The sequence below is a fragment of the Caballeronia sp. LZ029 genome (assembly GCF_031451275.1).
GTDB classification, from domain to species: Bacteria; Pseudomonadota; Gammaproteobacteria; order Burkholderiales; family Burkholderiaceae; genus Caballeronia; species Caballeronia jiangsuensis.
Map to the genome: position 1 here is coordinate 62,692 of NZ_JARUXO010000002.1, position 56,580 is coordinate 119,271.

The following is a 56,580-nucleotide window of genomic DNA, read 5'->3' on the forward strand; positions in this document are numbered from 1 at the left end:
CGAGATGAAGTTGCGTCATTGCGATGCCTCCAAGTCGTTACCATCTAATAGTACTCCTTATCCTCCATGCAAGAACGAGTTTTGCAGAGCTTCCTTAACTGATTTCACCTTCGTGCACAAGCCGTATCGTCTGGCTGATCTTGCCAAGGCGCTGAGAGCCTGAGCTTAGAACCGGCTCAATTGAGACGCGACGATCGCAGCGCGTTCACCGCTGAAGCTGCCGCGCTCCGGCATTCAATGTCCAGAATGGCCACGCGGGGAACTCACGATTTCGGAATCTCGGAGACAGCGAATTCGATAGCTGCGACGAGAACGCGACACTCCTAATTGCTCGCTGAGGGTAGATCTTCGCGGCGGCGCGTGGGGATCGGGCCGCCACACGAACTGGCGACCACCGCTAAATATCGACGCGCGGACCGCTAATCCAGGCTTCAGGTGACCAGCGTCGTCGCTTCAATGACCACCAAGCCGACAAGGGCGCCGACTGTCGCGCCTACGATTCTCGGATGCTATCGTTCAACGTGCAGCGCAGCAACATTGAGTCGCGACAAATTTGAACGCCTTGCATGCGTATGCCATCGTTCCGGTTGTCGCGGTTACTGGCCGCCCCATCGCCCATGAGGAGCAACGCGCACGTGATTCCGGCTGCGATTCGTGTCTCGGCAAACCTTTCAGTCTTGAGTCCCTCGCTGACATCCTTTGGCGGAAAAGATCCGAAGACGAGTCATAGCAAGTCAACGACGAGGGCAGGCGCATGGTTGCGCGGTGATCCGTCCGCTAGAAGCAAACTTAACGTCATATCTGCGAGCAGTTGCGTTGGTCGGCCGCGTCTTCAACTTCATTATTTGAAATGCAAGAAAGTCACGGCGAAGAGCTTTCCGCAGCACAAGTTTTGAGGAGCGTTGTTTGGATGTGGACCAGTTGATATTCCGATTCCCGAGGATATCGAGAGGAGCGTCAGAGTCGTCGTTGGCAGTGAATCGCAACGGCCCCGACGCTAGCAACACATGCACGGACAAAGTACCTGGCAACTTCGCTTGTAAGAAGAAGTCGTAAAAAACTCGTGCCGTGGACGCGGTCAATACGCGTACGAGGACGGCTCAAGATATTGCAAGGGCGTGCCGATAACCTTATCGTCAAGCTAACTTTCGGCTCCGAATTCGCGAAAATGATCGAGTTTAACCAACGAGGGCGGGTGCAGCAATCTGACGACGCATCGCGTCGTTGCGCGGGATGTCGCATCGCTCCAGAAAAGACCGTCGACATGGCGTTCGCTTTCCAGCCGATCGTTGATACAAGTCTAGGCGAAACCTTCGCCCACGAAGCTCTGGTTCGGGGTTTGAACGGAGAGCGTGCCGGTTCCGTACTTGCACAGGTTGACGAGGAAAATCGTTACCACTTTGACCAGCGTTGTCGAACGCTCGCAATCGCCCAAGCTGCTGCACTAAATATGAGCAGCTTTCTGTCGATCAACTTCATGCCTAACGCGGTCTACCAACCGGAGGCTTGCATACGAAGCACCCTTGAGGCAGCGGAGAAGCACAGCTTCCCCACCGACCGTATTATCTTCGAGACGGTAGAAGGCGAAAATATAATCAGCCGAAGTCATTTGGTGAATATATTCCGCGCGTATCGGCGGTTCGGATTCAAAACGGCCATCGACGATTTTGGAGCAGGCTATTCTGGACTGACCCTGCTCGTTGATTTTCAGCCAGATTTCATCAAGCTCGACATGGAGTTGGTTCGAGGGGTCGACAGTGACAGCGTTCGCCAGAGTATTGTGCGAGGCGTGCTTACGATGTGTCGGGATCTCGGAGTGCAGGTTATTGCGGAAGGAGTCGAGACAAGGGGGGAACGTGACTTCTTTGCCTCCAACGGCATCATCCTGATGCAGGGGTATTTTTTTGCCAAGCCCGCGTTGAGAGAGATGCCAAAGAGAACAGCTGACTGGCTGGCGTCAACAGCGTAGTTACCAGTCGAGGTGGCCGAATGTCACGTCTCGCCTAATCGCACTATTTGTTTCAAAGATCGAGAGCATCAGACATCCACGGAGCGCATCATGCTCGAACTTTCCGGGACCGCCGAACTGGTGGTCGTTGACGTAGAAACGCGACAAGAAGAGCGCTTCGTTGTGACGGCCAAAGACTTCGACATCGAAAGACGTTCAATGTTGGACGACGACGCGCTGCGCGAAGATGAAGACGGCGAATACGTCGCCTACTTGAGCGCCTTGGGTTTTGACTTCCGGCTCGTCGCGTCGCCGCCTAATCACTTGGAAATCGAGGACGATCCGGAAGACATACAGATTGAAATTGTCGAAAATAACATCGAATTCGTCGAGGCCCCGGGAGAGGACGACGAACTCACGTGACGTATCATCCAAGTTCAGATGGTCCACAACCGAATGACCGGTCGGCACCCTGCGCTCCGACCGCTTGCTTGGTTCGGCGGACCGCTTGTTTCAGCGCGTTATTGCAAAGGGGGCGTCGCGCCGAGCTTCTCGGCAAGCATGCGTTCATAGATTCCAAAGTGAAGATCGACCTCTTCCTGCGTGACTATTTGCACAAACACGTTCACTTGCTCAGGCGGAAGCCCCATTACAGTCGCTATGGCTGCCTCGAGCTGGGGCGCGCATATGCGGTCTTCCGGCAAAGTCGAGCCAACGCTAATGTCGTACGTTTTCGCCCGCCTTGCCGCGATCTCCACAATCCGGGCCCTAGCGCTCATGTTGTTATCAATTGCCAGACGAGCGACCTCAGCGAGTTGATACATCGTCTCCGTCGGAAATCCCTTTAACGAGCGCAGGCGAACCCGATGTCTGCCGAGCGTGCGCCACTCAGTATCAAAGTTCATCTTTACTTACTCCGGAAACCTTTCCGCCGACGGAGATAAGGTCGCACCCAGGGAATTTCAAGGCAAAAAAATGTGAGGCGGCGCCCTTGAAAAGCTCTTGATGGACACTATCTGGGACTTCGCTAGGCAGCGTTCGCTGGATTCCGGCGGCGCTGCGTGTTTCAACCTTGTTTGTCGCGATTAGGCAGGCGAGACTGGAGCGCGTTAGCCCGTTCGCCTCCTCCCGCGAGAGGAGATTCGATCATGAGTGACGTCTACTTCGGAACAGATTTCTTTGCCGACCTCGAGCGCATGCAAAGGCAGCTCTCGGGCCTGTTCGATGGTCTGCCCTCAAGCCTGCGGTCGACCAGCGTCGGCACCTTTCCGCGCATCAATATCGGCTCGACCGACGACTCCATCGAGATCGTTGCGTTCGCGCCGGGCATCAATCCCTCGCAACTGGACATCACGGTCGACAAAGGGATGCTTTCAATCGCTGGTCGCCGCGACCTGCCAGACGGTCACGAAGAAGCACCGGATGCCGCGCCAGGCTCAACGTCGTCGTCGTCCTCCGGAGGGACACGGCAGTACGCGCGCGAACGCTTTAGCGGTGCGTTCAGGCGCGTCATTGAATTGCCGCAACAGGCTGATCCTGACAAGGTGAATGCGCGTTACGTCGACGGCTGCCTCCTTATTTCGGTGGGCAAACGCGAAACGTCCAGGCCCCGTGCAATTCAGATCCAGTAGATGAGGTGCATCATGAGCGAGAACAAACAGATTGCAGATCGGCGCCCTGACTCCGCTGCCGAGCACGAGCTTGACGCCGTGCGTCGTGCAACGGTGATGCCAGCGGTCGACATCGTCGAAAACGCCCATGCTATTACGCTATGGGCGGACCTACCCGGGGTATCGCGGGAGCGGCTGGAGATCAAAGTCCACGACGGTGCGCTTTCCATAGAGGGCGAGGCGATACTTCCGGTATCGCAAGAGCTTCGTCTATCGCACGCAGAGGTCCGCGTACCCTATTTTTCCCGTCGGTTCTCTGTGAGCGACGACTTTGATACAACTAAAATCGATGCGCTGCTGAAAGACGGCGTTCTGAAACTAGCGATTCCGCGTCGCGAAGAGGCGAAGCCGCGAAAGATCGAGGTTCGAGTAGGTTAGCGCACGATCGCGGAGCCGCACACCCGGCTCCGCCGCCCGTGATGGCACAGGGATGCCGCAGCGTGCGGATCAGGAGTCGCTCGCATCCTCAGAAAAGAAACTCTGAACCGTCGCACGACTTATTCGGGGTTCGACCTTACCTGGTTTGCTGATTCTAAGCCAGATCCAGAGCACATTGGCGCGTCCCTCAGGACCACCTGCTTCGTCCCAGGGCCAATATGTCGGATTTTCGCTTTGCTGCCCGCAGGCGGTACATTTATATTTTCTTCCTATGAAAGCTTCGACGCTTGTACCAGGGTTACCAGATGACACTAGGCACGGCACAGGCCAGACGCCCGGACGCGGCGCGTAGTGTGGCACCAAATCCCCATGGCGTTCGCGAATCGAGGCGTGCGCTTGTCGAAACTCTGGCTTTGTTACTCCAGCTGATGGACGCGCCCGTCGCAATCAGAGCATCGACGAGTGCCACGTCTTCGTTGAACGAAAGCGGCTGGAAACCGCCGGCTTTTCGATAGGCCGCAGCCGAGCAACCCAGATTTGCTCCATGGATATGACGATGGCCTTCCTCATCTCGGTATGTCTTGTAGAACTCTTCCTTGACGTTGAGTGGGTGGCCGGTCCAGTCGGTGATGCCGATGACGCCGCACACAGCGTCTGTTTGACACGCGAGCTGGCTGCTCAACCAGTCGGGGGCAACCTGCGTATCGGCGTCGGTGAAGGCTAGCCAACGCGCACCGTGAGCGATAGCCAAGTCAGCGCCCTGTGCCCGTGCTTTGCCAACGTTCCGCTTGCAAACGCTCAAAACGACGGCACCTGCGGCCATTGCGAAAGCCTCGGTGTGGTCAGAGCAGTCGTCTGCTACAACGATCACGATGGTTTTTTCGTCACGCAAAAGTGGATGTAGTGCGGCGACGCCCACGGAACGCACGCATGCGCCGATGAGCTCAGATTCGTTGTGAGCAGGAATAATGACGGCGAGCATGGTCGTCCTGGTGTCGAGAATTTGGCATTGGTCAGGTGCTTGGAGTACTGTTGTCTCCTAGCCCGGCGAAGCTGTCGGGGCAGCGTGCAAACCGCGTGCCAGGCACGCCGTCGCAGTCCCTCGCGTAGTAGGAACGGCCTTCGATTTACGCGGCCGTTACTCGCCATTCCGGCTCTCGACTGGCATCGTCAGCAGCGACGAAAAACGCTTGGTCAGCAAAAATGTGGCCCAGGTGGCTCGCATAGGCAGCTTGACGGTTCGCGTCGGCGCTCCGAATCGGGGTCTCGCCAACCTGCTGCTCGAGCAGCCTGGCGGTCCTCAACGCGAGCTCGCCGCCGCTTGCCGTTACTTCGCTCAGGCAGTTACCGAAGCCGATCCCGGTCGCAAGGATCAGCTTTTCGACATTGCCACGGAAGAGTTAAGCACTTTGAAGTGATCGGCTCCATTGTCGCGATGCTCAATAAGGGCGCCAAAGGACAACTCGCCGAAGGGGTGGAAAAGAAAGCCGAGTTATATCGGTCGTTGACCGGTGCGGAAACGACGCCCATATAACTTCGAGCCTGTATGGCGGTGGCGCACCCCTGACTAACTCCGCCGGAGTGCCGTGGGCGGCGGCGTACATCGACACGATGACGAGCTAACGGCTGACATGTGCTCAAACATCGCCGCTGAAGCGCGAGCAAAGATCGTTTATGAGCGTCTCATCAATGTCACCTATGATCCTGGCATCAAGGAAGCGCTCGGCTTTTTCATGACCCGTGAGTTCACGAGCGTGTATTTCAACATGTCGAAGGGCGACGACATGCGAGGGCCGTGGAACGAGGGCGGCGACTGGCGCTTCATCGAAGGTGCGCAGCCGGCAGTGGATGGCGGCGATGGCCTTGCCACGGTCAACGTGTCCGAAGCAGATGTGAAGACACTTGAATCCATGGCAGCGCGCACCGCCTCAGATCCGATGGCCCGACCGCTCACATGTGGCCGAAGGCGAGACCGCCATCCTCGACGCCAACGGCAATGTCGTGCCACGCGCCGCTCACTAAACGGAAGAGTCACGATGAGCATCTTCTCGACCATTCTCGGCAAGATTTCCGCACGATCATCCAGCCGTGTCGACTTCGCGCAGCTCCACGCCGCCGACGTCAGACACGCCGGCGCGAGCAGCGCTGGGTTGAAGTGCATGAGCAGCGCCCGCCGCGCCCACTGCGTCTGGCGTCGAGCCGGCGCGGACGGCTACGACGCCGGTTCCGGAGGTTGATATTGAAGCGATCCTCTCGAAGAAGCAAAGGGAAAGCGGCCAAGATCTGAACTGACAGACCTCGATCATTGATCTGTTTAAGCTCTCAGCCTGATAGCGGTCTCAAGGCTAGGAACTTGCTGAAGCACTCATCTGCAGCCGCTTCTGTGACGGGTGCGGGAGGGTCTGAGAGCTTGAAACTTCGGCACGTACATTGCTTCAACATCAACAGAAGAGTTCATCGCGCGGATCATGAGAGCGACTATTTGGGGTCATACCGTGCTTCCTGAAGGGCATGAGGAGATCCATCGTTTCGCATTTGACTTGCATGACGGAAGTACAGCCCCGCCTGTCCGAGAGTCTGTCTCGTTGCGTACTGCTCGAGTTGTCGTCGCCCACCTGCAAGACGGAAACGCATTGATTCAGATGTTCCGAGCCATCGTCAGCAGCGAGCCGACGAAATACGACGAACTAATCGGCTGCAGCTTCGAGGACGATTTCATCGAGGATGGACCTAGCGATCGTGTGAATGACTTACCGGGCTGGCAAAACGCTGAGCGTTGACCTAGCAGCAACAGCTTGCAGCAGTTTCGACAGTCGGCCGGTCCTCGTGAGCTCTCGCGCGCCGGGGCGCCGGCAGATTCGAGCGTGATAACGGGCGCGCCCGGTGCCGATGCAGCCAAGCAGATTGCTATTCCCGGGTCTGCGGTCGTGTAATCGCAACCCGCTGCCTTTTTGCCCGTCCGCGGCAGGTGCGAAGTCTCGTCAAAGCTATTCGGTTCGCCGACGCCTGCCTCGACGTTACCGGTGAGCTAGAACAACGCCTGTGGGCAGGTGGGAAGACCTTGGGGAAGGAAACCATACGAGACGGTGCCCCCGGGAAGCTATATTGGATAGTGCGCGGCCATTTGCCATCGTGCAACGCCGGTATAGCCGCGGCGTTGTACTCGTGCGGCGGCCACGGCCTCTTACATCGCGACGGCCAGCGCGCCGGCGAGGAGAAGCAGGCGCAGTGCGCAGTGTGCGTTGTACGGCACAGCGGTTGCTGATCACCAAGCCCGACATGACATTCCAAGGAGCATCCCGTGGAGACAAGTATGGCTATCCGCGCACCGTTGTTTGTCGCGCTATTTGGCGTTTTAACGCCAGTGTGTGCTCAAACGCAAGCTGCTAGTACGACGCAAGGAAATGACCTCTCTCCCGTCGATAAGGCGTTCGTTCAGGCTGCATCAGAATCAAGTTCGACTGAAATTGACACGGCGAAACTTGCCACGAAGCAGTCGCAAGACAAAGACGTTAAAGAATTCGCCCATCGCATGATGGTGGATCACACCAAGCTGACAGTTCAACTCAAGATGGCGGCCCCGCGCGGCGTTGCGGTCCCTAAAGATAATTCGGACCCCGCCGTGCTCGATGCGCTTAAACCGTTGAAGGGGAAGGCGTTTGACGCTGCCTACATCAAGACCGTTGGGGTCGACGGACATCAGAAGGCGGTCGCGGCTTTCCAAAAGGAAGCCCAAGAGGGACAGAATTCTGAGCTAAAAAAAGCTGCAACTAAGGCGCTGCCGACGATTCAGCATCATCTTGAAATGGCACGAGCGCTGGCCGCAAAAAAGGGCGTGGAGTAACGACCGGGTGATCGGTGTGTTCCCAAAAGTCCCAGTGGCGCTCGCATGCTGGGACATCGGGAGACTATGCCGTTATGGCGCACAGGCTTCTTCGAGGTCGTCAGCCATGTCAGCGGACCATGCACACACCGTAGCTGCGTTATTGACGGCGGTTTCGCGCCGCTTGTCTACCGGTGGACGCAACGTCACATCATGCTGATCTACTCATCCGAATCTACGCCCGCGGACGATTCAACGCGCACGGTGTAATCCTGTGTGCCTGGTCAACGACAATGAGGGGGATCCTCGGCCGGGAGGAGCGCGGCGAGGCCGTTGCAGACAGTATTTTTTGCATGCGCGGTGCTCTCGTCACAGAGTTGTGTTTATAAGTCGTGACGCCTCGTTCCGACTGACGCTTGCTGGAGAAGCACGATGACAATCCAGAGAAAATTCGCCAATTAGCGCAGGGTCGGTCACTTCTGCACGAGACGCCTCGTCGTTATGGCGAGCTGATTCCTATCGAACTCGCCGAGACCACGAAGCGCGTGCCGCACGAGATGTTTGCGCTCGTCGCATTTCTAGTGCTAACGGCCTAATGCGTGGCGGGGCATGGTTCGCCGTCGCGGTCATCGCCGTCACCGTGATGATGTCGCGCAAGGCGGCGCAACCGTTTCAGATGCTGCGCCAGGAACTGCAACGCGATATGGATGCCATCAACGAGGCCGCGCAATGAAGCATGCCGACGCTCAGGGAGCGGTGCTCGCTCGCAGGGCGGAATCGCGCGCGGAGCTAATTGCCGCACACGTCGCCGATGATCCATCGCGTGTCACACGCGCTGCGCGCGTGCCATCGCGCACGCTGCTAGCGGGCACCCCGTCGTGGCTTCTGCGCACGCCGAATGCCGAGTTGATTGCGCTCACGCTTGTCAGCGTCGCCATTCTTCGAATGCGGCGCACGGTTCAGACAGCGGTCGGCGCGGGATTGAGCGCGTCAACCCACCGGGCATTTGCCAATGTGTTCGACGCGCTGCGAGGGTGACTCACGGAGGAGTAAGGATCAATGCAGGCGCTCTGTGTTATCGCCCGCATCCTTTGGGATCTTCGATTCGAGTTCTTCCTTGCGCTGCAACAGTTTCTTGCCGAGCGCGTCCAGATCGGTGCCGGACTCTCGCAGCTTGGGGAAGAGATCCGCCTCTTCCTCTTCGATGTGATGTCGCACCATCTCGCTCATCACTTTGAAGGTTGCATCGAAACCAGCTTCGCCCGCCTTCAGCGTCATGAACTTGTCGATCAGCACCTTCACGAGATAGTGCTCGACATACGCTTCTTCGACGTCGGGCCGGTCGCGCTGGTGTAACGCTTTCTGCGCAGCCGGATAAAGTAGCTGTTCTTCGATCATTGCGTGAACAGTGAGTTCTTCGCACGCGCGTCGAACGAGTGCGGACTTCGCATCGAGATCGTCGTCCTTCGCTTTCTGGAACGCCTCGAAGAGCTTCTCGATGGCGCGATGATCGTCTTTCAGCAATTCGATGGCGTCTTGAGTTTGCGCGGGGCGGGAAGCGGCGGTATTAGCTTGTGCCGGGGTCGTAGGCATTGCGTTCTCCGTTCGAATAATGTGATCGTCGCCATTCAAAGCAAAGTGCGGGCCTGGCCGTTTTTTGTCGCGCATATCAAGGGCGGGAGCGAATGCGAATCTACGGGCGTTGTATGGCACCCTGAAGCATGGCGGCGAACTCGGCGTCGAGGCGCATCGCGCGCGGCCGGAGCGCGTCTGCATGATCGATCCCGGCCATGTAACGGAAGCATCGAGCACGCGCAAGGGGCCGGCCTCGCACTCGTTGCGCCCAGCGAGATCAACGCAAATGCGAAGGACACGAAAAAGCATCCGCACGGAGTCTGTCCTTCGAAAGGTGCGATTGATAAATTCGCGGTCGACCTACTTTTACGCCGCGAAATGAATCAACAAAACGCAGTTCCCGATGCAGAGCCGATGGACACCGTGCCCACGACGTCGAGTCCGGGATACGCCAAGGCGCATCCGATCGCACGAGCGTTCGACGCGTTTGCGAGCGCCGTCACCCGATGGGCGGGCTCGCCAGTCGCATTCGGCCTTGCAGTGATCTCGGTTGAAGGTGCTGGCGTCGCATCGTCTGGCGAGCAACCAGTTGATCGGCGTCGAAGACGCAACCGAGGACGAGTTGCGCAAGCTCGCCGCGGCCTATTTGAAGCTCGCATCGGAAAGCGGGTCCGTGAGCTCGACGGATGACGTCGGTGCGGCAGCTGAGATTGCGCGGCGGCTCGCAAAAGCACAAGACAAGAGCGCGGCCTCGCGCACTGCTTGAATCCCCTAGGATCTTCTTTTCGAAAGACGGGCGCCGATAACGCACGCGGCACGATGGTTGCGTTAGTAGCGTGCAAGCTCCGATCCGGCGGCGACGTTGCCGCATTACTGGGAGATGGTCATGGATGAACAGAAAGAGCAAGACCGCATTCGCCGCCGTGCCTATGAGATATGGGAGCGGGAGGGCTCCCCTGAGGGACGCGCGGAGGAGTTTTGGGAGCAGGCAATAGCGTCGATCAGCGCAGAAGACGCGCAAGGCGTCACTACGAGCAATGCTGCCGCGGACGGGCCTGAACGACCGGAAAGCACCAGCAAGTAAATCATTCATCGCAAGATCCGACTTCCGCTGCCTGTATAGAGCGCGGAATGCGTCTGTTCGTCTGGCGCGCGCCCAATTCAACCTCAAACGATCGACTCATATGAATCCGACAATGAAGCCCGTGCGCAAGCCGCTCGACCGGGAAATGGAAAATGCATTGCGCCGGGTTTTCGGATTTCCGAATCTGCGAGCAGGGCAGGAGGACGTCATCCGCAGCGTGATGGACGGGCACGATACCTTGGCGGTCATGCCGACCGGTGCGGGCAAGTCGCTATGTTATCAACTGCCCGCGCTGCAATTCGAAGGCATGACGCTCATCGTATCGCCGCTCATATCGCTCATGCGCGATCAGGCGACGAAGTTGACCGAAGCCGGCATTGCGAATGCCGTGCTCAACAGCGCGCTGTCCGCGAGCGAGTTGCATGATGCAATGGACGCGCTCGCCAGGAACGCGCTGCGCATGCTGTTCGTTACACCGGAACGTCTTGTCGACCCGGAGTTCGTCGCGCAGCTCAAGTCGCTGGATGTACCCGAGATCGCGCTCGTCGTCATCGACGAGGCGCATTGCATTTCGCAGTGGGGGCACGACTTTCGTCCCGCGTATGTCGAACTGATCCAGGCGATAAAGTTGTTGGGCCGCCCGCCAATACTCGCACTTACCGCAACCGCGACGCCTGCGGTCATGACCGATATCACGCGCGAGCTTCAGATGCGGGCGGCCAATGTCATTCATACAGGCGTCTATCGCGAAAATTTGCGTTTCGGCGTCGAACAAATGACGAACCTCGAGGATAAGCGCAAGCGGGTCGTAGAGTTGACGTGCAGCGAGAAGGGCAGCGGCATCGTCTATTGTGCGACTGTCGGGGAATGCGAGGCGCTTCATGCGGCCCTGATCGAAGCGGGCGTTGCAGCGGAGCGCTATGATGGCAAGCTCGCGGCGGGCGCGCGATCGGCGTCCCAGGACGCCTTCATGGAAGAACGCGCGCGGGTGATGGTCGCGACCAATGCGTTCGGCATGGGCATCGACAAGCCCGATATCCGCTTCGTGATCCATGCACAGATGCCCGGCAGTCTCGACGCGTACTATCAGGAAGCGGGCCGCGGCGGACGCGACGGCGAGCCGGCGCGCTGCACGTTGCTCTTCGAACTGAAGGACAAGCAGGTGCAGCAGTTTTTCCTGAGCGGCCGCTATCCGAGTGCGCAGACCATCGAACGCGTTGCGCGGACGGTGCGTGAACTCGCGAACGAAACGAGCAGCAAGACGCTGGAGAAGCCGCTCGAGCGCCTGCGTGACGCATTGCCCGACGTGGGCGCGAACAAGCTGCGCGTCGCGGCAACCCTCCTCCACGATATCGGCATGACGCGCCGCACGCGCCACGGTGGTATGAAGCTAATCGATGAGGACGGCAGCAAGGCGGACGCGAAACTCGGCGATGCATCGCACGCCTATGTAGCGCGCGCCGAGCAAGACCGGGCCGTGCTGGAACGCATGATCAGTTATGCGCAAAGCGCTCAATGTCGCTGGCGCATTTTGCTCGATTACTTCGCGCACAACGCGGACTCATCATCGGACGTACATTACGCCCCGCCCGATGACGAACTCGGCGGAAAGACATGTGGCGTATGCGATAACTGCCTGCATCCACCGGAAGTGATCGAGAGCCCGCGCGAGCTTCTCGAACACGCCCGTAAGAAAGAAGAGACGAAGCCCAAGCGCGCGGTGCCAACATTCGAACGAGGCGAACGAGTCGTCGTGCGTCGCTATGGCGAAGGTATCGTCGAAATGGTCAGCGGCGAAAGCGTGGCCGTGCGTTTCGCTCGCGACGAAACGCGCACGTTCATCGCGCGATATCTTAAACGAAGCCGCGCCATGTCATCGTGAAGCCCGCCAATGGGATAACGCATTCTGGCGCGCGCATGACTGTTGACGACTAGAATATCGAAGCACTCGCGCAAACGGAAGGGCCAGATGAATCGCAATCTTCGACTTCGAACGATCGTCGCATTCGCGTGCGCCTGCATGACATGTGCGACAAGCGCATGGGCGCAGGAGACTGGCGCGCCGCCGGGCAATACGTCATCCCAAGGCAATACGGGCAAATCCGCCGGCGTCGCGGGCGCTGCGGGCGCTGCCGGACAATCCGGAACGGACCCTGCGACGTTAAGCCGCATCGAGGAACAGCGCGTTCAGAAAAAGAACGGCGCCCAGGGCGCATCGTCAACACATGACGCCCGTAAGCGCAAGGACCGGAAGGAGTGACGCCGGGCGTGTCCTCCGATGCCGAGCGCACGCGCGTGCGCCGCCGCATCGTTGCCGACCTGTGGCGCGCGGTGTGGGCGTGGCGTTATCAGACCGCCGCCGCCATTGTCCTGATGATCAGCGCGCGGCTCGCGGTCGTGTCGGTTCCGTTGATGCTTAAGCGCGTCATCGACGAGTTCAGTCATCCCGCAACGACCGTCGTCTTTCCCGTCTTCCTGGTTCTCGCCTACGTCTTGTTGCGCTATCTCGGCGATGTGCTGAACGAAGCACGCGACGTAGTCTTCAGCATCGTCACTCAGCGGACCGTGGCGTCGTTTGCAGAGCGAACGTTCGCGCATCTTCATGCATTGGGCGCGCGCTTTCATGCGCAGCGCGAAACCGGCGCGGTCGTGCGAGACGTGCAAAAAGGTGCGGACGGTGTCGGTTGTTTACTCGGCACTGCGTTCTTCACCATCGTGCCGGTGATGATCGAAATCAGCACGGTCGTTGCCGTGATGATGAGCAGTTACGCGATCGAATTCATGGTGATCATTACGGTGACGTTTGTGCTGTATTCGGTGTGGACGCTCATCTCCACGCGTTATCGCATGCGCTTTCAACGCGCGGTCAACAGGCTTGAGGCCCAGTCCGATAGTCGTCTCGTCGATAGCCTGCTCAACTATGAAACCGTCAAGTTCTTCGCGAGCGAGCGCATCGAAACGAACCGGCTCACGAGCGTGCTAAACGAATGGGTGCATGCGCGGGTCGCCAATCAACGCGCGCTCACCCTGCTGCACGTGGGACAGAGCACGATCATCGCCGTCGGCATTGCGGCCGTGATGCTGCGCGCGGCGCAACAGGTCGTTGCGGGCACGATGAGCGTCGGCGATCTCGTGCTGGTGAACGCCTATATCGTGCAGGTATGCAACCCGCTCAACACGCTGGGCTTCGTATTTCGCGAGACCAACGACGCGATCGTGAACGTCGAACGCATGTTCATGATTCTTCTCTCGCGCGGCCGCGTGCGTGAAGATGTGGACGAGACCGGCGCGCAACCGCTCAGCGTGACAGCAGGCGAAATCGAGTTCGACCACGTCGAGTTCGGTTACGATCCGGCGCGGCAAATTGTGCGCGATGTCGATTTTCGCGCGCATCCGGGCAAGAAGCTCGCGGTGGTTGGGGGCAGCGGCTCGGGCAAGTCGACGCTCGTGAAGCTGCTCTTCAGGCTCTACGAGCCGAGCGCGGGCGCGATACGGATCGACGGACAAGACCTCGCGCACGTCACGCAGAACAGCCTGCGCGCGACCATCGGCATCGTGCCACAGGACACGGTCCTCTTCAACGATACGATCGCCTACAACATCGCTTATGGCCGCCCCGATGCCACGCGCGCGGAGATCGTACAGGCCGCGCGCGCCGCACAGCTCGATGGCTTCATCGAGCACTTGCCGGATCACTACGACACGCGCGTCGGCGAGCGCGGCGTGCGGCTCTCGGGTGGCGAACGGCAACGCATCGCGATCGCGCGCGCGATTTTGAAGGACCCGCGCATCATAGTGTTCGACGAAGCCACCTCCGCGCTCGATACGCGTTCTGAACGCGCGATCCAGACCGAGCTGGATCGTCTCGCGAAGGGACGCACGTCGATCGTCATCGCGCATCGCCTCTCGACGGTTGTGGATGCCGACTGGACGCTCGTGATGGAGCATGGGCGTATCGTCGAGCAGGGACAGCATGACGAACTGCTCGCTCGCGAGGGCGTGTATGCGCGCATGTGGTCGCTGCAATGGCAGCAGGGTGAGCTCGAGCATGCGCAGCGCAAGGTCTCCGCGCAGGCGGTCGGGCTCGATGCACTCGTCGCGGGCGTCATCGATGCGCTGCATGAAGAGATCGCGGCGCGCGGCGTGAACCTTTATACCGTTATCGCCGAGCCGGGCTTGCGCGTGTCCGGCGATGCGAGCGTGTTGCAGCAGGTCGTCGCCGATCTGTGCCGCGCGCAGATGAGCGCGGCGATGCGCAGCGAGCGTATCGAGTTGCGCGTGTTCCGCGAGGGCAATCACGCCAGTCTCACGGTGATGGGGCAGCGACCCGATCCCGCCGATCTTTCGCAGCAGCAAGTGCGGCGTCTCGAGAACGCATTGACCGAGACGGGCGGAAGCCTTGCGGTGCGCTACATCGACAAGCACGTCGCCTATGTCGCAACGATGCCCTTACGCCCGGTGCTCGACGAAACGGCCGCTCCCGAAGCTTCGCACGACGACGCGCTCAAGGGCGTCACGGTGATGGTGCTCGACGATCAGGAAGAAGCGCGCGACGCGCTTGAAGGTCTGCTCGAGTCAGTCGGCGCGCATGTGGTCCTGTGCGCATCGGGCGATGATGCGTTAGCCAGGCTTCGCGCATTGCCGAGCGCGCAATGGCCCGACGTGTTGCTCTGCGATATCGTTTTGGGCGGCGAGCAGGACGGCTATGAAGTTTTGCGACTCGTTCGTGAGGAAGAGGCGAGTCGCGGCGCATCGCTTGGCGAACGCATGCCCGCTATCGCGCTGACGGGGCATACACAGGCCGAAGCGCGCTCGCGCGCGCAGGCGGCGGGCTTTCAGGCCCATCTGACGAAACCGGTGCCCGCGCCGAAGCTGATAACGTCGATAAGCGCGGTGACAGCGCGGACTATCTAAACGCGCTGGGCCTCGCGCGATTCCGAGGCTTCGATAACCTGCCGAAAATGCTGCGCCGTGCGACGTAGCCCTTCATCGAGCGGCGTCGTCGGGGACCAGCCGAGCTTGTCGCGCGCCAGCGCAATGTCCGGCTGACGATGCCACGGATCATCCAGCGGCAAAGGCTTGAACACGATGTCCGACGACGATCCCGTCAACTCGATGATGCGCCGCGCGACATCGAGCATCGTCAGCTCGTGCGGATTGCCGAGGTTCATCGGACCCGTGAACTCGTCGGGCGTATTCATGAGGCGGATGAACGCCTCGACCATGTCGTCGACATAACAGAACGAGCGCGTCTGCATGCCTTCGCCATACACTGTGATCGGCTGGCCCGATAGCGCCTGCATCATGAAGTTCGAAATCACGCGGCCATCCGACGGATGCATGCGCGGCCCGTACGTATTGAAGATGCGCGCGATCTTGATCGAGAGTCCATGTTGCCGCCGATAATCCATGAAGAGCGTTTCTGCGCAACGCTTGCCTTCGTCGTAACACGAACGTGGCCCGATAGGATTCACATTGCCCCAATACGCTTCCTGTTGCGGATGCACGTGTGCGTCGCCGTAGACTTCGCTCGTCGAAGCCTGAAAGATTTTCGCGTGAACGCGCTTGCCAAGACCGAGCATGTTGATCGCGCCGTGCACGCTCGTCTTCGTCGTCTGTACCGGGTCGTGTTGATAATGGATAGGTGAAGCAGGGCACGCGAGGTTGTAGATTTCATCGACTTCCACGTAGAGCGGAAAGGTCACGTCGTGACGCATCAGTTCGAAGTTGGGGCTATCGAATAGATGCGCGATGTTGTCCTTGGTGCCGGTGTAAAAGTTATCGACGCATAACACGTCATGGCCTTGCGCCACCAGCCGCTCGCACAGATGCGAGCCGAGAAAGCCCGCGCCACCGGTCACCAGAATGCGCTTTCTATAAGCTTCTTTCATGTCGAGATGTTCCAGTAATGATGCGTGCTAGCTGCATACGTAGCGCAACGCTTCGCCCCAGTCGTGGGCGAAGCGGGCGATGTGAAAGCGTTCGAGCGCAGTCCGTTGTGCGCCTTCGCCAAGACGTCGCGCCTCAACGGGATCGCGCAGCAGATGCTGCATTGCGTCGATGAGCGTATTCGTGTCTGTATGGACGAAACCGTTCTCGCCGTTGTGAATCACGGTGGCGAGTTCGGTCGTCGCAAGTCCGATGATCGGCATGCCGATCGTCATCGCCTCGACGATGGCAAGCCCGAGACTCGTCCAGCGAATCGGGTTGAAGAAGAAACGATAGCGCGCGCTGAACGCCGCGAGTTGCAGATTGCCGATCTCGCCGATGCCGCCGGCTGACTGCGCATCCATGCCGACGAGATCGAGCGGCACGGACGCGGCGGCCTGCGCATAGACATCATTGCCGAGCCGCCTTCCTCGTTGATGCAGATGATTGATCACCGCGATGCCGCGCGCTAGCTCGCCGGTGTAGCGCACGTCCTTAGGCACCACGACGCCATGCTCGATAACGCGCGTCGGCGTGTCGCCGCTATCCCACATCAGTCGGTTGAAGTGCGTGACATGCACGAGCAGCGTGCCGTGCTCCTGCACCCAATGCTTCTGCTCGAACGGATTTTCCTGCGGTGGATCATGCTCGATATAAACCCGCGGCAAGCGCCGTTGCGCATCGGTGAGAAGGTTGAGGCGGTCATCGTCCCATTGCTGTTTGTGCTGAAACAGGATCACATCGAATGACTGCGACGGCACTTCGCTCGCCGGCATTTCATGCACGTTCGCCCCGAAAGGCAACGCGCCCGCCTTGCCCGCGTATCCGGGCGGATAGCCGGGGCGCGTCACCAAATAGAAGTCGTGCGGCGTTTGGCTCAAGTAGTAAAGATAATTGCCGTGGATATGCCAGGTAAGCACGCGCAGGCGTCGGGAACTAGTCTTGGGCATGAATAAGCGCCTCCTCGAGGTGTCCGAATGCGACATCGAGCACGCTCTGTACACTCACGTTCAGCGCACATTCGTGTTGATAGGGACATTCGCGGAATGCACAAGGCCGGCACGCAGGCCAGTCTGCGAGGACTGAATGACGCGCGTGGTCGAGCGGCGCCCAGCGTTGCGTATCGCTTCCCGAAGCGATCACGACACTCGGCGTGCGCATCGCAGCGGCCACATGCGAAAGCCCCGTGTCGTTGCAGACGATGAGCCTCGCCTTCGCGACGAGCGCAGCGAGCGCGCCAAGCGACGTACGTCCAGCGAGGTCGATGGCATTCGTGCCTGCACCGCGTGTCACGCGTGCGGTCAGCGGCGCTTCCGCCGCGCTGCCTGTGACGGCGACTTGCCAGCCCGCATCCGATAGCGCGCGCGCCACTTCACCGAAGCGTTCGACGGGCCATCTACGCGAGGGCAACTGCGCACCCGGATGAACGAGGATGAGCTTGTTCAACTCTATCGCGAAGGCATCGACAAGCGCATCGCATTCGCGTTCGTCTTCCTTGGTCAGGGGAATCTCGAGATCGAGCGTGCGGACCTCGATGCCGAGACGTTCCATCAAGGCGGTGTATCGTGCGGGTTCGGGCAGGTCATCGGGCCACGGCATGAAAACGCCTTCGCGCAAGGCTTCATCGGGCTTCAGAAAGCCTGCGTTCAAACGCGCACCCATGCGTTCGACGATGTCGTTCGCGACACCGCCGCTGCCATGCAACTGAATGGCAAGATCGAAGCGACGCTCGCGCAACGCGCCTAGAAACGCGGGCAGATGCGCATCGGTCTCCTTTTGCTCTGGAAAGCCGATCGCACCAGGAAACACAATCAATCTATCGAGCAGATGCGTGTATCGCTCGACGAAATGCGCGGCCCACGGCAAGCCAATCAATGCGATGTGCGCTTTCGGATACGCCTGGCGCAATGCGCGCAATGCGGGCACGGCGCACAGCATGTCGCCGAGTTGCAGCGCGCGAAAGATGACGATGCGCTCGACCGGCTCGGCGTTCATAGGAAGAACACCTTGAACTTGAACGCGCCGCGAATCCGCCAGTAGATCGACAGATACGGAATGATCGCCGACGTGCACAACATCTCCGCGATATGCGCGGGCGTGCGCGCGGTCGTCTTGAGTCGTTGCATGCAGAACCAGATCGTCATCGCAATCCATGCAACGGCTGCGGCCATTGCGATATGCGTTGCGCCCGCCATTAGCGACACGAACAGCACCACGAGCGCCGCGAGCATCGCATAGTAGAGCAGCGGAGGATGGCGCCGGATGCGTTCGCGAAACAGCGTGCGATGCTTCTTGTAGAGCAACGCATCGAACTGGCTCTTCTTCTGTTGCGAAATGCTCACGCCCCAGCGTGCGGGCCGCACCGGATGAAGGATCGCGGCATCGTCGGCGCGTGCGATCACGAGGCCCGCCTGCATCAACGCGAATTGCAGATCCGAGTCTTCACGCCATGCCGACGTATAACGCGCATCGAATCCGCCCGTGCGTTCGAGCGCGGCGCGTGTCGCGAACGCGTTGGCGGTCGCGAATTCCGCATTTGCGAGTCCGGCCGCGTCGAGTTCGTAATCGGTGGGGCGCTTTGGCAGCGGCACGACGATACGCCCGGATACCGCGTCCGCGCCAGCATCGAGCGCGCGCAGGCCGTTCGCGAGCCATTGCGGATCGGGGATGGTGTCGTCGTCGGTGAATGCGATGCGTCTTGCAAGCGATGCACGCCAGCCCGCGTTGCGCGCGCCCGCCGGGCCTTGCGTCGCCGTCACCGGCACATAGCGGATCTTCGGTCCGCTCGACGCATGCGCTGCGGCAAGACACTGCACGCATGCCTTCGTTGCTTCGTCGGGTCCGTCGTCGCATACGATGATCTCGTAGCGCGTCGGATCGTACGTCTGCGCGGCAATGGCGGACACGCAGCGTTCGAGCATCGCGGGACGGCGATAGGTCGGCACGATCACGGACACGTCGGGAATGAAATCGCCACGTGACGCAACGGCCGCAGCCGTCGCACCCGTCTCCGCGTTTTCGAAAAGACCGGCATACGTGCTCATGCGCGCGTCCCCGGCTTTTCGATGAGGAAAGAACCGATCACGAGCGCATCGAGCGGCGATGTCCAGAACGATTCGAGCGCGTCGCGCGGCGTGTTGACCATCGGCTCGCCGCGCGTATTGAACGATGTATTGACGAGAATCGGGACACCTGTGCGTGCCTTGAACGCGGCGATCAGATCGTAATAGAGCGCATGCTGCGCGCGATTGACGGTCTGCACGCGCGCAGTGCCGTCGATATGCGTGACGGCCGGTATGCGCGCTTTCATCTCTTCACGCACGTCGAACACGAACAGCATGAACGGTGCGACGCGCGCGTCGACGAACCACTCGGATGCATGCTCCTCCATCACGACGGGCGCAACCGGACGAAAGTCCTCGCGGTCCTTGATTTCGTTGAGCCGTGCCTGCATCGACGCATCGATGGGCGACGCGAGAATCGAGCGTGCTCCAAGCGCACGCGGCCCGAATTCCGTACGTCCCTGATACCAGCCGATCACGCGGTTCTGCGCGAGAAGGTCGGCGGTTTCTTCAGCGATATTCGTGAGCTTGCGATAAGGCGCGCGTGTCCATTTCAGAAACGCTTCGATCTCTTCATCGCCGAATTCGGGGCCGAGATAGGCGTGGTCCATCCGCCACTTGCGGCTGCGATCGCCCCCTTTTGCGCGCTCGCGATAGTCCGTCCACAACGCGGCGCCAAGCGCGGTGCCTGCATCGCCGGCGGCGGGCTGCACCCACATTTCGTCGAACGGTCCGCGATCGCGCAGGCGCGCGTTCATCACGCAGTTGAGCGCGACGCCGCCCGCCATCGCGAGATTCGGCAAGCCGGTGCGTTCGTGGAGCCACTTCGCAAGTTCGAGGGCGGTCTCCTCGAGCACCTCTTGCAGCGAATGCGCGATATCGAAATGATGCTGCTTGAGCGGTCCGCCACGTTCGCGCGGCGGACCGAAACGTTCGACGAGGCGCGGCGCATCCACGGTATAGCTGCCGTCGTGCCGATATTTCACGATCTCGCGAAACTGGTCGACATACGCGGGCTTGCCGAACGATGCCAGCGCCATGACCTTATACTCGTCCGACGAATGCAGGAAGCCGAGATAGCCCGTCACGGCTTCGTATAGCAAGCCGAGCGAATGCGGCAGTTCGACTTGCTTGAGCCGCTGGTACTCGCCGTTCACGAATTGCCCGAGACTCGTCGTGACGCCTTCGCCTCGTCCGTCCACCGTGAGGACGGCGGTGTCTTCAAAAGGTGCCGCGAGAAAAGCGCTCGCTTCATGGCAGAGATGATGATCGACGTGATGCCAGGCAAAGCGGGGCGCGCGTCCTCCGCTTGCGAAGCGCCGCTTCAGATGATGCGGCGCGCCGTCGAGCAGTTGCGCTTTCGCGTTGACGATATAGCTCAGAAACAACGGATCCCACGGCGATTCGGAAGGATTGCCGCCGGGCTGCGCGGACGGCATCATCGGCAACGCGATACTCGCCTTCACGTCCTTCGGCATGCCCGAAAAGAGCTGCGGATCGTACGAATACGCGACGTGATCGATATGGGCCAGTTCGATGCCCGCTTCCTTCAGGCAATAGTCGATCGCATCGAACGGAAGCTGCCATGTCGAGAACGGCACCGGGCGCTTGGCATGCTTGACGTGCGTGAAGCGTTCGTCCTCGGCCGCCGCAAGGACGACGCCATCTTTCACGATCGCAGCCGCGCTGTCGTGATAAACCGCATTGATTCCCAAGGTGTACATGCTCAGCGGCCCTGTATTGAAGAGTTGAGGTGCGATGGATGTTCTTCGATCAGTTCCAGCACCGCCGACACGACCTGATCCACGCCGACGCCGACGAGGCACTGGTGGTGTCCCTCGGGGCACACGCTGCGGTAGCACCAGCGGCAAGGCACGTCGTGGTAGAGCACGCGATGCGGCGTTCGCCACGGCATGTGCTGTGGATTCGTGAGGGCATAGAGATCGACGACGGGCGTGCCGAGCGCCGATGCGAGATGCACGGGCCCGCTGTTATTCGATACGAGCACGCGCGCGCGCTCGATCAATGCAGCGAGTTCACCGAGTTCGAGCGCGCCGGACATATCTATCCCGCCGGAATCTGCAGCGCATGCAGTGCGACATAGCGCACCTTCGCCGCCTGAACCGGTGACAAGCATCGGCCAGTGAAGTTGCGTATGCAACCGCTTCATTACGTCGGTGAAACGCTCGACCGGATATCGTCGCGATGCGGCGCTCGCGCCCGGATGCACGACAATGAAGGGCGCATGCATATCGACATCGTGCGCGCGCAGCTTTTCATCGAGAGAAGCCGCATCTTCGGGTCGCACGTTAAAGCGCATACGCGTATCCGCCGTACGCGCGCCGACTTGCGCGACGAGCGCGAGCTGACGTTCCACTTCATGCCGGGTGCCTTGCTGCGGCTCGGGTTCCTGCACCCAGTCCGTCAAGAGGCCATAAGGGTTCTCGCGACAATGCGCGAGCCGCAGCGGAATGCCCGCGAGATGACACAGCATCGCGGCGGGCAGCGGGTTCTGGCTATAGACGCTGAAGATGACGGCCGCATCAAAATCCGCCGCATTGAGGCGCGCGCGCATCGCGAGGTCCGCGAGAGCATCGATCGGCGCATCCTGTTTGACCCACGGCGCGTCGTATTCGATTACGTCGTCGATCGCATCGATGAAGGGCGCCGCCGCCTTGCCAGCGCGCGATGCGAGCAAGGTCAGATGCCGTCCCGGTTGAGTCGCGCGCAATGCGTGCAGCGCGGGCGTGGTCATCAATACATCTCCAAGATTGTCAAGACGGATGCAAAGAATCCGCTTTACGTCCGCGCCCCATTCGCGCGCCCGATTCACCGCGCTCTTACGCGCATGCGCCTCGACGACCGGCGGTAACGCCGATGGACTCAACGGATCGCGCTTCATGCCGGGTGCTCCTCGCTGACGATGGCTATCGCGGCCTCGTGCATGTCCTTTACGACGATATCCGGCTCGCGTCCCTCGCCGCGCAACCATTCGGTCTCGTTGCCGTTATCGATGAGCACGCTGCGGCAACCGGCGCGCGTGCCCGCTTCGACATCGTTGAGTATGTCGCCGATGAACCAGCTCCGCGACAGATCGATGCGATGCTCGCGCGCCGCGCACAGCAACATGCCGGGCGCGGGCTTGCGGCATTCGCAGGTCCGCGTGAATTCGGGCACGATGCCCTGCGGATGATGCGGGCACCAATAGATGCCCTCGAACTCGGCGCCCGCTTGCGCTGCGAGTTCATGCAGACGCATCTCGACGCGATCGAGCGCCTCACGTTCGAACTTGCCCAGTGCCACGCCGCTCTGATTGCTGACGACGAAAAGCGGCACGCCGCGCGATGCGAACAGACGTAGCGCTTCGAATGCACCCGGCGCGAGACGCATCATGTGCGGATCGACGTTCCAGGGCACGTCTTCCAGCAGAGTGCCGTCCTTGTCGATGAAGATGGCGGCACGCGGGGTCGGTGACAACGGCCTCATCGCGATGCCCCGCCCATCGCGACAGGCACGGCGGCCTGCGCTTCCTCGCCGCTGACGCGCGCGTAGACGTCCGCCAGCGCGTGCGCGACGCTCGACCAGGTGAACATCGCGTTGGCGCGCGCGAGGCCCGCTTCGCCCATGCGGCGCCCGAGCATCGGATTGCGTTTGAGCATGGCAATGGCATGCCCGAGCGCAGCCGGATCTTTCGGCGGCACGAGCAGACCTGTCTCACCGTGGGCGACCGAATAGCGGATGCCGCCTACGTCCGCGCCGATGACCGGCCTGCCGCACGCCATCGCTTCCAGCGGCGTGATGCCGAAGGGCTCGTACCACGGGGTCGTCACGAATACATCGGCCGCGTTATAGAAGTGCTTGAGTTCGGCGCGTCCATGACGGCCGGCGAAATGCACATGATCCTCGACGCCGACTTCGCGCGCGATGCCACGCAGTCGCACGATCTCCGGCGTCGCGATCTCGTTGGCTTCGTCGGAGTTGCCGCCGACCACGTAAAGTTCGGCACTTTCGCCGTGTTCGGCACGGCATACGCTTAGCGCGCGCACCACGTTATCGACGCCCTTGCGCGGCACCATGCGCCCAAGCTGCAGCACGATGAAGCGGTCTTGCGGCCAGCCGAGGCGTTCTCTCGCTATTGCTTTCTCCATCGGATGAAACTCGACGCGATCGAAACCGCATGGCACCAGATCGATGCGCGCGGGATCGGCGCTATAGAGATGAAGTAGGTCGCTCTCATCCTGCGGGCATTCGGCAATCACCGAATCGGAACGTCTTACGAGTTCGTCCTCGATGTCGAAGCGCGCATCAGGAAAGCCGTCCGATTCGCCCTGATGCAGTCGCCGGACGCGGCCGAGCGCATGAAACGTGGTGACGAGCGGGATACCTAACGCATCTTTGATACGCAAGCCAACCACGCCGGACATGAAGAAGTTCGCATGCGCGATCGTATAGGGCTGCGCTTCCTTCTCCACGAAGTCGATCATGAAGCTTGCGAACTCATCCATGTACGGCAGGAGCGACTCCTTGGGCAACTGCACGGGTGGCCCTGCCGGTACGTTTATCACCCGGGTGTTGTCGAAGCGGGAGACGAGCGGCAATAAGGAACGATCACGGCGCGTGAAGACATCGACTTCGTGACCGATACGCACCAATTGACGCGCGACGTTCGCGACATAAATGTTTTGTCCGCCACTATCCACACCGCCCGCTACTGCGAGCGGCGAAGCATGTTCACTTATCAGCGCGATTTTCACGGGAGCCCCCTGTAACGATCCGGAGTGCCGCGTGTGTGGCGCGCATGGCAAGGACCGGTCAGCGAGCGTTCAGCATTCAACGTGCCAATCGTTGCGACCGTCGCAAGGACCACGAAACGATATTTGGTTCGATGCGAGACGAACCAACTATCGTCTAATGCGAAGGGGCCACATGCGCACTTTTTTACTCGATGTGTGTAGAAGGGAAACGGGGTGGTTCGCCTAGATCTCTCGAGGCGTGGCGGGCGTCGTCGTCGCGAACGCGCTGAAGCATATGCTTCACGCGTTCCCCGATTACCCGCCGCCTACTGAGGGCCCATGCGATGCCTGCCAACAAGACACGCCAATCGGAGGACGTTGAGTGTTCCATGCGGATGATGCGAAAGGCGTTGCGCGTTTCCCGCAGCGCTTCGACCAGCGGAAGACGCATCCATGCCACCCACGCTGCATTGCGCGCAAGGAGTCTGCGGCGCTGCGCGCTGTCGCGCATTGGAGAAGGGTGATGGTGAACGATCAATTCGTCTATGTATATGATCTCATGGCCCGCCGATAGCACATCAAGAGCAACGAGCGTTTCCTCTCCGCCGATGAAAAGCCTCGCCTCGTAACCGCCCACTTGGCGGAAGACGTTCGTGCGAAATACGCACGCGCACGCGATATAACCGATCAGTGCAGGTGCCGGCAGCACCTCGCTGCGTAGCGGGCTTTCGCGCATGCGTTCGCAGGTCTCGTCGGGCGTGCCCAGTGCGCCGACCAGGATGCGGGCATTCAACACCGCAACGCACGGCGCGGCATCGAGTATCTTGACCGCGCGCGAGAGCGAGCCCGGGGCCCACCAGGTGTCGTCGTCGCAGAATGCGACGTATTCGGTGCTGACATGCGCGACGCCGAGATTGCGCCCGGCTGCGCCGAGATTAGCCGGCGCGATGACGAGCGTAATGAAGGGAAAAGCGGCAGCGATCCGCGCGGCCGTCCCGTCCGTGGAGGCATTGTCTACCACCACGATGTCGAAGCGATCGGGCAGCGCGGCAAGTTTTGCGAGGGTGTCGTGAACCTCGTCGGAACGGTTATAAGTCAGTACGACGACCGTGAGTCGCGCGGGCTTTTCGTCGGAATGGACGTCTCGTTCAGCGGTCATGGCGTGAGGGCTCAAGTGTCCAGAAACGCTCGGGTGCGAAGACGTCGTCATAGCCCGTTCGGTCAGAACGCCCGAAGCTGGCTCGCATAACGACTTACCGCCCGTTGCTTCGCAGCGAGGTTGCGTACGAGCGCGTCCGTGCCGATGGGGCTCCGATACGGGCGTCGCGGTCATGCCGTCCTGTGCCAACTCGTCAAGGCGTGCTTGAACGAGCCCGCTCATGCGCCGATAGAGCGCATCTTCGTCAGCGATGCACGTCAGCATGGGGTTCGGCGCGCCACACACTTTGGCACGCGGCATGCACGAGACGATGATCGGAATGGAGTAGACCCAGCGGAATCAGAAGTATCGGGAACGCGTTCGTGCGGGTCACGCCGAACAACACCGAGGCGACTCCATCGGATGTTGTGCTGACATCGCCCGCGTACTGGGAATCGAGAAGGTCGAGATGAAGGGGCTGCGCGTCGAGGGTGCCCCAACGCGGCGGCATCTTCGGCGCGGCGCGCATGCATCTCCTGGTGCGCGTTTGCGAAGCCGCATTGCGTGTCCCAGTCGGTCCCAAGCGCCTCGCGCGGCGCGCCTGCAGAGATCGGGCAGACGACCGCGCCGGGCGATGCCGCGAGCGCCGCAGCGCAGCTGAAGACGGCGTCGTCGAGATGAGGTGAAATCACCAGCATGAGAGTCGCGTCGGTGGTTTGCTAAGCAGCGTTGCGCAATGGCGTGCCTCGCTGGTACGCGACCTTCATGGCTTGAGCACGACCTTGATGCAGCCATCCTCCTTGTCACGGAATGTCTTATACATTTCAGGCCCATCGGCGAGCGAAACACGGTGGGTGATGACGAAGGACGGATCGATCTGGCCTTCCTGGATGCGGCGCAGCAGGTCGTCGGTCCAGCGATTCACGTGCGTCTGGCCCATCCGCCACGTAAGCCCCTTGTTCATGGCCGCGCCAAACGGGATCTTGTCGATCAGCCCGCCGTAGACGCCGGGCACTGAGAGCGTGCCCGCCGGACGGCACACATAGATCATCTCGCGCAACACATGTGGTCGGTCGGTCTCAAGCATCACAGCCTGCTTCGCGCGATCGTAAAGCGCATCGAAGGAACGCGTCGCATGCGACTCCATGCCAACGGCATCGATGCACTTTTCGGGGCCCTTGCCCTGTGTAAGTTCCTTGAGGCGATCGAGCACACTTTCTTCCTTGAAGTCGATCGCGATAGCGCCAGCGGCGCGCGCCATCGCCAATCGTTCAGGCACACGATCGATCACGACGACCTGCTTCGCCCCGAGCAGAAGGGCGCTGCGCACGGCCATCTGTCCGACAGGGCCTGCGCCCCAGATTGCGACCGTGTCGGTCGGTTCGATCTCGCATTGCACGGCCGCCTGCCAGCCGGTCGGAAAGATGTCGCCGAGAAAGAGCACCTGCTCGTCGCTTAGGCCCTCGGGGATCTTGACGTGGGTCTTGTCCGCAAACGGCACGCGCACATATTCCGCCTGTCCGCCAGGGTAACCGCCCGTAAGGTGCGTATAGCCGAAAAGGCCCGCCGTCGTGTGGCCGAAGAGCTTCTCTGCATCGTCCTTGTTGCGGTTGCTGCGCTCGCACACAGAAAAATTACCACGCCTGCACTGATCGCACTCGCCGCAGATGATGGTGAACGGCACGACTACGCGCTCGCCAATTCTGAGCGCCGAATTCTCGCCGCCGACCTCCACGACTTCGCCCATAAATTCGTGCCCCATCACGTCGCCAGACTTCATGCCAGGCATGAAGCCGTCGAATAGGTGTAGGTCCGAACCGCAAATCGCGCACGTGGAGACCTTGATAATGGCGTCGCGCGGATGCTCGATGCGCGGGTCGGGCACCGACTCGTAGCGAATGTCCTTCTTGCCTTGCCAGATGAGCGCTTTCATGGTCTGCATCCCTTGAGCGTGAGCGGTGCTTCGACTCAGCAAAGCACATACCGCTCACCCCCACCATGACGCCTGAGCCACCTAGTCGAATGCAGCAAGCGGATTGTCAACTGAGGAAGAAATTCCAGTTCGACGTTGTCAGCCGACGGGCCCGGCCAAGAAGTGACGCAGCAATGGCGCAAAGGTCGTTGCATCCATCGGCTTCACGCAAAACGCGTCGAATCCCGCGCGCTTCGCCCGCTGCATATCCGACTCGCTCGCCGCCGCGGAATGCGCGATCAGGATGATCCCCGATGTGTTCTCGTCCGCACGGAGGCGGGCCGCAACTTCCAGCCCGGACTTATCGGGCATCCAGATATCCAATAGAACGACGTCGGGCTCCCATCGCGCGGTCGCGTCGATCGCCGGGCGACCGCCGTAGACCGCATGAGCATCGAAGCCGCAGATGGCCAGCACCATGCTGATGGCGTCGGCCGTATCCGCGTAGTCGTCAACGACGAGCACGCGCGGCGTGTCAGACACTGGCTTTTTTCTGCGCGTCCAGATCGCGCATTTTGGTATCAGGTGGACGCTCGCGGCACTCATGATGATTGTGACGCTCCGCAAAACGGTTATCGCGCCAGGGGTTCCGAGCGTGGCTCGTTTCGGCTGAGGCGCATTTCATTAATCTTCAATCGAGTATCCGCCGGATTAAGATAGCGACTCGGCCGGCGCTGCCCCGATTTGCAACAGCGCCGGTCAGTCTTACACTTCGTTGGCTTTTCCTGCGCCCAGATCGGCTCCGGTGGTCGGCTCGGCCGATGGATCCGAAGCCGTGCGCGATGCCATCGCCTGCAGCACCTCCACGTCCCGTTCAGTCACAGTCACGGTGGCCGTGCCGTCTCCGCCGTCGACGGCCGGTTGCGGGTCGTCGACGAACTCCCAGTCGCCGCCCTCGTTCCAGGGACCGCGCGCGTCGTTACCTTTCGACATGTTGAAGTAGACGCTCGTGAACTCCGGTTTCCCCGGCAGCTTGCCTTGCGGGAAGTTTGGCTGAATCGAGTGCAGCGCCTTTTCGAACGACTTCTGATGCGCGATTTCGCGCGTCATGAGGAAGCCCAGCGCTTCCTTGATGCCCGGATCGTCCGTTACGTTAATGAGGCGTTCGTAGACGATCTTCGCGCGTGCCTCCGCGGCGATGTTGGAGCGCAGGTCGGCAGTCGGCTCTCCTATGGTGTCGATATAAGCAGCGGTCCAGGGCACGCCTGCAGAGTTCGTGAGCGCAGGGCCGCCGCCATAGAGCAGCGCGGTGGTGTGCGAATCGTTGCCGCCGCCGGTGAGTGAACGATACAACTCGGCTTCCGACTCCACCGCTTCCGCGAGCTGGCCTTTTGCACCCTTGTTTAGCATCGCGACGATCGAGCCGATTACTTCGAGATGACTGAGTTCCTCGGTGGCGATATCAAACAACAGGTCTTTGCGGCCCGGATCATCTTCGCCGACGGCTTGCGTGAAGTACCGGCATGCGGCTGCCAGTTCGCCCTGCGGACCGCCGAACTGCTCGAGCAGCAGATTGGCAAGACCCGGATTGGGAGCGCTCACGCGCACGGTGTATTGCAGACGCTTGTTATGAACGAACATTTGGACGACTCCTCTTCGAGCGCATGAAACCCGTCACGGGCTCAGCGCAAATCATCAAGTTGAACGGTTTAGCTCGCAGCGACCAAGAGGAGCCCGAAAAGCGTCGCTTACGGTCACCTGCTACGAGCCTCAGTGCGAAGACTTCGCACTGGCGTATCGCGGAGGGAAGCCGCGTCGTGGAATGAAAGGGCCGCTGTTGCAATCGAATCCGTCACATCGGCCTGAATGCGAATCAGCAACGCGTGTGCCATGCGATTGCGCTGTTTTCTGTGGCGGGCATCGTCGATGCTTAACCTCAGCGCACGGATCACCGGGGAAAGTCATGAACGTCAAATCGCTTATGGGCCGAACCTTCGCATGGCCGGCACGCACATTCAAACGTTTTGGCGCTGATCGCGCCGCACCGATGGCGGCGAGCATCGCGTTTTATTCCGCCTTTTCGCTCGCGCCGACGCTCGTCATGGTGATCGCGGTCGCCGGCCTCGTTTTCGGTGCGGAGGCCGCGCGCGGCCAGCTTTTTCATCAGATTAGCGGCATGCTCGGAAAAGACGCCGCCGAAAGCGTGCAGGCAATCGTCTCCCATGCGCATCGCAGTGGGGGCAGCGGCATCGCGGCCGTGATTTCGTTCGTGGTGCTGGCGGTGGGCGCATCCGCGACATTTTCGTCATTGAACACTGCGCTTTCCATCATCTGGCCGACGCCCAACGCACGGAAGTCGGGGGTCGCCACACTCGTCAAGGTGCGGCTGATCTCGTTCGGCCTCGTCATGGGCGTCGCCTTTCTGCTGATCGTGTCGCTCGTGCTGGACACCGCCGTGCAGGCCGCGGGAAAGTGGGTGTTCGGTGATTCGCCGCTCGTCGTCATCGGCGATATCGTGCAACTCTTGCTCGGCCTCGTGATTCTTTCGGGCGCATTCGCCGCGCTGTTGAAGTATCTTCCGGATGGTCACGTACCGTGGCGCGATGCGCTCGTGGGCGGTGTCATCTCCGCGGTGCTGTTCTCCGTCGGCAAAAAACTGTTCGCGCTGTACCTCGCGCACGCCGGCACGGCGAGCGCGTTCGGCGCGGCCGGCTCGCTCGCTGTGCTGTTGATGTGGCTGTATTTCGCCGCCGCCGTCGTGCTGCTCGGCGCCGAAGCCGCTGCAACAAGAGTTGAAGCCCGTGAAGGCGATGTGCGGGATGGAGAAACGCAGGCATCGCGCGAGGAGCGCGCGCCTCGTGCAGCGCCAATCAACGCGCCCGCGAACGCGCATACGCAAGGCGCGCCCGCTGCCGAACATGCGATCGCGCCCGCGCGGGCGGTGCAAGACACCCGGCGCATTGGCCCGATCGGGTCGCCAGTGATCACAAAGGTACTGGATGCAGTGAGGGAGAATCCCCGCCGCTTCGCAATCGCAGCGGCGGGCGCGAGCCTCTTCGTGTTCACGAAGGGTGCACATCGCCATCACACCGGAAGAAGGTCTTAATCGCGCCTTTTTCGCACGGCTATGCAGCAAAGCTGCTGAAGCGAAGAAAAGCAGCGTCTCCCAGCGCGATGGGGGTGACCCGGGCAAGCGGCAACCTTCTGGCGATTCGATGAACGGGACGCTCAGGGACGGAAGGTTAGACGCTCAATAAGAGCAAGGCCGGTTCGGCAAAGGAAGGCATCAAGGAACGCATCAAAGGTCGGACCGACACGGAAGACAAATCCACCGACGAAAAGTTGACCCAGTTCCCAAGCCGCCGTCTGCGGCGCAAGGGCCGCCCTCTGTGAAACGGGAAAACGGTGCGTCAGATCAAGGTGGTCGTTGTGCGGCTACCGTTTCGAGGAGAAGCGTCCCACGAGCTCCCCAATTCGAAGCCGAATAAGACGAGAGAGCTTCGGATGACGAGGCCTTTCCCACTGTTCTGTCGGACAACGACGAAGGACGTCGGCTCGTCATACAGAGGTGCAGACGCATGCCCTTTCGGCGGTGGCGCCGCTCGACGGTACCGGCGATCTGAAGTGGACGCGTCCGGCCGCTTACATGAGTCTGGTCACCGTGCCGTAGCGCGCGCTATTTGTGAATGTTCGCGCGAAACGAGGCGACATCATTCGTCGTGACGGGGCGAGCGTCGTTGCCCCACGACGCGCGCACGTAAGTGAGCACCTGCGCGATCTGTGCGTCGGTGAGGCGTCCGGCGAACGACGGCATCGACTGGCGGTCCGGACCGTGGATCGTTGCAGGACTGTTGCCGCCTTCGACGACGAGCCGGATCAATGACGTCGTGTCCTCGCTGATGACGGACGGGTTTCCCGCGAGCGACGGAAACGCATTGGGCATACCCTTCCCATCGCTTCGATGGCACTGCGCGCAGAAGCCCGCGTATACCGCCGCGCCGTGTTCGGGCGCGACGTCGGGCGCGTGTGTTTTCAGACGTCCCGGTTGTGCGAGAGACGGGTCGAAGACGCCGTCAGCGGCGCCGCTGGCGGGCAGTGTCTTCAGATAGACGGCGATTGCGCGCAGATCATCGTCGCTCAGATATTGCGTACTGTCCTCGATCGTTTCGACCATGCTGCCGTATGCGACCATGCCGGCGCCGTGTCCGGTCTTGAGAAACGCAGCGATATCGTCCTGCGCGATGCGGCCGAGCCCCGAACCAGGATCCCCGCGCAAGTTCGGCGCGAACCAGTCATCGTTGACTCCGCCGGAGAGAAACTCCTTCGATGACTCGTCGTAGCCGCGTTCCTGATATCCGATGCCGCGCGGCGTGTGGCAGGAGCCACAATGCCCGAGCGACTGTACGAGATACGCCCCGCGATTCCAGCTGGCGTCGCGGCTGGCGTTCGACTCGAACAGTTTCTTAGGCGCAAACACCGCCCGCCAAATGCGCAGTGCCCAACGCTGATTGAATGGAAACGGCACCTTCGTTTCCGGCGGGCGATGCTTTACCGGCGGCACGCCGTGCATCATGTACGCGTAGAGCGCGCCCATGTCGTCATCCCTGATTTTCACGAAGGCGGGATAGGGCATCGCGGGATACAAGCCTTTTCCATCGCGTCCGACGCCTTCGCGCAGCGCCTTCGCGAAATCGTCATAGCTATATGCGCCAATGCCTGTCTCTCGATCCGGCGTGATGTTGCTGCTGACGATGGTTCCGAAGGGCGACGTCATCTCGAGGCCGCCCGCATACGGTGCGCCGTTCGAAGGCGCAGTGTGGCATCCCGCGCAGTCGGCCGCTTTCGCAAGGTATGCGCCGCGCGCGATCAGTTGTGCGGCCGGCGATTCATCATCGGCCATGACCGCGAAGGGCCATAGCAGCAGGCACAAAACGAGACGCGAAAGATGGTTCATTGATGGTAAAGGTAGGCGGCGATATCGCGCGCGTCGATTTCACTCACGTCGAGATCGGGCATCGCATTTTCGGGCGCGATGCGTTGCGGGAAACGAATCCATTGCTGAAGGTTCTCGGGCGAATTCGACAGCTTCCCCGCGATGTAGGCGCGCTCGCCGATCCGCTGAAGCGTCGGTCCGACCGTGCCGTATGCGCCCGGCACGCCGTCGATGCGATGACATGCGCCGCAGCCATAGCGCTGAATGGCTTCGAGGCCGTGCCGCGGACTACCGCCGGTGATCGCGTCAAATGAAGGCGGCTCACCGGTGCACGCCGTCAGCGCGACGAGCGTCGAAAGCGCGAATTGGAGGGCGCGCATGAGATCAGCCTTCGCGCGGCATGCCGACGCCGGCGCGCGGCGGTGCACGACGCATCAGCCAGCGCGCACCGACCATCAGTCCACCAATCAGATACGCGAGCCCACCGGGCACCCACATCACGAGCCCGCCGAGTTGCTGATCCTGGAGCGGATCGAAGCCGAGCGCACGCGTCGTCTCCATGCACGACGGATACCAGACGCCCGGAGCGAGCGTCAGGAGCGCGCCGAGCGCGCCGGTATGGACCATCGTCGTGAAGAGCGACAGCATCGCGTGCGCATTGGCTGCGCCGTGCCCCTCCGACGCGCGACCGAATACCGTCCACCAGAACAGCAGCGCGCTCCCGAGAAAGCTCGTATGTTGCAGCGTATGGATACCGGGGCGCGCGAGCGCCGTCTCGAAGAAGCGCGGCGCATGCCAGCACCAGAGCGCGGCGGCGTGCAGCGTCCACGCGACGATGGGCAAGGAAAGAAAACGCCATGGACGTTTGATCCAGCGCGACCGCGTCGCCGCGCCGATTCGCATGCGCGCGACGGCGGGAAACGCCCAGAGCCACATGGCGAGCGGGCGGCCGATCACGAGCAGCGGCGCGGCCACCAGCATCAAAAGCTCGTGCTGCAACATGTGCGCGGAAAAGAGCCATTCGCTCAACGCGTGCAGCGGCGACACCAGCGCGACGACGAGCGTAAGCCAGCCCGTGACGAATGCGACGAGCCGTGCCGTACGTCCTGCGCGGCGTTGCGCACCGCGCGCGCGCAATCGCACGTAGCCCGTGATGTAGAGCGCGAGACTCACGGCGAGCGCTATCACCACCCACGGTTCGAACGTCCACGCGAGCGGCGATGCTTCCGGCGTGGCGACGTGTGCATGCGCTTCGGCACAAGCGACGAGCGCGCATAGCAGCGCGCATTTCAACAGGCGGACAGTAGCCATTGCGGTATCGATATGGCGATCACGGACAGAACCGACAACGCGCCGACTCCGGCCGCCACCGCTGCGATGAAGCCGGCGCGTGCGGGCCGACCGGTTGCAGCCGGCGTCGACGGCGTGGACGCACGGCGCGTCTCGCGCCAGCGCTGCCACGCGAGCAGCGTCGCAGCCGTGCAGACGACGAGGCTTGCGCCGCTCACACCGTCGAGCAGCGCGTGGCCGCCGAGCCGGCACGCGGGCGTCACCAGCGCGTAGTTGACGCTGAGGCATCCCAGCACGATCGACGGTGCGCCGAGCAGCGCGAGCCAGGTTTTCATGTTCGAGTCAATATCGCGACACCCAGTAGATGACGCCGTAGATCGGCAGCCAGCTCAACACGACGAAATACCAGTAGATCGCGTTCTCGCTGACATCGACAAGCCGCTTCCCTTCGAATGGCCCGGTGAACAGCAGCAGAGCGAGCACGGCGGTATCGACGGTATCGGTGATCAGGTGCGTCGTGTGCAGACCGAGCAGCAGCCAGACGACGGACCCGTACGCGTTCGCGTACCAGCTCACGTTCAGCGCCACGAACTCGAATCCCCGAATGATAAGGAACGCGACCGATGCCACCAGACAAACGGCGAGCCAGAGCGCGGCTTTTGCGCGGTCTCCGCGTTCCGCTGCGTTCTTTGCGAGCTGGTTCGGCCACAGGCTGACGAGCAGCACAACTGTGTTGAGCGTGCCCCAGAGAAGACGCGGAGGATCAGCGGCCATCGGCCAGGTGGGCGCGCGCGTGCGCAGATAGAAGACCATCATCACCGCGATGGCGAACACCGTGCCTTCGATCAGCATCAGCCCCATCGTGCTCCACCACATCACGCTGCGGTGACCAAAGGCGAAGCTCGGCAGCGCGCGCACATCGAGCACGAGATCGTGCGCATCGCCATCGTCAGGGCGGGTGCGGGGTGCGCGCGTATCGGCGTTCATGGCCGGCGCTCCCGCGCGACGGCCAGCCGGTTCTCGCCGCGATTTGGCCAGAACCAGCCGATCATCGCCACGGCGACGGGCAGGGACGCCCAGACGATCGCCCACGGCGTGTAGATCGAGCCGATGAACAGAATCGTCGTCGCGACGGCGCTCGCCAACGGCCAGATGGAGGGCGTCGGGAATATCGGGCGATGGTCCGGTTGCGCATCGAGCACGCTCGTCACGAGCACTTCCCGTGCATCGGCGGCGAGCCCCGCGACGTAGGCCGGCCGCGCGGGCGGCTCCCATAGCGGATCGCGGCCATGCACGACCGGAATCGCATCAAAGTTATGCGGTGGAGGCGGGGACGGCACGCTCCATTCGAGCGTACCCGCGCCCCATGGATCGGCGGCGGCGCGTTCGTCACTGCGCAGACTTTTCACGACGTTGACAATGAAAAGTAGCACGCTCAGCGCGATCGTATAAGCGCCGATCGTCGCCGTGAGATTCATGCCGTCCCAGCCGAGTCCGTGCGGATAGGTCCACACCCGCCGTGGCATGCCTTCGAGACCGAGCAGGTGCATCGGGAAGAAGGTGACGTTGAAGGCGATGAAGAACAGCCAGAACTGCCACTTGCCGAGCCGCTCATCGAGCATGCGCCCCGCGAACTTCGGAAACCAGTAGAAAAACGCGCCGAAGAGCGGAAACACGGCGCCGCCGAGCAGCACGTAATGCAGATGCGCGACGACGAAGTAGGTGTCGTGAACCTGCAGATCAAGCGGAACCGACGCCACCATGATGCCGGTCATGCCGCCCATCACGAGGATGAAAAAGAACGCGAGCACGAAGAGCAGCGGGACGCGCAGATTGAGCTTGCCGGTCCACAGCGTGCCGATCCAGCAGAAGATCTGAATGGCAGATGGAATCGCAATCATCAGGCTCGCGGCGGTGAAGAAGCTCTTGCCGAGTTCGGGAATGTTCGTCGCGAACATGTGATGCACCCACAGTCCGAACGACAGAAACGCGGTGGCGATGAGCGACAGCACCATCGCCGGATAGCCAAACACCGGGCGGCGCGCGAAGGTCGGAATGATCGACGAAATGAACCCGAGCGGTGGAATGAAGATCAGATATACCTCAGGATGGCCGAAGAACCAGAAGAGGTGTTGCCACAACAATACGTCGCCGCCCTTGACCGGGTTATAAAAATGCGTGCCGACGAGGCGGTCGAGAATCAACGCGGTGCTGCACAACATGATGGAGGGCATCGCGAAGATCACCATGAACTGGGTGACGAGCGTGGCCCACACGAAAAGCGGCATGCGGTTGAGCGACATGCCGGGCGCGCGCAGTTTGAAGATGGTCGTGATGAGGACCACGGCTTCGAGCAGGCCGGAAAGCTCGGTGAAGGTGATCATCTGCGCCCAGATGTCCGCGCCCTTGTTGGGCGAATAATCGGGACCGGCGAGCGGCACATAGCTGAACCAGCCCGCATTCGGCGCGGTGTTCACCGCAAGCGATGCGAACAGCAACAGTCCGCCGAACAGGAACACCCAATACGCGTAAGCGTTCATGCGCGCAAACGCGATGCTGCGCGCACCGATCATCAGTGGCACGAGGTACACGGCGACCGCCTGCATCACCGGTACGGCGAAGAGGAACATCATCGTCGTGCCGTGCATCGTGAAGAGTTCGTTGTAGAGATTCGGTCCTATAACGCGCTGGTCGGGCCGCGCGAGCTGGGTGCGCATCGCGAGCGCGAAGAGGCCTGCGAGAAGAAAGAAAACGAATGTCGTCACCATGAAGCGGCGTGCAATCGTCTTGTGATTGACCGCGCACAACATGCCGATGAAGCCAGGCGGATCGCTCCATGTCGCGGCGAGCGCGTCACGTACGGCGGGTTCTGCATGGGGACCGTCGACCGGATAGCTGGCGTTGCGCTCGTCGCTCATTTGAGCGTCTCCATCCAGGTGAGCAGTGCCTGCAGATCTGAGGGCGGAAGGCGGGTCGGCGGCATGACCGTGCCCGGCTTGAGCGTGCGCGGATCGACGATCCAACCGGCAAGATTGCCGCGATTGTTCGCCAGCGTGCCGGCGGCGATAAATTGCCTGCTGGCGACATGGGTGAGATCGGGACCGATCGTGCCTTGCGCACCGGTGCCACGCACGGTGTGACAGCGCGCGCAGTCTTGGCCCACGAATACATCACGGCCGCGTTTAGCGATTTCGTCCGGTGGGGTGACGGCCGGTTGGCGCTGACGAGCGGCCCACTCCTCGTACTGCGCGGGCGCATCGGCAATGACCTGGAACGCCATCAGCGCATGTTCGTAGCCGCAAAATTCGGCGCATTGCCCGCGATATACCCCTGCCTTGTCGGCGCGAAACTCGATTGTCGCGTCGCGGCCTGGAATCATGTCTTTCTTCCCATGCAGATTCGGCACCCAAAACGTATGGATGACATCGGCGGCTTTCAGCGACACCACCACCGGTCGTCCCACCGGCACGTGTAGTTCGTTGGCCAGGGTGAAGCCGCCCGCGTCGCCATCGGTCGGATAGCGCACCCGCCACCACCATTGATAACCCGTCATCTCGATGCGCAGCGCATTGTCAACTGGCAGGCGCGAGAGCGCGCGGTCGGTGAGAACGTCAGCAAGAACGAGGCCGAAGAGCAGAAAGGTTGACACGCCCGCCGCGGCGGCGACCCAAAAGCTCGTTCGCGGCTCGCGACGTCCGGCGACGATGAGATCCGCAGGCGTCGCACGATTGGCACGGGGCGCGCGCATCATCGCGATGAGACATGCAAGCAGGATCGCCGCGAACACGACGCAGCACACGGCCAGCGTCAGGTGCCAGAGATCGAGAATGCGGCTGGCCTGAATGCCTGCCGGACTCAATGCGCTTTGCATGGTCGCTCATCAAAGGGCTGGAAAACTCTTGTCATCAGGCACGTCGCGCTGGACAGAACCCGGACGTGCGTACTAAAGCAATTCGCGTGCCTGCCAATCCGCTCACTTGCGATTGAAGTACCGTCTGAGCAGCGTCGTGGCGCTCGCGCCATGCAGGACTACCGACAGCACGATACTCGCGAGCACGATGGGCGCGATCGGGTCTAGCTAATCTTTGCCTGCCCGCTCGAGGCTGAAAAGAAGGTAGTAGAAGGCGCCGACGCCGCGAATGCCGAGCCAGCCCACGAGCCAGCGCTGGTGCGTGTCGAGTGAGGACCCAACGAGCGAAATGGTCGTGGCAAGCGGTCGCGCCACGAGCAACAGGAACAGGACCGGCCAAATCACACGCCAGTCCATGAGCGGTCGCCAGTGCGCCGATACAATGCTGCCGATGAGTAGCATCAGCGCGAACTCGACCAGGCGCTCGAACTCGACCGCGAAGGCCATCATCGTCTCGGCCATGTAAGCATGCGCGAGGTCAGGATCCTTTGCAGCTTCCTCGCGCTCGCCACGTTCCACCGTTTCGAGCGCTTCAGTTGGCGACTTGTCTCCCGTCGCCTTCAGTTCTTCGCGCCTTAATGCTACGCCTGCGGCAAATACAGCGATGAACGCATAGCCGTGCGCAAGCAGCGCGCAGCCGTAACTGAGCGCCATCAACCCGAGCGCGAAGAAGCCCTCCAGCCCGAGCGCCTGCTCGTAGCGCGTGCGGAGCCTAGTCGCGAGAATTACGACGCCCGCACCGAACACCCAACCGATGCCGAGCGCACTGACGATGCCCCACACGACGGACACCGCGAAGGTCCACGACAGACCGGCGTCGAAAGTCGGGCTTGTACATAGTGCGAGCCCTAGCAACACGACGGGATAGGCGGCACCATCGTTGGAGCCGCCTTCGGACGAAAGCGCGAAGCGCAGCGGCTCATCGTCACCCGCTTCCGTTACCCGTAACTCGTTCGCAAGCACGGGATCGGTTGGTGCGAGGATCGCCGCGAGCAAGAGCGCCTGGCTCGACGGAAACCCGAGACCGAAGTGCGCGGCGGCATAGAGCAGTGCAATCGTCACGATCATCGCCGGGCCGACGAGCCGCAGCGTGAGCAGCCAGAGTCGGTCCGAGAGCGGCACGCGCAGATACATGCCGATCGCGAAGAGCGAAATGACGAGTCCGGTCTCCGTGAGTATCCGCAAGAGTCGCAGATTGCCTTCAATGTCGGGGTTCAGCATGTCGACGCCCGCCGGACCGAGTGCGAAGCCGGCGAACAGGTAGACCATCGCGCCCGTCAGTGGCAGGCGCGCGATCAGGCCGCGTGCGACGGCCATCAACACGAGCAGCCCTCCGATAACGAGGAACCAGAATGCCTCTTCGAACACATCCCTCTCCTTAGCCGGAGTTGACCGGCGCAGCGATGGAAGCGCATCAGCGATTTTCGTGCGCGATACCGTAGAAGAGCCGACATGGTCGGACAGCGAAGTATCCTCGCCCCTTCGCGCGATATCCACGCCATCCGGGCCGAGTCGACGAACCGAACTGGTCGCGCGAATACCGCGCCGGTGAGCTGCTATTGAAAGCGATGCTCGAGGGTATGCGCCTTGCTTGCGCGTTAGGCAAATTCATCGAAAGCGCGCGAGGCAAAGACATGGCCGAATCAGACAATGCCGTTCGGAAGAACGCCGCATACCCGTATTCATCGGGTGGATGGGGATCGCTAAGAGCCGTCACGGGCGCGCTTATCCACGAGAAGGTGCCGCTCAAGGTCAGCACGGTGCTGCTCAAGCAAAACAAGCCGGAAGGCTTCGCCTGCGTGAGCTGCTCGTGGGCGAAGCCCGCCGATCCGCACATCTTCGAGTTCTGCGAAAGCGGCGCGAAGGCGACCGCCTGGGATCTCACCGCTAAGCGCATGACGCCGCAGTTCTTCGAGCTTCACACGGTGACGGAACTCTGTGCGTGGCACGACCACGATCTCGAAGACGCCGGGCGTCTCACCGCGCCGTTGCGCTACGACGCAGCCACCGACAAGTACGTGAGCGTTAGCTGGGAAGAAGCCTTCGACGACATCGGCCGCGAGTTGCGCACGTTGCATCCGAAGCGCGTGGTGTTTTATGCATCTGGTCGCGCATCGCTGGAAACGTCGTACATGTACCAGCTTTTCGCACGCATGTACGGCACCAACAATCTGCCCGACAGCTCGAACATGTGTCACGAGAGCACGAGCGTCGGACTGAAGGAAGCAATCGGTGTGGGCGTTGGTACCGTGAGACTCGAAGACTTCGAGAAAACCGATCTCGTGTTCTTCTTCGGCCAGAACGTCGGCACCAATAGTCCGCGTATGCTGCATCCGCTACAGGAAGCCAGAAAGCGCGGCGTGCCGATCATCACGTTCAATCCATTGCGCGAGCCGGGCTTGTTGAAGTTCAGCAATCCGCAATCGCCGGTCGAGATGATGACGCCTGCGCATACGCTGATCAGCACGCAATATCATCAGGTGAAGACGGGCGGCGACACGGCGGCGTTGCTCGGCATCTGCAAGATCGTCATCGACGCCGACGATCGCGCCCGGGAGCGCGGCGAGCCGCGCGTGCTCGATGTCGATTTCATCGAAACACACACCGTGGGATTCGAAGCCTTCGCGAACTATGTGCGCGCCGCGTCGTGGAGCGAGATCGAGCGCGTCTCAGGACTGCCGCGCGCGGACCTCGAAGCCGCCGCTGCGGAATACATGCGCGCGAACGCGGTGATGGCGCATTACGGCATGGGCATCACGCAGCACAGGCAAGGCGTGCAGAACGTGCGCATGCTATGCAATCTGCTCTTTCTGCGCGGCAATGTCGGTAAGCCGGGCGCGGGGCCGTCGCCGGTGCGCGGGCATTCGAACGTGCAGGGTCAACGCACGGTGGGCATCACCGAGAAGCCGGAACTCGCGCCGCTCGACAAGCTCGCAAGCCAGTTCGGATTCGAGCCGCCTCGCGAGAAGGGCATGAACATCGTCGAGACCTTCGAGGCGATGCTCGACGGCAAGGTCAGCGCGGTCATCAATCTCGGCGGCAATCTCGTGCGTTCTGTGCCAGACCGTATGCGCATCGAGCCGGCGTGGCGCAATCTGAAACTCACGGTCAATATTGCGACGAAACTCAATCGCAGTCATATTGTGCATGGAGAGAAGTCGTACATTCTGCCGTGCCTGAGCCGCATCGAAATCGATACGCAGGCAAGCGGCGCGCAGGCGGTATCGATGGAAGACAGCACCGGCTGCATTCACGGTTCGCGCGGCGTGGCAGAGCCCGCTTCGCAGCACGCGCGCTCGGAGCCGCGTATCGTTGCGGAACTGGCGAAGCACACGCTCGGCGCGGGCTCGACCGTGGACTGGGATAGCTGGCGCAACGACTATGCGCTGGTGCGTGACGAGATTGCGAAAACCTATCCCGACACCTTCCACGACTTCAACAAAAGAATGTGGACGCCGGGCGGCTTCCCGCGCAATCTGCCCGCGCGTGAACGCAAGTGGCAGACTAAGAGCGGCAAGGCGGAGTTCTCCGTGCCCGAAACCCTCGGCGAAGATCCCGATATGTCCGAGCGCGAGCCGCAGTCATTGCGCCTCATGACGCTGCGCAGCGACAGCCAGTTCAACACGACAATCTATAGTCTCGACGACCGCTTTCGCGGCATCAAGGGCGATCGCATGGTGATCTTGATGTGCGAGGCAGACATGACGCGCCACCGTCTCCAGAAGAACGACCGCATCACGTTGCGCACGATCGCCGGCGATGGCTTCGAGCGACGCGTCGCCGGCCTGCGCGTACAGCCCTACGACATACCGCAGGGATGCATCGCCGGTTATTACCCGGAGTGCAATCCGCTGCTGCCGTTATGGCATTACGCCAAAGAAAGCAAGGTGCCGGGCGCGAAGTCGATTCCGGTGCTGATCGTCGAGGTGAATGGCACGTCACGTGAGCCTTGAGCTCAAATACGTCCGCGATCTGCGGTGCGCGGAACTGGGCCGCAGACAGCGTGCGAGCGCGAGCGCGCCGATCGACGCTAAGGTCAACGATGCGAACGGAAACGTACCGACCGTGTTCGCCGCGATCGCGCCGGGCCGGTGTTGCGCGACGAGCTGAATGCGGCGCTTCGTCATGCGCATGCCGAGTTCGGACAACTGCGATGCGAGCGCGCGCTCCGCCGTAGGAAGCAGCACGGTCTCCTCGTCTGCCACGTGATGCATGACCTCGCGCATGAGCTGCATGAAACGCGCGTCATATGCGGCATCCTCAGGACCCATAGACCGCAGTTTCGCGATGTCCTCACGCATCTTGTCGTGCTCGGGCTTGCTCTTCGTCAGGCGTTCGTCTCCAGCCATCGCCTCGCCGAGCGCGGGATAGAAGATTTCTTCTTCGAGCTGCGCGTGTATTTCCAACGCCGTGCAAACGAGCTCGACGATAGCACGCTTTCTCGGCCACGATGTTGTTGCATGGTAACGATGAAAGGCCGCCATCACATGAGTGTGATCCAAGCGGATCATTGACGTGATAAGCGGAAATGACGATATGTTCATGATTAACTCCTTCACGCTGGGCCGAGTCAAGTGCTTGTTTCGGTAGAGGATAGAAGCGCCTGAGCAAGCACTATTCCGTCTCCGCCATCGGCGTGGGATATAAATCTGACACGCCGGTGCATAGGAGGCCACACATGCCAACCTTGTGGCGCTCCTCCAGCGATAAGCCGATCTTGGTTGAGATCGATCAGCAGGCGGCTCGTACCGTCACGCGAGGCGACAAATTGTCAGCCGGACGATGAGATAGCCCTCCCTTTCTATCGACGACTTGACGCTCCTCGTGGGTGTGGCTTGGCACGACGCTTGCACAGCACCTTTGGCTCGATCGCATTTGTCATTCAGTCAAAAACTTCAATCATCCGGGAGGCATCATGAAACTTTTAACTACTCGGGATGGCCTGCCGCGGCTTTCATGGGGGTCCATTATTGCCGGGGTGATCCTCTCGATGACCGTCTACTTGATCATGACCTTGCTTGGAACGGCCATTGGTGCGTCACTGTTATCTCCGCTGTCTAAACCCAACCCGTTGCATGGCTTCAGTTTCGGATCGGGCGTGTGGGTGATCGTCACTACCGTACTCGCTGTCTTTGTGGGTTCATACTACGCGGGGCGATGCGCGCCCGTACTCGGCTGGCTGCACGGCCTGCTTTCGTGGGCCGTCATGACGCTTTTCGTTGTCTACGGGATGACGTCACTGGTCACGAGCGCGGTGAGCACTGCGGGCAGTGCTGTCGCGACAAGCGCGCAAGTTGGTGCGGCGAGGGCGAATCAGCCAGGTGGTAACAGTCAGCTCATCGATACCGCGAAGCAGCAAGTGCAGGCCGCTGTTGCTTCAGCGGCTTCCGAGGCATCTAGCCCGCAGGCTGAACAGGACGTGCGACAAGCGGCCGATGCGGCGGCGCGCAGCGTGGCCCGGGCAAGCTGGTTTTCGTTTGCTGCGCTCGTCGTCGGCGCCATCATCGCGATCGTCTCGGGTGCTGCAGGCTTCCGACATCAACCGCCATTCGAAGAAGGCGGCGGTTCTTCGTCGGAGCGCAATGCTGTGCCGGTTCGCGCCCGCGCGGTCTCGGATGGCGGCGGCGTTTAGCCTCTATGCGTAATGGACGCCGTCGCTAAAGATGTGCGCACGTCGCCCCACGGCTTTACGGCGGCCGGTCGCCGCTGTCGGCGGAAAATCGTGAGGTTAGCTTAAACTTTTTACCAAGTCACCGGGCTGGGCCGTCCTTGAGGGATCGACCATGCTGTTCTTGTTCGCGGAAGACGATGAAAACGTCGCTGCGGCGTTCGCCGAACTGGCTGCCTCGCTAGGACACCGTGCAGACATTGCGGGAACAGGGGATGAAGCGCTACGCATGACAGGCCAGACCCGCTGCGGCCTCCGTTTTAATGGATATTGGGTTGCCCGATATCGACGGACGCAAGCTTTGCGAGTACGTTCGTTGCGCGGGGGCCTCGACCGATGCGTGCATAATTGCGGTGACCGGCATTCGCGAGTTCAACGCAGGAACGTTAGGGGAGTTCGACGGTTATCTTCGTAAGCCCGTCACTGCATCGGAACTAACCGAATTCATCGAGAGCTGTGAGGATCGAAGCCCGGGCAACATTCGACTTCGGAATTCCAGGGTTCGAAGGCCATAAATTATTCAACTATCGGACTGCAACGAACATTCATCTAAGCCTCGCTGCGGTCGCAGCAGGCCAGTGCGCATGGGCTCGAACCCATCATTCACCAAGGGGCGTTTTCAGCCCTCAGCCTGAAAAATCGGGCAGAGGCGTAATCCGATCTCGCGAAGCCCCGCTTGTCGACTTGGCCTTTACCAGCTAGCCCGTTCGGACTGAAGCTGACGTCAACGACGAGGCTGACTGTTGGCGCTTCGGCTAGCGGTCCGCGAGCGGAATCGCGGACGCTTGCGAAATGGCATGTCATCTACGCGATCAATCCGTGAGAAACGCGATCCGTGTCGATTCCGCCTTCACTGCTGCGTGTCGTAACATGGGCACACGTATGTATCAACGCGACGCGAGCATTCCCACGACTAGCCCCGCCAACGCGGCCATCGTAATTGCTTTCCATGGATTGTCGTGCACGAAGTCGTCAGTCGTGTCAGCGGCAAATCGGTACCTTCTGATGACCGTATCTTGTACGTCGGGCAACTTGTTTTTCGCGATCGCACGCAGCTCGCCAGACGGCGAAGCGTTGCCCTTTGCGTCCCAAAACTGAGATGACTCGCGGAAATTTTGGCCTCAGCCTTTCGCGGATCGGTCATTGTCTCCCGATGAGACAGCGACGGTTGCGCTCGTCGGAAATTCGTAGGCATTGCCGGCTCTTTTGATCGTGGGAGAGTCGACGGATTCGAGAGAACGATCGTTGTCAGCCATGCCGGCCTCCAATAAGGATCAAGAATGTGATTCGGCGCGGATCGCGCGAAGAAGTAGTAGGGCGGACATCAAATGGGCTCCGCGAATTCGACATGCGCAATGCCGCAATCGGCATGCCGAGATCTCCGTAATCTCAGCCGGTGATACGCCTTTCCGAGTTCAATGCGTGAGCGGGTCAGCGGCGAACTGTCGTCTGCATGCACGATCTCCTGGCCGCTTATGACAGCGAGCGATACGATCGCTTATTCGTCGCCGCCAAGAGCCTCTGATCCGTAAGCGCCCCCGTGAAACGCGTATCGCGGCGTTGACCATCTCGACCGCGTGCGACAGCGGGCCTTAAGTCTGTCAGCTGTCCTAGTTGCAACGCTCCACATATTCCGTCGCCACGCGTGTGACGCCGAGATTGCGCCACGCCGCGCTGAATTTGCACCGAGCATTGATCGATTTGGCGCGCGGAAAGCGCGCGGGCGATGCGCTTCGTGGTGTCGTCGCACAAGGCGTTGTCGACCACCAGGATACTGATACGCTCGGGCAGAGCAATCACTCCCCCGAGCGTCTCGAGCACTTGATCGGCGAGTCTGTGCGTCAGTACGACGCCCGCAAGCCCCCGTTCCTCCAACCGGCAAGGGCAATCCGCAATCACGCTGCAAAGTGGGGCGCGCAAAGTGTCCAGACCTCAGCCGGTGGGCTGCTACGCAAATCAGTTCTCGGCATTCGGCCGGTACGGCCGCGACGATACGATATCTTCAGACTGATCAGGGTTTTTCTTCGAGAAGCCGACAGTGTAGGAATGCATCGAGGAAATCCTCACAGGCTCGCGGCGATGCGCCGACCCACCCTCTGAGCCTTTCCTGGACGAACAGACGCGAGCGGCGGAAGAAGCACGAAAGCCAGCGAACGGGGCCTTGCGATCTGGTGCGCCAATTGCTCTGCCGGTCATGTGACGAAGACTAAACGCCCGCGATAAGAGCGAGGGAGGAAGAGTGGACATTCCGAGACAGGTCGTTTCATTTCTGAGTTCGCGCGGCTTGATGCTCGCCACGGCCGAATCGTGCACGGCGGGTTATATCGCGTCGCTGATCTCGTCGGTGCCGGGAAGCGGGAGCTGTCTCGACGTCGGCTTCGTCACCTATTCGCCGACAGGTAAGGTAGGTTTCCTCGGCGTGCGAGAGGACACGATGGAGCGATTTGGCTTGACGAGTGAGGAAGTCGCGCGAGAGATGTCGGAGGGCGCACTTGCGCAGGAAGCGTGTTGCGCAGATGTCGCAGTGTCGAATACCGGCGTTGCCGATGCGTCACCCGGCGACGGGCCCCCGCCAGGCACGCAGTGCTTTGCGTGGTCCTACAAGCGGCGCGACGGGCGCATCGAGACCTTCAGCGAGACGCGCGTCTTCGAGGGCGAGCGCAATGACGTGCGGCGCGCTGCCGCGCTGCATGCGTTGTCACGGGTCGAGCATTACTTCAACTGCTTGGCGGCACGTTGAGCGAAAGGAAAGGGAGGCGAGCATGCAAGAAAGCAGGAGCCAAGATCAGCAGTGGCAGAACGAAGTCATCCGCGAGCTAGGCGTACGCCCGGACTTCGACGCGGCCGTGGAGCGAGAGCGACGCGTTTCCTTTCTCTCTGACTACCTGTCTTCTCAGGGCCTTCGGACCTATGTGCTCGGCATCAGCGGCGGTGTGGATTCGTCTACGGCCGGACGCCTTGCGCAGCTGAGTGTCGAGCGTCTCCGGGGGCGCGGCTACGATGCACGTTTCGTCGCGGTCAGGCTGCCATACGGTAGTCAGCGCGACGAAGAAGACGCGCAGCTTGCGCTGCAATTCGTGCGTCCGGACGAAGTCCTGAGCGTCAACGTGAAGAGGGCGTCGGACGAAATGCTCGCGGCGCTTAAGCAGGGGGGCGCGCAGTATGTCGACGACTTCCAGGAAGATTTCGTGCTCGGCAACATCAAGGCGCGCGAGCGCATGATCGCGCAATACGCAATCGCGGGCGCGCGGCGCGGCGTGGTGATCGGCACCGACCATGCCGCCGAGTCGCTGATGGGCTTCTTTACCAAGTTCGGCGACGGTGGCGCGGACATTCTGCCGCTCTCCGGTCTGACCAAGCGGCGCGTGCGCGCGCTCGCCACTTATATGGGGGCGCAAGAGCGGCTCGTCATGAAGGTGCCCACCGCGGATCTAGAGACGCTCACACCGCAGCGCCCCGACGAGGACAGTTATGGCATCACGTACGAGGACATCGACGATTTCCTGGAGGGAAAGGAAGTCGGCGACGAAGTGCTTACGACGATACGCCGCTTCCACACGCTGACCCGGCACAAACGGTCGCTTCCCGTCGAATTGCCGCGTGGCTGACGCGGGAATACTGATTGCGCTCAGTGTGAAGCGTGTGCGCCCGAGGCGGCCGCGCGAATCTCGCATCTGTGCACGCTGCAACTGAAACGGAGGCATCATGGCATCGAAGACCTTGCAGGACCTGTTTATTCATTCGCTTTCCGACGTCTATAGCGCCGAGAAGCAATTGACGAAGGCGCTGCCGAAGCTCGCCCGGGCAAGCTCTCATAGCGAACTCAAGCAAGCCTTTCAGACGCATCTCGAAGAAACCAACGGACAGATCGAGCGCATCGATCAGGTGGTCGAATTGTGCGGCATCAAGCTCAAGCGCATCAAGTGCGTCGCGATGGAAGGGCTCGTCGAGGAAGGGCAGGAGCAGATCGAGGACTTCGAAGAAGGTCCGATCCGCGATGCGGCGCTGATCGGCGCGGCGCAGAAGGTCGAGCACTACGAGATTGCGACGTACGGCACGCTCGCGACCGTCGCGAAGCAGCTCGGCTACACGGACGCCATGAAGCTGCTGCTCGAAACGCTCGAGGAGGAAAAGTCCACAGACGAAAAGCTCACGCAGCTGGCAAAGGCGCAGGCAGCCGAACAAACGCATGCCACCGCTAAGTAAGCGGCCGCCCGTTGTGCCACCACGCGCCGCACTCGCGGCGCGTTTCATCTCCTCCCGCGAATGAACCGGCGTGATGGCAATGAAGCAGCGGCGGGTGCAGTGATTGCTGTGGCGCGTAAGGTCCCGGCGAACGAAAAGGAGGACACGATGAAAGCGGTCGTATTTCATGGAATCGGGGACATCTCGCTCGACAACGTATCCGATCCGACACTTCAGCATGATCAGGATGCCATTGTTCGACTGACCGCGAGCGCGATCTGCGGCACGGACCTGCACATGGTGCGTGGAACCCTTCCTGGCATGATGCCGGGCACGATTCTCGGCCATGAAGGCGTCGGTGTGATCGAGCAGATTGGCCGAGGCGTCCGCAATTTCAAGGCAGGCGACCGGGTGCTGATCCCATCGACAATATCCTGCGGCGCATGCTCTTATTGCCGCAAGGGCTACACCGCTCAGTGCGATTCGGCCAATCCCAACGGCGCATCGGCCGGGACAGCTTTTTTTGGCGGACCGCAGTCGACCGGGCCGATCAACGGTCTGCAGGCGCAGTACGCGCGTACGCCGCTTGCGCACGCGAGCCTCATCAAGCTGCCCGAGAGCATCGACGATGAACGCGCCATCCTGCTGTCCGATATCTTTCCGACAGGCTTTTTTGGCGCGCAGATCGCGGAAGTCTCCGCAGGCGACACGGTCGCCGTGTTCGGTGCGGGGCCGGTTGGCCAGTTCGCGGTGGCGAGCGCCTTCATGCTCGGTGCGGGGCGCGTCATCGTCGTCGATCGACTGGAGGACCGACTTGCGATGGCCCGTGCACAGGGCGGCGAAGCCGTCAATTTCGACGACGAAGATCCCGTTCAGACAATTCTCGCGCTGACGGGCGGCATCGGCGTGGATAGAGTGATCGATGCGGTGGGCGTCGATGCCGTGCACGCGCAGCGCGGACCAGCGGCGCAGGAGGAGACGCTCAGGCAGGGTGAGCGGGAAAGCCGCACCGTGACGCCCGAGCGCAACATAAAGGACGGCAGCTGGATTCCCGGCGACGCGCCGACACAAGTGCTCGACTGGGGTATCGCGGCGCTTGCGAAGGCGGGCACGCTCGGCGTCATCGGTGTCTATCCGCCGGGCGACCGCTTCTTTCCGATCGGCGCCGCCATGAACAAGAACGTCACCATCAGAATGGGCAACTGCAATCATCGTGCGGTGACACCGCAGCTCGTCGAACGCGTGCGCAACGGTTCGTTCGATCCGCTTTGCGTCCTGACCACGCGCGAGCCGCTCACACACGTGATCGACGCGTATAAAACGTTTGATCAGCGCCAGCCTGGCTGGATCAAGGTCGCGCTGGAGCCGTAGGCATAAGCGGGCGATTCGCCACGCGATACGCACGCGCCCGCGGCTCCTGTCTTATCCGGCGGCATCGCGATTGCTGGCGGTGGATGTTCCTCTTCGACGAAGTATGGAGATGCAGACACCGGTGCGTCATCGATTAAAGCCTTGCGCTGTGTACCCGGGAACCCTTCGCACAGAAACGGCAGCGAGCCGGGACCCGCTCGACTCTGGGTGATCCGCGGCCGGTGACATGAACAGAGCGTGCTGCGTTGAACTGCCTCTGGCGACCGGGTGCAGGCCGTCCCCAAGCAAGGCGCACGCTGGACGCTCTCCGGTTAACATCGCGTGCTTGACACGAGTCAGGCTTGTGGCTTGACAGTGACGCAGAGCACGGACGCTTTAACGTCGCCGTCGAACCCGAACCGTCGGCCGTTGCGGGTAAAGCGCATGAATCGTCTCCTTCCGATGCAATCCCGACGGGAAGAGGGCACAGCCTCTTTTTGGCGGAAATATCCCCACAATGACCGTGTCGCCCAAGAAATTGGCCGATCGTCCAGATAGGATGCTCGCGTGAATCGCAAAACTTCTCAGAACACTTCCATTTGCGGATCGAAGCCACGCGTCGGGACTGCGGGCGCCGCGAGTCTGATTGCACGGCCGGTGCGCGCGGACTCGTATATCGCCTCGATGATGCGCTGATCCTGTAAGCCTTCTTCGCCCGGTGTGTGCGGCACGATGTCATCTTTCACGCACACCGACATGTGGTCGATCTCGCGAGCGAACTGGTTTTGCGGATCGATCTGCACTTCGGTGATCGCGCTCTTGCCGTCCTGCAATGTGCCGTGCCGCAGGCGCAATCCGTTGTAGCCGAACGCTGGGTCCATCTCCGGCCAGCCCTGCGCGCCTTGCAGCCTGAAGAAACGCGACTCGTGACTCGCATAGCTCGACACACACGTCGCCGTCAGTCTGCTTGGAAATCGCAGGATGAAGTGCACGGACGCTCCACTTCGACAAAGCGCGGGTCGGACTCCGGCCGATACACCGTCGCGATGACTTCCTGCGGCTCCTCGCCGGACAGAAAGCGCACTGCATTCAGGCAGTAAAGCCCGATATCGGGCAATGCGCCGCCGCCCGCCAGCGCTTTGTTCAATCGCCATTGGGACGGATCGCCGACGTTCTGTGAATTGCCCGCGATGAATTCGCGCAGCGGCCCAAGTTGCCTGTCCTTCACCATCTTCACGATCATGCGATCCATCGGCTCATATTGGCTACGATACGCGATCATGAGCTTGCGGTCCGCGCGCCTCATTGCGTCGACCATTGCCTGACAATCGGCGACGCTGTTCGCCATCGGCTTTTCGCAAAGCACGTGCTTGCCGATCTTCGCGGCGCGCAACGAAAGTTCCTTGTGCATGCCGTTGGGTAATACGATGAGACGACCTGCACGCGCGGGTTGTCAGCGAGACGTTCGAAAATTTGATAGTCGTGGATGTCAGCCTCCGGCACGCCATACTGGCGTGCGACGCGCAGCGCCTTCGTGCGATCGCCCGAAACCAGCGCGGCGACCTTCGAGTACTTACACTGCGCGGGCGCTGGCAGGATCTGATTGAGCGACAGGCGACCGACTCCGACGATCGCATAACCGATGCGGTCGTCGGGCGGCAAGTTGGCGTCCGGTGTCTCTTCCTCCTGCTCAGTGTTCGGATCCTAAATCAGCGGGAGCTTGACTTGATTGGCGTCGGCGCCCGTCGGACCGGCAGCCCACGCGTTGTCAGCCGAAGCGGCGGTGAACGCGACCGCGATGCCCGCGCTTCCGCGTAATAAGACGCGCGCCGCCCGATTCCTGGCGGCGTGGAAGTCGATTCGGGTTCAAGGCGCGTGGGGTCGTTGCGGGCAGGCATCGGAAGCTCCAGAGTTTGGCGTGATGCGGCAGCGCCGTCTGGTGGGTGTCCGCAGTCGCGGCGCTTGCACAGTTTTAGCATTGACCGTGCCGTCGGCTCGTCGGCTGCGGCGAGTTAGAACCGAACGTTTCCCTGTCGTCGAGGCCCGGCGAAATCACTGATTGGTCGGCTCTCCGGGGTCCTCGACGCCTTCCTCGATGTTGTCCTTCTGATCGCCGTAATCCTTGCGATTCGCACCATTCGTGATCTCGACATCTCCCCTGACCTTGCGTTCTTCGTTTCCGGTGACGGTTCCGATCGCCGTGTCTGTCCAACCTTTAATCTGTTCCTTGATACCTTCCTTCTGATCGTGGTTCATCTTATGCTCCGTGGCTCGTAAGTGGATCGACGGTGTTTCCTTCGATGTGAAACGTGCCCGGCGTTAGCTTAGGCTTCATTGTCGGACTTGCCTGATCTGCCGCTGCGGCTCGCAGGTTCGAGATCCGGATCGATGTGATCGTGTTCAGGTGCGTATGGTCCCTCTTCGGGATGTTCCTTGCCCTTCGGCACGAGGCTCGGGTCGATGTCGCCGTGCTCACGCTGCTCGATCGTGCCGTCGCGTTTCTCTTTTACGTCGCCTTCGCCGAGCGTTTTCCGACGTTCGTCCGCGCGCTCGACGGGATCGGAGGGTTCGTTTTGCATCGTCTGCTCCTTTAGGACGGCTGGCGCCGTATTTTCGAGCAACGCTTATGCCCACGCCGCAGGCGTATTGCAATGCGGAAGCGGCTTTGTCAGGCGCAGGCATTCAGAGGCCGCACGCCATGCTGAAACGAGGCATCCTCAGCGCGAAGCGGGCCTGCCATGCAAATCAAACTTATACCACTCGACGAACAGGTCATCGTTATTACAGGAACGACGATCGGGATAGGGCTCGTCGCCGCGCGCCTCGCCGCTGCACTCGCCTAATGCTCGTCTCGCGTGAAGAGACAGCGCTCACTGAACTCGTTCGAGAGTTGTCGCGAGAGGCGAAGGACTGCGTCGCGCATACCGTGGCAGACGTCGGCGATCGGAAGCAACTGCAGGCGGCGGCGGATGCCGCGATCCAGCGGTTTGGCGGATTCGACACCTGGATTAACAACGTGGGCCTGTCGATTTACGGACGTTGCGCCGACGTGCCGCTCGACGAGCAACGCAAGCTCTTCGACACTAACTTCTGAGGCACCGATAACGGGCCGCTGATTGCCGTGCAACATCTGCGTAAGAAAAGCGGCGCGCTCCATCAATCTGGGCAGTGGATTGTCGGACGCCGCCATTCCGCTGCAGGGCGCGTATGTGGCCTCGAAGCACGCGGTAAAAGGCTATACGGATGCGCTGCGCGTCGAACTCGCCCAATGAAGGCGCGCCCGTATCGGTGACGCTCGTCAAGCCCGCTGGCGCCGACACGCTCTTCGTCGAGCACGCCAAAGATCATCTCGACCAGCAGCCGAAGCTGCCGCAACCCGTCTACGCGCCGAATGTCGTCGCGCGAGCGATTTTGCACGCGACGGTGCGTCCCCCCACGCGATCTCTATGCAGGCGGCGCATCGCGCGGCATGGCATTGTTCGGACGCTCGGTGCCGCGCGTCTACGATGCCATATTGAGCAAGCTCGGCGTGAAGGCGCAACTCACCGGCGAGCCACGGCGGAACGGCGACCCACTCGATCGCGGCGGCGCAAATTTGCGCAAACGTTCGGGGCGTCATGGCCGGGTGCGCGAACGCAGTTTTTATACCGATGCCTACACGCTCGCCGCCGGCCCACGCACAGCGCTCATCGGGATTGCGGGATCATGTTGGTCGCGGCAGCGGGGCGCTACCTGCGCGAAACCAAAGGGCGCCGCGCAGCGACGTCTTGGAGCGGCGTCAGGAAAGCCGATGCGATGGCGTCACGGCACTAAGCCAGTCGAGAGACGTGGAGGTATGTCATGAAGGCACATGTTCACAAGTTGCTTACCCGAGCGATAGGATCGGGCACCGCGACAGGGCTGGCGTCGGCGGCGGTCGCATCCGCCGGCGCGTTGCACTGGGGGCACGGACCGTGCCGTGCGATGAACGCCGTCACGCACTGTCTCTGGCGCGACGCATCGTGGCGAAGGAGACCGAGCGCGAAGTACACAGCCCTCGGCACGACGATTCATATGGGCAGTGCGGTCTTCTGGGGCGTGCTGTTCGAAGCGCTGTGTGAACGCGGATACCGTCGATCCGGGGCGATAAACATTGCGAACGCGGCCGCGACGACTGCGCTTGCGACCTACGTCGTCGATTATCACGTCGTGCCCAAACGCATCACCCCTGGATTCGAGAGCCACCTGTCGAAGGACTCGTTGGGGCTGACGTATGTCGCGCTTGGTGCGGGCTTCGCGCTCGCGGCGGTGCTGCGGCTCGTGCATGACGCTGACAGGGTCGCTGCGCTTGAGCTTCCCTCGACAGGCCGGAACAGTTCCTTTGCCGGCTTGTCGTGCGCCGATACAAGTGGTCGCTAGTGCCTTGCGCGGCCTTAGACAGGGACGCGAGTTCGTTGATCAGTTGACTCGCGGCGTACTGGGTTTAGGTGTTATTGGCTGGCGCCCGAAGGCGTGTCGCTGGCCGCGGTAGCAGGGAAGCTCGCCGCAGTCGGAACCGAGGCGCCCGATGCTGGCGCGGCAGCCGCGGTGTCGCTGGCCGCATTCCCCGTGGTAACGGTGGTGCGGTTGCGGTTGCAGCCCGCCATAAAGCAACTGCACGTTGTCAGTGCGATGATCAGCGAGATTTTGATGCGGTTGGAAGCTTTCACGGTGTGCTCCTGGTCAGACGGCATTGATCAAAATGAGCCCGTTGGGGCTGGTGTTTTGCCCGTACATTGCGTAGCACGGCGGTACCCCCCTGTAAAGTTAAGCTGTGCCATGCATTCGGTCGACGCCGGAACGCGGAAGCCGCTATGTATGCTCCACGATATCGCGCTAAATGGTCGAGGTCGACGAACACGACATGACTCGTTTGGTCTTTTAGATCAGGAAGCACCGCGCGTACCTGACTTATGAGACGGCGGACGCGCCGGACGCAGGCGGTTGACCGCGCCGGCGCTCGACGAATGTTCGTGGACTTCGTCAGCGAGTCGCTCGCGGCAGTGTCGGACGCTTCGATGTCCTATTGCGCCGCAGCCTCCAACACGCCCGAAAGATGTCGCCTAAATTTACCAAACATGAGCACGACGGGCGTGCTTGGGTAAAAAGATCCAACTTGACGGCAGCGACCACGACGGTACTGGCGGATTGGAGTGATGCATCAATCGGTGCTTCATTTGTGAATGGACGTGCATGCCTGCGCTGACACCGGAAAGCAGCCGGTCGGGATGGTCGCGTTAAAGCGACGTCGCGACAGGGTCGACGGCGAAGTATCCTCGACCTCGGCGCGAAATCGACGACCTCCGTGCGTGGGTCGGGATGAATGAAAGTCGCCGCGTTTGCAGGTCCGTCCCAAAGGTACGGGATTTGCTCAGGTTGCTTGGGCACGCGCGCCCTTCCAAAGACATGGGGGCTGGCCGCAATCGGCCAGTATCGACAATGCTGTTTCTGTTCGTCGAAGATGATGAAAACGTCGCGGCGGCGTTCGCCGAACTGGCCGCATCGCTCGGCCATCATGCGGACGTTGCGCGCAACGGCGGCGAGGCGCTACGCATGACAGGCCAGACGCGCTACGACTCCGTTTTCATGGATATCGGCTTGCCCGATATCGACGGACGCAAGCTCTGCGAATACGTTCGCTGCGCGGGTGCATCAACCGAAGCGTGTATCGTCGCGGTGACCGGTAAGAGTGGATTCGACATGGAATCATCGCGTCAATTCGACGGTTATCTGCGCAAGCCCGTTACCGCGTTGGAAGTCGCGGAAATCATCCGGCGCTGTTGAGGCGTCAACTCGCGCAGGATTGCGTGGATCGAGTGGAAAGGTATTCAACATAACATTCACTTAAGGCAAGCCGCGCTACGATCGCAGCACGACAACGCACGCGCGCCCTTCATGAATAGATACTTCACCAACAAGCAGGGCGCCATCCGCCGCATCATCGACCTCAAGCGCAATGGGCCTGAGGCGTGCGGCGCGACGGTCGTCGGCGAGCATAAGGACGGCAGGGAAGTCCACGGGCTCGAACAAGTGCTGTTTCATTTGCGAATCGGGCGGATCGCTCATTTCACTTGCAGCAGTACCTTCGTCCAAGAGATCGTCTTCGTCAGCTAGCCGACGAAGACGACGACCTTTAACGTCCCCTAATCGCATAGAGCCGCGTCGGTAACGCGGTTGGGCTTTGCGGGTTGAACCAACTCATGTCGGGAATCCGTGAGTCGGTGATATAGATCGTGCCATCCACGCCTTCCGAGAACGTATCGGGCCAGACCAGGCGCTTATCGCGCAGGAGTGTGGTGAAGCGCTCGCCATCGCGCACGCTTATCGCGTGATGTTCGACCGACGACACATAAAGCCGCCCGCGTTCGTCGAACCATAGACCGTCAGCGGGACCATCGATGCCGGCGGCCTCGACCCGCGCCGACACCTGCTGCGCGCTCAACTGCGCGTTTTGAAGGGCGTCGGTCGCGATGCGATAGAGCGTTCTTCCCTTCACCGCCTGCCAGTACAGATAGCGCCCATCGGGCGTCAGCGCGATCCCGTCAGCCGAGAAACTTACGCGTCGTCCATCTGTCTGCTGTAGCGGCTTGCCGTCGACTTTGACGGTCACGCTCTTGTCGGCCTGCGTGCTCGGATCGCCGTCGAGCACGCGGCGCGCCGAGCCGGACGCCGTATCGACCACGACGATCGCTCCGCGCACGCCGGAGTCGGTGATGTAGACGAAGCGGCCGTCCGGGCTGATGCGCACATCGTTGAGATAACTGCCTTGCGGCGCGATCGTTTCGTCAAACGAGTAGGCATGCGCGACGCGGTTCGACGTCAAGTCGATCTGCACGAGCTTCGGCGCCCCCGGCACGACGAGCGACTGGGCCGGCGCACCGGCATCGATGACCCAGAGATTGCCGCGCTTATCCGCAACGACGGATTGAACGCAGACCCAATGGTCCTGCGGGGTGACCTCGTCGCGTCGGGAATTGCGCCAGCTATTCCATTCGACATCGGGATACGGTCGAAGATCGCCGGTGCTGCCGAGCTCGGCGACGGAGATCGGCGCATCTTCCGTCCAGCGCGGGAAGTTGACGAAAATGCGGCCATCGGGCGTCACGGTGACGCCGGTCACTTGACGCTCGAACGTCGCCAGGAGCTGCAGCCGGGCATCGCCGCTTTGCCGATCGTGTCTGTTGGCGGATTCCTGTGCGCTGCCCAACGGCGCGAGGGCGGCGAGGCAAAGGACGAGAAGGGTTTTGACGAGCGGTCTCATAATCGGCTCCGACGCGAGGATCCGCCAACCCAGCAATCGCGATGCCGTGGCATGCGCACAGGCGATGCTCGTGATCGGCGCGGTGATCGGCACCGCGGTCGGTCTCGCGACGCTGCATTATTTCCCCGATGTCGCCGATGCCTTGTCACGATTCGCTCTCGCGACGCTCGTCGCACGCATTGCATCAACGCGCCTTCGGACCACGAATTACAGCATCGTCGTGGCTGCGGCGCTCGCGCTCGAGTCTTCCGCGAGCATCGCGGGCGCAGTGTCGCGTGCAAGCAATCGCGCTGGCGCGGCCATCGGCATCGGCGTGTCGTTGAGCGTGTGGCCGCAATTGTCCCGTTCGCGCGCCTTCGAGATCATGGGCGAGCTTCTGAAGGTGCTGGCGTCGCGCATCGAGCGGGTGCGCGATTGCGCGAGCGACTATCTGCAAGCACTGGCTGCGTGGATGCGCGGCGGCGGACCGCTGCCAACGGCCGTACGTTTTTTCGCGCCACTGAACGATATGTCCGCGGCCATCCGGTCCGACATCGCGGCCGCTATTTCCGGCATCGAGGCAGATTTACGTCAGTTGCAGCCGTTGTCGAGGCTGTCGTTCGCACTGGAACAGGTCGGGGGAAATCTGGACAGCATCGCCGGGCACTTTGCCGACCGCGTAAGCCGTTTGGAAGACGACGGCACAGCTCCTGCTCTGCTGATCAGCCACCACGG

Annotated in this window: 57 protein-coding genes and 2 pseudogenes (1 of these 59 only partly in view); 26 read left to right on the forward strand and 33 right to left on the reverse strand. The window is 61.3% G+C overall.

Annotated features, from left to right (window positions below; translation table 11 throughout):
- Positions 1–1,168 precede the first annotated feature (1,168 nt).
- The gene (locus QCE73_RS15255; protein WP_045462494.1) at positions 1,169–1,969 is read left to right on the forward strand and encodes an EAL domain-containing protein; all 801 of its coding nucleotides are present in this window, start codon (positions 1,169–1,171) and stop codon (positions 1,967–1,969) included.
- Positions 1,970–2,059: 90 nt separating this feature from the next.
- Positions 2,060–2,371 (forward strand): hypothetical protein, encoded by a 312-nt coding sequence (locus tag QCE73_RS15260; RefSeq protein ID WP_035508474.1) that lies wholly within the window; start codon positions 2,060–2,062, stop codon positions 2,369–2,371.
- Positions 2,372–2,469: 98 nt separating this feature from the next.
- Here QCE73_RS15260 and QCE73_RS15265 read toward each other — a convergent pair whose 3' ends face one another.
- The gene (locus QCE73_RS15265; RefSeq protein WP_035508471.1) at positions 2,470–2,853 is read right to left on the reverse strand and encodes a hypothetical protein; all 384 of its coding nucleotides are present in this window, start codon (positions 2,851–2,853) and stop codon (positions 2,470–2,472) included.
- A 243-nt stretch (positions 2,854–3,096) separates the two neighbouring features.
- Between QCE73_RS15265 and QCE73_RS15270 the strand changes: the two genes are divergently transcribed.
- Both QCE73_RS15270 and QCE73_RS15275 read left to right on the forward strand, forming a co-directional pair.
- Positions 3,097–3,579: an Hsp20/alpha crystallin family protein gene (locus QCE73_RS15270; protein WP_035508469.1), complete on the forward strand. Its 483-nt coding sequence runs from the start codon at positions 3,097–3,099 to the stop codon at positions 3,577–3,579.
- A 12-nt stretch (positions 3,580–3,591) separates the two neighbouring features.
- Positions 3,592–3,996, forward strand: coding sequence for an Hsp20/alpha crystallin family protein (locus QCE73_RS15275; RefSeq protein WP_035508504.1), 405 nt, complete (start codon positions 3,592–3,594; stop codon positions 3,994–3,996).
- Between the two features lie 298 nt (positions 3,997–4,294).
- On the opposite strand, the gene QCE73_RS15280 is transcribed toward QCE73_RS15275, so the two are convergent.
- Positions 4,295–4,978 carry a glycosyltransferase family 2 protein gene (locus tag QCE73_RS15280; protein ID WP_045462519.1) on the reverse strand — a complete coding sequence of 228 codons (684 nt, stop codon included), beginning with the start codon at positions 4,976–4,978 and terminating at the stop codon, positions 4,295–4,297.
- Between the two features lie 223 nt (positions 4,979–5,201).
- On the opposite strand from QCE73_RS15280, the pseudogene QCE73_RS15285 reads away from it, so the two are divergent.
- From QCE73_RS15285 to QCE73_RS15305, 5 genes and pseudogenes are all read left to right on the forward strand, one after another.
- Positions 5,202–5,951, forward strand: a pseudogene (locus tag QCE73_RS15285) (manganese catalase family protein); the annotation flags it as partial.
- A 678-nt stretch (positions 5,952–6,629) separates the two neighbouring features.
- Positions 6,630–6,776, forward strand: coding sequence for a hypothetical protein (locus QCE73_RS15290; RefSeq protein ID WP_175585715.1), 147 nt, complete (start codon positions 6,630–6,632; stop codon positions 6,774–6,776).
- Positions 6,777–7,309: 533 nt separating this feature from the next.
- Positions 7,310–7,840: a DUF4142 domain-containing protein gene (locus tag QCE73_RS15295; RefSeq protein ID WP_045462524.1), complete on the forward strand. Its 531-nt coding sequence runs from the start codon at positions 7,310–7,312 to the stop codon at positions 7,838–7,840.
- A gap of 574 nt (positions 7,841–8,414) precedes the next feature.
- Positions 8,415–8,552: a hypothetical protein gene (locus QCE73_RS15300; protein WP_231928059.1), complete on the forward strand. Its 138-nt coding sequence runs from the start codon at positions 8,415–8,417 to the stop codon at positions 8,550–8,552.
- Positions 8,549–8,857: a hypothetical protein gene (locus QCE73_RS15305; RefSeq protein ID WP_035508460.1), complete on the forward strand. Its 309-nt coding sequence runs from the start codon at positions 8,549–8,551 to the stop codon at positions 8,855–8,857. Before QCE73_RS15300 ends, QCE73_RS15305 begins: the two co-directional genes overlap by 4 nt.
- Before the next feature lie 18 nt (positions 8,858–8,875).
- Here QCE73_RS15305 and QCE73_RS15310 read toward each other — a convergent pair whose 3' ends face one another.
- On the reverse strand, positions 8,876–9,412 hold the full coding sequence (locus QCE73_RS15310) for a hemerythrin domain-containing protein (protein ID WP_045462528.1): 537 nt from the start codon (positions 9,410–9,412) through the stop codon (positions 8,876–8,878).
- Positions 9,413–9,944: 532 nt separating this feature from the next.
- Here QCE73_RS15310 and QCE73_RS15315 point away from each other — a divergent pair.
- The 4 genes from QCE73_RS15315 (at position 9,945) to QCE73_RS15330 (ending at position 15,392) form a co-directional block, all read left to right on the forward strand.
- The gene (locus QCE73_RS15315; RefSeq protein WP_309882118.1) at positions 9,945–10,160 is read left to right on the forward strand and encodes a hypothetical protein; all 216 of its coding nucleotides are present in this window, start codon (positions 9,945–9,947) and stop codon (positions 10,158–10,160) included.
- Between the two features lie 120 nt (positions 10,161–10,280).
- Complete coding sequence (locus QCE73_RS15320; protein WP_081478333.1) at positions 10,281–10,478, forward strand: DUF2934 domain-containing protein; 198 nt, start codon at positions 10,281–10,283, stop codon at positions 10,476–10,478.
- A gap of 100 nt (positions 10,479–10,578) precedes the next feature.
- Positions 10,579–12,360, forward strand: coding sequence for an ATP-dependent DNA helicase RecQ (locus QCE73_RS15325; protein WP_309882121.1), 1,782 nt, complete (start codon positions 10,579–10,581; stop codon positions 12,358–12,360).
- A 386-nt stretch (positions 12,361–12,746) separates the two neighbouring features.
- Positions 12,747–15,392: an ATP-binding cassette domain-containing protein gene (locus tag QCE73_RS15330; protein ID WP_309882123.1), complete on the forward strand. Its 2,646-nt coding sequence runs from the start codon at positions 12,747–12,749 to the stop codon at positions 15,390–15,392.
- On the opposite strand, the gene QCE73_RS15335 is transcribed toward QCE73_RS15330, so the two are convergent.
- The 13 genes from QCE73_RS15335 to QCE73_RS15395 all read right to left on the reverse strand — a co-directional run bounded on the left by QCE73_RS15335 (position 15,389) and on the right by QCE73_RS15395 (position 28,892).
- Positions 15,389–16,369, reverse strand: a complete 981-nt coding sequence (locus QCE73_RS15335) for an SDR family oxidoreductase (RefSeq protein ID WP_309882125.1) — start codon at positions 16,367–16,369, stop codon at positions 15,389–15,391. The two genes, QCE73_RS15330 and QCE73_RS15335, sit on opposite strands and share 4 nt — an antisense overlap.
- A 27-nt stretch (positions 16,370–16,396) precedes the next feature.
- The gene (locus QCE73_RS15340; RefSeq protein WP_035508446.1) at positions 16,397–17,356 is read right to left on the reverse strand and encodes a glycosyltransferase; all 960 of its coding nucleotides are present in this window, start codon (positions 17,354–17,356) and stop codon (positions 16,397–16,399) included.
- Entirely contained in the window at positions 17,343–18,401 is a 1,059-nt protein-coding gene (locus QCE73_RS15345) for a glycosyltransferase family 9 protein (protein ID WP_035508443.1), read from the reverse strand. The genes QCE73_RS15340 and QCE73_RS15345 overlap by 14 nt, the downstream gene beginning before the upstream one ends.
- A complete protein-coding gene (locus QCE73_RS15350) occupies positions 18,398–19,450 on the reverse strand; it encodes a glycosyltransferase family A protein (protein WP_309882128.1) in 1,053 nt (350 codons plus the stop codon). Before QCE73_RS15350 ends, QCE73_RS15345 begins: the two co-directional genes overlap by 4 nt.
- Positions 19,447–21,192, reverse strand: coding sequence for a carbamoyltransferase C-terminal domain-containing protein (locus tag QCE73_RS15355; protein WP_309882129.1), 1,746 nt, complete (start codon positions 21,190–21,192; stop codon positions 19,447–19,449). Before QCE73_RS15355 ends, QCE73_RS15350 begins: the two co-directional genes overlap by 4 nt.
- A gap of 2 nt (positions 21,193–21,194) precedes the next feature.
- Entirely contained in the window at positions 21,195–22,370 is a 1,176-nt protein-coding gene (locus tag QCE73_RS15360; protein WP_081818305.1) for a glycosyltransferase family 9 protein, read from the reverse strand.
- Positions 22,367–22,954: an HAD-IIIA family hydrolase gene (locus QCE73_RS15365; protein ID WP_035508438.1), complete on the reverse strand. Its 588-nt coding sequence runs from the start codon at positions 22,952–22,954 to the stop codon at positions 22,367–22,369. The genes QCE73_RS15360 and QCE73_RS15365 overlap by 4 nt, the downstream gene beginning before the upstream one ends.
- The gene (locus QCE73_RS15370) at positions 22,951–24,222 is read right to left on the reverse strand and encodes a glycosyltransferase family 1 protein (protein WP_309882132.1); all 1,272 of its coding nucleotides are present in this window, start codon (positions 24,220–24,222) and stop codon (positions 22,951–22,953) included. Before QCE73_RS15370 ends, QCE73_RS15365 begins: the two co-directional genes overlap by 4 nt.
- 184 nt (positions 24,223–24,406) lie before the next feature.
- A complete protein-coding gene (locus QCE73_RS15375; RefSeq protein ID WP_051627165.1) occupies positions 24,407–25,360 on the reverse strand; it encodes a glycosyltransferase family 2 protein in 954 nt (317 codons plus the stop codon).
- Positions 25,361–25,604: 244 nt separating this feature from the next.
- Entirely contained in the window at positions 25,605–25,868 is a 264-nt protein-coding gene (locus tag QCE73_RS15380; protein WP_063607028.1) for a hypothetical protein, read from the reverse strand.
- A gap of 234 nt (positions 25,869–26,102) precedes the next feature.
- Entirely contained in the window at positions 26,103–27,272 is a 1,170-nt protein-coding gene (locus tag QCE73_RS15385) for a zinc-dependent alcohol dehydrogenase (protein WP_035508487.1), read from the reverse strand.
- A gap of 138 nt (positions 27,273–27,410) precedes the next feature.
- Complete coding sequence (locus tag QCE73_RS15390; protein WP_309882136.1) at positions 27,411–27,794, reverse strand: response regulator; 384 nt, start codon at positions 27,792–27,794, stop codon at positions 27,411–27,413.
- Positions 27,795–28,016: 222 nt separating this feature from the next.
- Entirely contained in the window at positions 28,017–28,892 is an 876-nt protein-coding gene (locus QCE73_RS15395) for a manganese catalase family protein (protein ID WP_035508430.1), read from the reverse strand.
- Between the two features lie 322 nt (positions 28,893–29,214).
- Here QCE73_RS15395 and QCE73_RS15400 point away from each other — a divergent pair, with 322 nt between their 5' ends.
- On the forward strand, positions 29,215–30,357 hold the full coding sequence (locus QCE73_RS15400) for a YihY/virulence factor BrkB family protein (RefSeq protein ID WP_035508427.1): 1,143 nt from the start codon (positions 29,215–29,217) through the stop codon (positions 30,355–30,357).
- A gap of 570 nt (positions 30,358–30,927) precedes the next feature.
- Here QCE73_RS15400 and QCE73_RS15405 read toward each other — a convergent pair.
- The 8 genes from QCE73_RS15405 to QCE73_RS15440 form a co-directional block, all read right to left on the reverse strand.
- Positions 30,928–32,205: a cytochrome c gene (locus QCE73_RS15405; RefSeq protein WP_035508425.1), complete on the reverse strand. Its 1,278-nt coding sequence runs from the start codon at positions 32,203–32,205 to the stop codon at positions 30,928–30,930.
- The gene (locus tag QCE73_RS15410) at positions 32,202–32,564 is read right to left on the reverse strand and encodes a cytochrome c family protein (protein ID WP_035508484.1); all 363 of its coding nucleotides are present in this window, start codon (positions 32,562–32,564) and stop codon (positions 32,202–32,204) included. Before QCE73_RS15410 ends, QCE73_RS15405 begins: the two co-directional genes overlap by 4 nt.
- A 4-nt stretch (positions 32,565–32,568) precedes the next feature.
- Positions 32,569–33,495 (reverse strand): cytochrome c oxidase assembly protein, encoded by a 927-nt coding sequence (locus QCE73_RS15415; protein WP_035508422.1) that lies wholly within the window; start codon positions 33,493–33,495, stop codon positions 32,569–32,571.
- Positions 33,474–33,809, reverse strand: coding sequence for a hypothetical protein (locus QCE73_RS15420; RefSeq protein ID WP_014253130.1), 336 nt, complete (start codon positions 33,807–33,809; stop codon positions 33,474–33,476). The genes QCE73_RS15415 and QCE73_RS15420 overlap by 22 nt, the downstream gene beginning before the upstream one ends.
- A gap of 7 nt (positions 33,810–33,816) precedes the next feature.
- Positions 33,817–34,461 carry a cytochrome c oxidase subunit 3 gene (locus QCE73_RS15425; protein WP_035508419.1) on the reverse strand — a complete coding sequence of 215 codons (645 nt, stop codon included), beginning with the start codon at positions 34,459–34,461 and terminating at the stop codon, positions 33,817–33,819.
- Positions 34,458–36,392 (reverse strand): cytochrome c oxidase subunit I, encoded by a 1,935-nt coding sequence (gene ctaD, locus QCE73_RS15430; RefSeq protein ID WP_309882143.1) that lies wholly within the window; start codon positions 36,390–36,392, stop codon positions 34,458–34,460. Before ctaD ends, QCE73_RS15425 begins: the two co-directional genes overlap by 4 nt.
- Positions 36,389–37,345, reverse strand: a complete 957-nt coding sequence (locus QCE73_RS15435) for a cytochrome c oxidase subunit II (protein ID WP_035508415.1) — start codon at positions 37,343–37,345, stop codon at positions 36,389–36,391. The genes ctaD and QCE73_RS15435 overlap by 4 nt, the downstream gene beginning before the upstream one ends.
- A 207-nt stretch (positions 37,346–37,552) precedes the next feature.
- A complete protein-coding gene (locus QCE73_RS15440; protein ID WP_309882145.1) occupies positions 37,553–38,752 on the reverse strand; it encodes a cation:proton antiporter in 1,200 nt (399 codons plus the stop codon).
- Positions 38,753–39,018: 266 nt separating this feature from the next.
- Here QCE73_RS15440 and QCE73_RS15445 point away from each other — a divergent pair, with 266 nt between their 5' ends.
- A complete protein-coding gene (locus QCE73_RS15445; protein ID WP_035508411.1) occupies positions 39,019–41,337 on the forward strand; it encodes an FdhF/YdeP family oxidoreductase in 2,319 nt (772 codons plus the stop codon).
- Here the strand turns inward: QCE73_RS15445 and QCE73_RS15450 are convergent.
- Entirely contained in the window at positions 41,323–41,928 is a 606-nt protein-coding gene (locus QCE73_RS15450) for a hemerythrin domain-containing protein (protein ID WP_035508408.1), read from the reverse strand. The two genes, QCE73_RS15445 and QCE73_RS15450, sit on opposite strands and share 15 nt — an antisense overlap.
- A 371-nt stretch (positions 41,929–42,299) precedes the next feature.
- Here QCE73_RS15450 and QCE73_RS15455 point away from each other — a divergent pair, with 371 nt between their 5' ends.
- A complete protein-coding gene (locus QCE73_RS15455) occupies positions 42,300–43,016 on the forward strand; it encodes a hypothetical protein (protein WP_309882147.1) in 717 nt (238 codons plus the stop codon).
- A 923-nt stretch (positions 43,017–43,939) separates the two neighbouring features.
- Here QCE73_RS15455 and QCE73_RS15460 read toward each other — a convergent pair.
- Positions 43,940–44,017: a glycine zipper domain-containing protein gene (locus QCE73_RS15460; protein WP_309883120.1), complete on the reverse strand. Its 78-nt coding sequence runs from the start codon at positions 44,015–44,017 to the stop codon at positions 43,940–43,942.
- Between the two features lie 1,274 nt (positions 44,018–45,291).
- On the opposite strand from QCE73_RS15460, the gene QCE73_RS15465 reads away from it, so the two are divergent.
- The 4 genes from QCE73_RS15465 (at position 45,292) to QCE73_RS15480 (ending at position 48,608) form a co-directional block, all read left to right on the forward strand.
- Positions 45,292–45,792: a CinA family protein gene (locus QCE73_RS15465; protein ID WP_035508399.1), complete on the forward strand. Its 501-nt coding sequence runs from the start codon at positions 45,292–45,294 to the stop codon at positions 45,790–45,792.
- 22 nt (positions 45,793–45,814) lie between these two features.
- A complete protein-coding gene (gene nadE / locus QCE73_RS15470) occupies positions 45,815–46,660 on the forward strand; it encodes an ammonia-dependent NAD(+) synthetase (protein ID WP_035508396.1) in 846 nt (281 codons plus the stop codon).
- 97 nt (positions 46,661–46,757) lie between these two features.
- Entirely contained in the window at positions 46,758–47,258 is a 501-nt protein-coding gene (locus QCE73_RS15475) for a ferritin-like domain-containing protein (protein ID WP_014253140.1), read from the forward strand.
- 147 nt (positions 47,259–47,405) lie between these two features.
- On the forward strand, positions 47,406–48,608 hold the full coding sequence (locus tag QCE73_RS15480) for a zinc-dependent alcohol dehydrogenase (protein WP_014253141.1): 1,203 nt from the start codon (positions 47,406–47,408) through the stop codon (positions 48,606–48,608).
- Between the two features lie 563 nt (positions 48,609–49,171).
- On the opposite strand, the gene QCE73_RS15485 is transcribed toward QCE73_RS15480, so the two are convergent.
- The 5 genes and pseudogenes from QCE73_RS15485 to QCE73_RS15505 all read right to left on the reverse strand — a co-directional run bounded on the left by QCE73_RS15485 (position 49,172) and on the right by QCE73_RS15505 (position 51,166).
- Positions 49,172–49,534 (reverse strand): Gfo/Idh/MocA family oxidoreductase, encoded by a 363-nt coding sequence (locus tag QCE73_RS15485; protein WP_231928063.1) that lies wholly within the window; start codon positions 49,532–49,534, stop codon positions 49,172–49,174.
- Between the two features lie 11 nt (positions 49,535–49,545).
- A complete protein-coding gene (locus QCE73_RS15490; protein WP_404989786.1) occupies positions 49,546–49,935 on the reverse strand; it encodes a Gfo/Idh/MocA family protein in 390 nt (129 codons plus the stop codon).
- Positions 49,918–50,249 (reverse strand): annotated as a pseudogene (locus QCE73_RS15495) (Gfo/Idh/MocA family protein); the annotation flags it as partial. The pseudogene QCE73_RS15495 and the gene QCE73_RS15490, both read right to left, overlap by 18 nt.
- A 390-nt stretch (positions 50,250–50,639) precedes the next feature.
- Complete coding sequence (locus tag QCE73_RS15500) at positions 50,640–50,843, reverse strand: hypothetical protein (RefSeq protein WP_014253143.1); 204 nt, start codon at positions 50,841–50,843, stop codon at positions 50,640–50,642.
- Positions 50,844–50,911: 68 nt separating this feature from the next.
- Positions 50,912–51,166 (reverse strand): hypothetical protein, encoded by a 255-nt coding sequence (locus tag QCE73_RS15505; protein WP_014253144.1) that lies wholly within the window; start codon positions 51,164–51,166, stop codon positions 50,912–50,914.
- 47 nt (positions 51,167–51,213) lie between these two features.
- On the opposite strand from QCE73_RS15505, the gene QCE73_RS15510 reads away from it, so the two are divergent.
- The 3 genes from QCE73_RS15510 (at position 51,214) to QCE73_RS15520 (ending at position 52,985) form a co-directional block, all read left to right on the forward strand.
- Entirely contained in the window at positions 51,214–51,681 is a 468-nt protein-coding gene (locus QCE73_RS15510; RefSeq protein WP_309882152.1) for an SDR family NAD(P)-dependent oxidoreductase, read from the forward strand.
- A 22-nt stretch (positions 51,682–51,703) separates the two neighbouring features.
- Positions 51,704–51,859: an SDR family NAD(P)-dependent oxidoreductase gene (locus QCE73_RS15515; RefSeq protein ID WP_238215890.1), complete on the forward strand. Its 156-nt coding sequence runs from the start codon at positions 51,704–51,706 to the stop codon at positions 51,857–51,859.
- Positions 51,860–52,550: 691 nt separating this feature from the next.
- The gene (locus QCE73_RS15520; protein WP_309882153.1) at positions 52,551–52,985 is read left to right on the forward strand and encodes a hypothetical protein; all 435 of its coding nucleotides are present in this window, start codon (positions 52,551–52,553) and stop codon (positions 52,983–52,985) included.
- 71 nt (positions 52,986–53,056) lie between these two features.
- On the opposite strand, the gene QCE73_RS15525 is transcribed toward QCE73_RS15520, so the two are convergent.
- A complete protein-coding gene (locus QCE73_RS15525; RefSeq protein WP_144404158.1) occupies positions 53,057–53,275 on the reverse strand; it encodes a hypothetical protein in 219 nt (72 codons plus the stop codon).
- Positions 53,276–54,044: 769 nt separating this feature from the next.
- Here QCE73_RS15525 and QCE73_RS15530 point away from each other — a divergent pair.
- Together QCE73_RS15530 and QCE73_RS15535 are read left to right on the forward strand one after the other, a co-directional pair.
- On the forward strand, positions 54,045–54,389 hold the full coding sequence (locus QCE73_RS15530) for a response regulator (protein ID WP_035508390.1): 345 nt from the start codon (positions 54,045–54,047) through the stop codon (positions 54,387–54,389).
- A 111-nt stretch (positions 54,390–54,500) separates the two neighbouring features.
- Positions 54,501–54,719 (forward strand): hypothetical protein, encoded by a 219-nt coding sequence (locus QCE73_RS15535; RefSeq protein ID WP_035508388.1) that lies wholly within the window; start codon positions 54,501–54,503, stop codon positions 54,717–54,719.
- A gap of 19 nt (positions 54,720–54,738) precedes the next feature.
- Here QCE73_RS15535 and QCE73_RS15540 read toward each other — a convergent pair whose 3' ends face one another.
- On the reverse strand, positions 54,739–55,866 hold the full coding sequence (locus tag QCE73_RS15540) for an L-dopachrome tautomerase-related protein (protein WP_014253147.1): 1,128 nt from the start codon (positions 55,864–55,866) through the stop codon (positions 54,739–54,741).
- Between QCE73_RS15540 and QCE73_RS15545 the strand changes: the two genes are divergently transcribed.
- Positions 55,850–56,580, forward strand: partial view of a hypothetical protein gene (locus QCE73_RS15545; RefSeq protein WP_309882155.1) — the 5' portion only. Its footprint extends 55 nt past the window's final position; only the first 731 of its 786 coding nucleotides appear in the window; the start codon lies at positions 55,850–55,852; its stop codon lies beyond the right edge, outside the window. The genes QCE73_RS15540 and QCE73_RS15545 overlap by 17 nt on opposite strands.

Coding starts and splice junctions, on each gene's coding strand:
- QCE73_RS15255 (WP_045462494.1), top strand. CDS start 1,169: ATGATCGAGTTTAACCAACGAGGGCGGGTGCAGCAATCTGACGACGCA.
- QCE73_RS15260 (WP_035508474.1), top strand. CDS start 2,060: ATGCTCGAACTTTCCGGGACCGCCGAACTGGTGGTCGTTGACGTAGAA.
- QCE73_RS15265 (WP_035508471.1), bottom strand. CDS start 2,853: ATGAACTTTGATACTGAGTGGCGCACGCTCGGCAGACATCGGGTTCGC.
- QCE73_RS15270 (WP_035508469.1), top strand. CDS start 3,097: ATGAGTGACGTCTACTTCGGAACAGATTTCTTTGCCGACCTCGAGCGC.
- QCE73_RS15275 (WP_035508504.1), top strand. CDS start 3,592: ATGAGCGAGAACAAACAGATTGCAGATCGGCGCCCTGACTCCGCTGCC.
- QCE73_RS15280 (WP_045462519.1), bottom strand. CDS start 4,978: ATGCTCGCCGTCATTATTCCTGCTCACAACGAATCTGAGCTCATCGGC.
- QCE73_RS15295 (WP_045462524.1), top strand. CDS start 7,310: ATGGCTATCCGCGCACCGTTGTTTGTCGCGCTATTTGGCGTTTTAACG.
- QCE73_RS15300 (WP_231928059.1), top strand. CDS start 8,415: ATGCGTGGCGGGGCATGGTTCGCCGTCGCGGTCATCGCCGTCACCGTG.
- QCE73_RS15305 (WP_035508460.1), top strand. CDS start 8,549: ATGAAGCATGCCGACGCTCAGGGAGCGGTGCTCGCTCGCAGGGCGGAA.
- QCE73_RS15310 (WP_045462528.1), bottom strand. CDS start 9,412: ATGCCTACGACCCCGGCACAAGCTAATACCGCCGCTTCCCGCCCCGCG.
- QCE73_RS15320 (WP_081478333.1), top strand. CDS start 10,281: ATGGATGAACAGAAAGAGCAAGACCGCATTCGCCGCCGTGCCTATGAG.
- QCE73_RS15325 (WP_309882121.1), top strand. CDS start 10,579: ATGAATCCGACAATGAAGCCCGTGCGCAAGCCGCTCGACCGGGAAATG.
- QCE73_RS15335 (WP_309882125.1), bottom strand. CDS start 16,369: ATGAAAGAAGCTTATAGAAAGCGCATTCTGGTGACCGGTGGCGCGGGC.
- QCE73_RS15340 (WP_035508446.1), bottom strand. CDS start 17,356: ATGCCCAAGACTAGTTCCCGACGCCTGCGCGTGCTTACCTGGCATATC.
- QCE73_RS15345 (WP_035508443.1), bottom strand. CDS start 18,401: ATGAACGCCGAGCCGGTCGAGCGCATCGTCATCTTTCGCGCGCTGCAA.
- QCE73_RS15350 (WP_309882128.1), bottom strand. CDS start 19,450: ATGAGCACGTATGCCGGTCTTTTCGAAAACGCGGAGACGGGTGCGACG.
- QCE73_RS15355 (WP_309882129.1), bottom strand. CDS start 21,192: ATGTACACCTTGGGAATCAATGCGGTTTATCACGACAGCGCGGCTGCG.
- QCE73_RS15360 (WP_081818305.1), bottom strand. CDS start 22,370: ATGAAGCGCGATCCGTTGAGTCCATCGGCGTTACCGCCGGTCGTCGAG.
- QCE73_RS15365 (WP_035508438.1), bottom strand. CDS start 22,954: ATGAGGCCGTTGTCACCGACCCCGCGTGCCGCCATCTTCATCGACAAG.
- QCE73_RS15375 (WP_051627165.1), bottom strand. CDS start 25,360: ATGACCGCTGAACGAGACGTCCATTCCGACGAAAAGCCCGCGCGACTC.
- QCE73_RS15380 (WP_063607028.1), bottom strand. CDS start 25,868: ATGCGCGCCGCGCCGAAGATGCCGCCGCGTTGGGGCACCCTCGACGCG.
- QCE73_RS15385 (WP_035508487.1), bottom strand. CDS start 27,272: ATGAAAGCGCTCATCTGGCAAGGCAAGAAGGACATTCGCTACGAGTCG.
- QCE73_RS15395 (WP_035508430.1), bottom strand. CDS start 28,892: ATGTTCGTTCATAACAAGCGTCTGCAATACACCGTGCGCGTGAGCGCT.
- QCE73_RS15400 (WP_035508427.1), top strand. CDS start 29,215: ATGAACGTCAAATCGCTTATGGGCCGAACCTTCGCATGGCCGGCACGC.
- QCE73_RS15405 (WP_035508425.1), bottom strand. CDS start 32,205: ATGAACCATCTTTCGCGTCTCGTTTTGTGCCTGCTGCTATGGCCCTTC.
- QCE73_RS15410 (WP_035508484.1), bottom strand. CDS start 32,564: ATGCGCGCCCTCCAATTCGCGCTTTCGACGCTCGTCGCGCTGACGGCG.
- QCE73_RS15415 (WP_035508422.1), bottom strand. CDS start 33,495: ATGGCTACTGTCCGCCTGTTGAAATGCGCGCTGCTATGCGCGCTCGTC.
- QCE73_RS15420 (WP_014253130.1), bottom strand. CDS start 33,809: ATGAAAACCTGGCTCGCGCTGCTCGGCGCACCGTCGATCGTGCTGGGA.
- QCE73_RS15425 (WP_035508419.1), bottom strand. CDS start 34,461: ATGAACGCCGATACGCGCGCACCCCGCACCCGCCCTGACGATGGCGAT.
- ctaD (WP_309882143.1), bottom strand. CDS start 36,392: ATGAGCGACGAGCGCAACGCCAGCTATCCGGTCGACGGTCCCCATGCA.
- QCE73_RS15435 (WP_035508415.1), bottom strand. CDS start 37,345: ATGCAAAGCGCATTGAGTCCGGCAGGCATTCAGGCCAGCCGCATTCTC.
- QCE73_RS15445 (WP_035508411.1), top strand. CDS start 39,019: ATGGCCGAATCAGACAATGCCGTTCGGAAGAACGCCGCATACCCGTAT.
- QCE73_RS15450 (WP_035508408.1), bottom strand. CDS start 41,928: ATGAACATATCGTCATTTCCGCTTATCACGTCAATGATCCGCTTGGAT.
- QCE73_RS15455 (WP_309882147.1), top strand. CDS start 42,300: ATGAAACTTTTAACTACTCGGGATGGCCTGCCGCGGCTTTCATGGGGG.
- nadE (WP_035508396.1), top strand. CDS start 45,815: ATGCAAGAAAGCAGGAGCCAAGATCAGCAGTGGCAGAACGAAGTCATC.
- QCE73_RS15475 (WP_014253140.1), top strand. CDS start 46,758: ATGGCATCGAAGACCTTGCAGGACCTGTTTATTCATTCGCTTTCCGAC.
- QCE73_RS15480 (WP_014253141.1), top strand. CDS start 47,406: ATGAAAGCGGTCGTATTTCATGGAATCGGGGACATCTCGCTCGACAAC.
- QCE73_RS15490 (WP_404989786.1), bottom strand. CDS start 49,935: ATGGCGAACAGCGTCGCCGATTGTCAGGCAATGGTCGACGCAATGAGG.
- QCE73_RS15500 (WP_014253143.1), bottom strand. CDS start 50,843: ATGAACCACGATCAGAAGGAAGGTATCAAGGAACAGATTAAAGGTTGG.
- QCE73_RS15505 (WP_014253144.1), bottom strand. CDS start 51,166: ATGCAAAACGAACCCTCCGATCCCGTCGAGCGCGCGGACGAACGTCGG.
- QCE73_RS15510 (WP_309882152.1), top strand. CDS start 51,214: ATGCCCACGCCGCAGGCGTATTGCAATGCGGAAGCGGCTTTGTCAGGC.
- QCE73_RS15520 (WP_309882153.1), top strand. CDS start 52,551: ATGAACGCCGTCACGCACTGTCTCTGGCGCGACGCATCGTGGCGAAGG.
- QCE73_RS15530 (WP_035508390.1), top strand. CDS start 54,045: ATGCTGTTTCTGTTCGTCGAAGATGATGAAAACGTCGCGGCGGCGTTC.
- QCE73_RS15535 (WP_035508388.1), top strand. CDS start 54,501: ATGAATAGATACTTCACCAACAAGCAGGGCGCCATCCGCCGCATCATC.
- QCE73_RS15540 (WP_014253147.1), bottom strand. CDS start 55,866: ATGAGACCGCTCGTCAAAACCCTTCTCGTCCTTTGCCTCGCCGCCCTC.